This is a genomic window from Acetomicrobium sp. S15 = DSM 107314, assembly GCF_016125955.1.
In the GTDB taxonomy this organism is placed as follows: domain Bacteria; phylum Synergistota; class Synergistia; order Synergistales; family Thermosynergistaceae; genus Thermosynergistes; species Thermosynergistes pyruvativorans.
In genome coordinates this window covers 1-57,671 of record NZ_JADEVE010000091.1, presented here as the reverse complement: position 1 = coordinate 57,671, position 57,671 = coordinate 1, and the positions used below count along the sequence as shown (strand labels likewise).

Annotated in this window: 53 protein-coding genes, 1 pseudogene and 1 riboswitch (1 of these 55 running past the window's edge); of the genes and pseudogenes, 35 read left to right on the top strand and 19 right to left on the bottom strand. The window is 52.5% G+C overall.

Features of this window, described 5'->3' with window-relative positions; translation table 11 throughout:
• The 5 genes from gabT to EZM41_RS02655 form a co-directional block, all read left to right on the top strand.
• Window positions 1-94, top strand: partial view of a 4-aminobutyrate--2-oxoglutarate transaminase gene (gene gabT / locus EZM41_RS02675; protein WP_198469191.1) — the 3' portion only. It extends 1,241 nt beyond the left edge of the window; the window shows 94 of its 1,335 coding nt (coding positions 1,242-1,335); its start codon lies off the left edge, out of view; the stop codon is at window positions 92-94.
• A gap of 119 nt (window positions 95-213) precedes the next feature.
• The gene (locus EZM41_RS02670; RefSeq protein WP_198469190.1) at window positions 214-1,647 is read left to right on the top strand and encodes an APC family permease; all 1,434 of its coding nucleotides are present in this window, start codon (window positions 214-216) and stop codon (window positions 1,645-1,647) included.
• Between the two features lie 414 nt (window positions 1,648-2,061).
• Window positions 2,062-3,363, top strand: a complete 1,302-nt coding sequence (locus tag EZM41_RS02665; RefSeq protein ID WP_198469187.1) for an NCS2 family permease — start codon at window positions 2,062-2,064, stop codon at window positions 3,361-3,363.
• A 30-nt stretch (window positions 3,364-3,393) separates the two neighbouring features.
• The gene (locus EZM41_RS02660; protein ID WP_232618988.1) at window positions 3,394-4,638 is read left to right on the top strand and encodes an aromatic amino acid transport family protein; all 1,245 of its coding nucleotides are present in this window, start codon (window positions 3,394-3,396) and stop codon (window positions 4,636-4,638) included.
• 28 nt (window positions 4,639-4,666) lie between these two features.
• On the top strand, window positions 4,667-5,572 hold the full coding sequence (locus tag EZM41_RS02655) for an acetamidase/formamidase family protein (protein WP_198469184.1): 906 nt from the start codon (window positions 4,667-4,669) through the stop codon (window positions 5,570-5,572).
• Window positions 5,573-5,672: 100 nt separating this feature from the next.
• Here EZM41_RS02655 and EZM41_RS02650 read toward each other — a convergent pair whose 3' ends face one another.
• Window positions 5,673-6,785 (bottom strand): putative sulfate/molybdate transporter, encoded by a 1,113-nt coding sequence (locus EZM41_RS02650; RefSeq protein ID WP_198469182.1) that lies wholly within the window; start codon window positions 6,783-6,785, stop codon window positions 5,673-5,675.
• Window positions 6,786-6,792: 7 nt separating this feature from the next.
• Window positions 6,793-8,046 carry an aminotransferase-like domain-containing protein gene (locus EZM41_RS02645; RefSeq protein ID WP_198469180.1) on the bottom strand — a complete coding sequence of 418 codons (1,254 nt, stop codon included), beginning with the start codon at window positions 8,044-8,046 and terminating at the stop codon, window positions 6,793-6,795.
• A 149-nt stretch (window positions 8,047-8,195) separates the two neighbouring features.
• On the opposite strand from EZM41_RS02645, the gene EZM41_RS02640 reads away from it, so the two are divergent.
• The gene (locus tag EZM41_RS02640; protein WP_342449209.1) at window positions 8,196-9,041 is read left to right on the top strand and encodes a DMT family transporter; all 846 of its coding nucleotides are present in this window, start codon (window positions 8,196-8,198) and stop codon (window positions 9,039-9,041) included.
• Window positions 9,042-9,108: 67 nt separating this feature from the next.
• Here the strand turns inward: EZM41_RS02640 and EZM41_RS02635 are convergent, their stop codons facing one another.
• Window positions 9,109-10,704, bottom strand: a complete 1,596-nt coding sequence (locus tag EZM41_RS02635) for a diguanylate cyclase domain-containing protein (RefSeq protein ID WP_198469173.1) — start codon at window positions 10,702-10,704, stop codon at window positions 9,109-9,111.
• A gap of 212 nt (window positions 10,705-10,916) precedes the next feature.
• On the opposite strand from EZM41_RS02635, the gene EZM41_RS02630 reads away from it, so the two are divergent.
• The 7 genes and pseudogenes from EZM41_RS02630 to EZM41_RS02600 all read left to right on the top strand — a co-directional run bounded on the left by EZM41_RS02630 (window position 10,917) and on the right by EZM41_RS02600 (window position 17,015).
• Window positions 10,917-11,285, top strand: coding sequence for an aldehyde ferredoxin oxidoreductase C-terminal domain-containing protein (locus EZM41_RS02630; protein WP_342449208.1), 369 nt, complete (start codon window positions 10,917-10,919; stop codon window positions 11,283-11,285).
• Window positions 11,286-11,322: 37 nt separating this feature from the next.
• Window positions 11,323-11,424, top strand: a pseudogene (locus EZM41_RS14550) (aldehyde ferredoxin oxidoreductase C-terminal domain-containing protein); the annotation flags it as partial.
• A gap of 89 nt (window positions 11,425-11,513) precedes the next feature.
• Window positions 11,514-12,272, top strand: coding sequence for a DUF169 domain-containing protein (locus EZM41_RS02620; protein ID WP_198469156.1), 759 nt, complete (start codon window positions 11,514-11,516; stop codon window positions 12,270-12,272).
• 49 nt (window positions 12,273-12,321) lie between these two features.
• Window positions 12,322-13,929, top strand: a complete 1,608-nt coding sequence (locus EZM41_RS02615) for a gamma-glutamyltransferase (RefSeq protein ID WP_198469153.1) — start codon at window positions 12,322-12,324, stop codon at window positions 13,927-13,929.
• A gap of 308 nt (window positions 13,930-14,237) precedes the next feature.
• Window positions 14,238-14,348, top strand: a riboswitch (molybdenum cofactor riboswitch).
• A 133-nt stretch (window positions 14,349-14,481) separates the two neighbouring features.
• Window positions 14,482-16,242 (top strand): aldehyde ferredoxin oxidoreductase family protein, encoded by a 1,761-nt coding sequence (locus EZM41_RS02610; protein ID WP_198469150.1) that lies wholly within the window; start codon window positions 14,482-14,484, stop codon window positions 16,240-16,242.
• A gap of 116 nt (window positions 16,243-16,358) precedes the next feature.
• The gene (locus tag EZM41_RS02605; RefSeq protein WP_198469148.1) at window positions 16,359-16,598 is read left to right on the top strand and encodes a MoaD/ThiS family protein; all 240 of its coding nucleotides are present in this window, start codon (window positions 16,359-16,361) and stop codon (window positions 16,596-16,598) included.
• A gap of 30 nt (window positions 16,599-16,628) precedes the next feature.
• Window positions 16,629-17,015 carry a MoaD/ThiS family protein gene (locus EZM41_RS02600; protein WP_198469145.1) on the top strand — a complete coding sequence of 129 codons (387 nt, stop codon included), beginning with the start codon at window positions 16,629-16,631 and terminating at the stop codon, window positions 17,013-17,015.
• 492 nt (window positions 17,016-17,507) lie between these two features.
• On the opposite strand, the gene EZM41_RS02595 is transcribed toward EZM41_RS02600, so the two are convergent.
• The 12 genes from EZM41_RS02595 to dhaK form a co-directional block, all read right to left on the bottom strand.
• A complete protein-coding gene (locus EZM41_RS02595) occupies window positions 17,508-18,260 on the bottom strand; it encodes an ATP-binding protein (RefSeq protein WP_198469142.1) in 753 nt (250 codons plus the stop codon).
• 318 nt (window positions 18,261-18,578) lie between these two features.
• A complete protein-coding gene (locus EZM41_RS02590) occupies window positions 18,579-19,490 on the bottom strand; it encodes a triphosphoribosyl-dephospho-CoA synthase (RefSeq protein WP_232618993.1) in 912 nt (303 codons plus the stop codon).
• 2 nt (window positions 19,491-19,492) lie between these two features.
• Window positions 19,493-20,533 (bottom strand): [citrate (pro-3S)-lyase] ligase, encoded by a 1,041-nt coding sequence (citC, locus tag EZM41_RS02585; RefSeq protein ID WP_198469137.1) that lies wholly within the window; start codon window positions 20,531-20,533, stop codon window positions 19,493-19,495.
• Between the two features lie 47 nt (window positions 20,534-20,580).
• Entirely contained in the window at window positions 20,581-20,856 is a 276-nt protein-coding gene (gene citD / locus EZM41_RS02580) for a citrate lyase acyl carrier protein (RefSeq protein ID WP_198469135.1), read from the bottom strand.
• On the bottom strand, window positions 20,853-21,731 hold the full coding sequence (locus tag EZM41_RS02575; protein ID WP_198469132.1) for an aldolase/citrate lyase family protein: 879 nt from the start codon (window positions 21,729-21,731) through the stop codon (window positions 20,853-20,855). Before EZM41_RS02575 ends, citD begins: the two co-directional genes overlap by 4 nt.
• Window positions 21,732-21,743: 12 nt before the next feature.
• On the bottom strand, window positions 21,744-23,297 hold the full coding sequence (citF, locus tag EZM41_RS02570; protein WP_198469129.1) for a citrate lyase subunit alpha: 1,554 nt from the start codon (window positions 23,295-23,297) through the stop codon (window positions 21,744-21,746).
• An 88-nt stretch (window positions 23,298-23,385) separates the two neighbouring features.
• Window positions 23,386-24,702, bottom strand: a complete 1,317-nt coding sequence (locus EZM41_RS02565; protein WP_232618987.1) for a 2-hydroxycarboxylate transporter family protein — start codon at window positions 24,700-24,702, stop codon at window positions 23,386-23,388.
• Window positions 24,703-24,995: 293 nt separating this feature from the next.
• Window positions 24,996-26,090 carry a 3-isopropylmalate dehydrogenase gene (gene leuB / locus EZM41_RS02560; RefSeq protein ID WP_198469127.1) on the bottom strand — a complete coding sequence of 365 codons (1,095 nt, stop codon included), beginning with the start codon at window positions 26,088-26,090 and terminating at the stop codon, window positions 24,996-24,998.
• A 31-nt stretch (window positions 26,091-26,121) separates the two neighbouring features.
• Window positions 26,122-26,637: a citrate lyase holo-[acyl-carrier protein] synthase gene (gene citX, locus EZM41_RS02555; protein ID WP_198469125.1), complete on the bottom strand. Its 516-nt coding sequence runs from the start codon at window positions 26,635-26,637 to the stop codon at window positions 26,122-26,124.
• Window positions 26,638-26,749: 112 nt separating this feature from the next.
• Entirely contained in the window at window positions 26,750-27,862 is a 1,113-nt protein-coding gene (locus tag EZM41_RS02550) for an amidohydrolase (RefSeq protein WP_198469122.1), read from the bottom strand.
• Window positions 27,863-27,924: 62 nt separating this feature from the next.
• Entirely contained in the window at window positions 27,925-28,575 is a 651-nt protein-coding gene (gene dhaL / locus EZM41_RS02545; protein ID WP_198469120.1) for a dihydroxyacetone kinase subunit DhaL, read from the bottom strand.
• A gap of 13 nt (window positions 28,576-28,588) precedes the next feature.
• Complete coding sequence (dhaK, locus tag EZM41_RS02540; RefSeq protein WP_198469117.1) at window positions 28,589-29,587, bottom strand: dihydroxyacetone kinase subunit DhaK; 999 nt, start codon at window positions 29,585-29,587, stop codon at window positions 28,589-28,591.
• A 245-nt stretch (window positions 29,588-29,832) separates the two neighbouring features.
• On the opposite strand from dhaK, the gene EZM41_RS02535 reads away from it, so the two are divergent.
• On the top strand, window positions 29,833-30,921 hold the full coding sequence (locus EZM41_RS02535) for a pyridoxal-phosphate-dependent aminotransferase family protein (protein WP_198469114.1): 1,089 nt from the start codon (window positions 29,833-29,835) through the stop codon (window positions 30,919-30,921).
• A gap of 27 nt (window positions 30,922-30,948) precedes the next feature.
• On the opposite strand, the gene EZM41_RS02530 is transcribed toward EZM41_RS02535, so the two are convergent.
• From EZM41_RS02530 to EZM41_RS02520, 3 genes are read right to left on the bottom strand one after another with little or no spacing between them, the layout of a single operon-like run.
• Entirely contained in the window at window positions 30,949-31,746 is a 798-nt protein-coding gene (locus tag EZM41_RS02530) for an ADP-ribosylglycohydrolase family protein (protein WP_198469112.1), read from the bottom strand.
• Window positions 31,747-31,753: 7 nt separating this feature from the next.
• Entirely contained in the window at window positions 31,754-32,872 is a 1,119-nt protein-coding gene (locus tag EZM41_RS02525; RefSeq protein ID WP_198469109.1) for an MGDG synthase family glycosyltransferase, read from the bottom strand.
• Complete coding sequence (locus tag EZM41_RS02520) at window positions 32,869-33,885, bottom strand: DHH family phosphoesterase (protein WP_342449207.1); 1,017 nt, start codon at window positions 33,883-33,885, stop codon at window positions 32,869-32,871. The genes EZM41_RS02525 and EZM41_RS02520 overlap by 4 nt, the downstream gene beginning before the upstream one ends.
• Before the next feature lie 73 nt (window positions 33,886-33,958).
• Here EZM41_RS02520 and EZM41_RS02515 point away from each other — a divergent pair, with 73 nt between their 5' ends.
• The 12 genes from EZM41_RS02515 to EZM41_RS02460 all read left to right on the top strand — a co-directional run bounded on the left by EZM41_RS02515 (window position 33,959) and on the right by EZM41_RS02460 (window position 48,067).
• Window positions 33,959-34,750 (top strand): metallophosphoesterase family protein, encoded by a 792-nt coding sequence (locus EZM41_RS02515; protein ID WP_198469107.1) that lies wholly within the window; start codon window positions 33,959-33,961, stop codon window positions 34,748-34,750.
• Window positions 34,751-34,836: 86 nt separating this feature from the next.
• Window positions 34,837-36,267, top strand: coding sequence for an MFS transporter (locus EZM41_RS02510; RefSeq protein WP_269778845.1), 1,431 nt, complete (start codon window positions 34,837-34,839; stop codon window positions 36,265-36,267).
• Between the two features lie 269 nt (window positions 36,268-36,536).
• Complete coding sequence (dnaA, locus tag EZM41_RS02505; RefSeq protein ID WP_198469103.1) at window positions 36,537-37,874, top strand: chromosomal replication initiator protein DnaA; 1,338 nt, start codon at window positions 36,537-36,539, stop codon at window positions 37,872-37,874.
• 212 nt (window positions 37,875-38,086) lie between these two features.
• Complete coding sequence (gene dnaN / locus EZM41_RS02500; protein WP_342449206.1) at window positions 38,087-39,262, top strand: DNA polymerase III subunit beta; 1,176 nt, start codon at window positions 38,087-38,089, stop codon at window positions 39,260-39,262.
• Window positions 39,252-40,304 carry a DNA replication/repair protein RecF gene (gene recF / locus EZM41_RS02495; RefSeq protein ID WP_198469098.1) on the top strand — a complete coding sequence of 351 codons (1,053 nt, stop codon included), beginning with the start codon at window positions 39,252-39,254 and terminating at the stop codon, window positions 40,302-40,304. Before dnaN ends, recF begins: the two co-directional genes overlap by 11 nt.
• A 6-nt stretch (window positions 40,305-40,310) precedes the next feature.
• Entirely contained in the window at window positions 40,311-42,179 is a 1,869-nt protein-coding gene (gene mnmG / locus EZM41_RS02490; RefSeq protein ID WP_198469095.1) for a tRNA uridine-5-carboxymethylaminomethyl(34) synthesis enzyme MnmG, read from the top strand.
• Window positions 42,176-42,628, top strand: a complete 453-nt coding sequence (locus EZM41_RS02485; protein WP_198469093.1) for a DciA family protein — start codon at window positions 42,176-42,178, stop codon at window positions 42,626-42,628. Before mnmG ends, EZM41_RS02485 begins: the two co-directional genes overlap by 4 nt.
• A 21-nt stretch (window positions 42,629-42,649) precedes the next feature.
• Window positions 42,650-43,738: a mechanosensitive ion channel family protein gene (locus tag EZM41_RS02480; RefSeq protein WP_198469091.1), complete on the top strand. Its 1,089-nt coding sequence runs from the start codon at window positions 42,650-42,652 to the stop codon at window positions 43,736-43,738.
• 55 nt (window positions 43,739-43,793) lie between these two features.
• Window positions 43,794-44,561: a cell division protein FtsL gene (locus tag EZM41_RS02475; protein WP_198469089.1), complete on the top strand. Its 768-nt coding sequence runs from the start codon at window positions 43,794-43,796 to the stop codon at window positions 44,559-44,561.
• A gap of 133 nt (window positions 44,562-44,694) precedes the next feature.
• Window positions 44,695-46,314 (top strand): amidohydrolase, encoded by a 1,620-nt coding sequence (locus EZM41_RS02470; RefSeq protein ID WP_198469087.1) that lies wholly within the window; start codon window positions 44,695-44,697, stop codon window positions 46,312-46,314.
• Window positions 46,315-46,376: 62 nt separating this feature from the next.
• On the top strand, window positions 46,377-47,594 hold the full coding sequence (locus tag EZM41_RS02465) for a Zn-dependent hydrolase (RefSeq protein ID WP_198469085.1): 1,218 nt from the start codon (window positions 46,377-46,379) through the stop codon (window positions 47,592-47,594).
• Between the two features lie 80 nt (window positions 47,595-47,674).
• A complete protein-coding gene (locus EZM41_RS02460; protein ID WP_198469084.1) occupies window positions 47,675-48,067 on the top strand; it encodes a class II SORL domain-containing protein in 393 nt (130 codons plus the stop codon).
• 163 nt (window positions 48,068-48,230) lie between these two features.
• Here the strand turns inward: EZM41_RS02460 and EZM41_RS02455 are convergent, their stop codons facing one another.
• Window positions 48,231-49,190: a PLP-dependent cysteine synthase family protein gene (locus tag EZM41_RS02455; protein WP_232618985.1), complete on the bottom strand. Its 960-nt coding sequence runs from the start codon at window positions 49,188-49,190 to the stop codon at window positions 48,231-48,233.
• Window positions 49,191-49,637: 447 nt separating this feature from the next.
• Between EZM41_RS02455 and EZM41_RS02450 the strand changes: the two genes are divergently transcribed.
• The 9 genes from EZM41_RS02450 (at window position 49,638) to EZM41_RS02410 (ending at window position 57,617) form a co-directional block, all read left to right on the top strand.
• The gene (locus EZM41_RS02450) at window positions 49,638-50,453 is read left to right on the top strand and encodes an ABC transporter permease (RefSeq protein ID WP_198469081.1); all 816 of its coding nucleotides are present in this window, start codon (window positions 49,638-49,640) and stop codon (window positions 50,451-50,453) included.
• The gene (locus tag EZM41_RS02445; protein ID WP_198469078.1) at window positions 50,454-50,948 is read left to right on the top strand and encodes a TIGR00725 family protein; all 495 of its coding nucleotides are present in this window, start codon (window positions 50,454-50,456) and stop codon (window positions 50,946-50,948) included. It abuts the gene before it with no gap.
• Window positions 50,949-51,995, top strand: a complete 1,047-nt coding sequence (locus EZM41_RS02440; protein ID WP_198469075.1) for an ABC transporter ATP-binding protein — start codon at window positions 50,949-50,951, stop codon at window positions 51,993-51,995. It abuts the gene before it with no gap.
• A 42-nt stretch (window positions 51,996-52,037) separates the two neighbouring features.
• Window positions 52,038-53,120, top strand: coding sequence for an extracellular solute-binding protein (locus tag EZM41_RS02435; RefSeq protein ID WP_198469073.1), 1,083 nt, complete (start codon window positions 52,038-52,040; stop codon window positions 53,118-53,120).
• Between the two features lie 95 nt (window positions 53,121-53,215).
• The gene (locus tag EZM41_RS02430; protein ID WP_198469070.1) at window positions 53,216-54,043 is read left to right on the top strand and encodes an ABC transporter permease subunit; all 828 of its coding nucleotides are present in this window, start codon (window positions 53,216-53,218) and stop codon (window positions 54,041-54,043) included.
• Window positions 54,044-54,394: 351 nt separating this feature from the next.
• Window positions 54,395-55,195, top strand: coding sequence for an acetoacetate decarboxylase family protein (locus EZM41_RS02425; protein WP_198469068.1), 801 nt, complete (start codon window positions 54,395-54,397; stop codon window positions 55,193-55,195).
• A 26-nt stretch (window positions 55,196-55,221) separates the two neighbouring features.
• Window positions 55,222-56,028 carry an SDR family NAD(P)-dependent oxidoreductase gene (locus EZM41_RS02420; RefSeq protein WP_198469065.1) on the top strand — a complete coding sequence of 269 codons (807 nt, stop codon included), beginning with the start codon at window positions 55,222-55,224 and terminating at the stop codon, window positions 56,026-56,028.
• Window positions 56,029-56,062: 34 nt separating this feature from the next.
• Window positions 56,063-57,265, top strand: a complete 1,203-nt coding sequence (locus tag EZM41_RS02415; protein ID WP_198469063.1) for a hypothetical protein — start codon at window positions 56,063-56,065, stop codon at window positions 57,263-57,265.
• An 82-nt stretch (window positions 57,266-57,347) separates the two neighbouring features.
• A complete protein-coding gene (locus tag EZM41_RS02410; protein WP_198469060.1) occupies window positions 57,348-57,617 on the top strand; it encodes a hypothetical protein in 270 nt (89 codons plus the stop codon).
• Window positions 57,618-57,671 lie beyond the last annotated feature (54 nt).

Genomic DNA, 57,671 nt, shown 5'->3' with positions numbered 1-57,671 from the left:
TAATGTTATCCGTTTGCTAACGCCTTTGGTAATAACTGAATCGCAGCTTCAGGCTGGATTAGATATCTTAGAAAAAGCCATAGCGCAAGCATAAACAAATCCACTCTATTGCCCCCTGAGAGACGTGTTGCGTTAAGCTTTGTGCTAAATGCCTAACGCAAAGCAAACCTCTCAGGGGACAATAAATCAATGACGACAAGGGGGGCAACTTGCATGAGGGAAGAAAGAGCCGTATTGAAAAAGGCACTTTCGTCCATGGATGTATTGGCAACTGGCCTTGGCGCTTTAATAGGATGGGGCTGGATAGTAGCTTTCGGAGGCATGATTCAAAAAGCTGGCGTGCTGGGGCTTATCTTAGGCTTTGCAATAGGCGGCACGCTGATGTTAACCATAGGCTTAACTTGTGGAGAATTGTCCTCGAGTATGCCAGTAACGGCAGGAGGATTTGCCTTTACCCTAAGGGCTTTAGGGGTAAAACACGCATATTGGTGCGGATGCTTTATGGCTATTAGCTATATCGCGCTGTTGATGTTCGAGGCGGTCTCTATACCTGTAATTTTTGCGACTTTATGGCCACACGTCTTCGAAGTGATGCCGCTATACACAGTGGCAGGCTTTAAAGTTTACTTACCACAAGTGATATTGGGCGTTCTTGTATCGTTTCTATGGTATGGAATAAATTATGTAGGAGCAAAGCTTTACGGCATTGTGCAAACTGTAATGATCGTCATCTTCATAGTATTAGGATTTTGCACTGTAGGTATAAGCCTCTACAAAGGCAATCCTGCATTTTTTGTAGAAAATATGTGGGGTAACCTTAGTCCTATAAAAGGAATAGTATCGATTTTGGCCTTAGCCGGGTTTTTTTATATAGGATTCGACATGATTCCACAAGCAGCCGAAGAATATAAAGCTGAACCTAAAAAATTAGCCCGTTTAATTCAAGGGTCAATTATCGTCGGCACAATATGGTATATGTTGATCGGATGTATGATAGCTTTTCAAATACCCAAAAGCGAACTGCCAAATTTAAGCCTACCTGCTGCTTCTGCAGTAGCCAGAACATGGGGCCAGGCTGGTTTTTACATAGTTTTGTTCTTAGGTATCATAGGAATAGTAACGACATATTCAGCTTCTTTTTACTCTTCCTCGAGGGTTTTGTTTGGATTGGCAAGAGGAAAGCTTTTCCCCAAAGGCTTTGCCAAACTTCATCCAAAGTATGGGACACCGACTTTGCCAATAACAATCTCAGTCATAGCTTCCATAATAGCCGTTTTTTTAGGCAGAGCAGCCGTAATGTGGTTCCTCGATGCAACTTCTGCTTTTGTCGTGCTCTTCTATCTGTATATAGCATGTAGCTACATTATCTTGCGCAAGCAAGAACCCAAGATGAATCGTCCCTATAAGGCACCAGGAGGTATATTAACTGGCATAATAGCAGTTGGTGCGTCAATATTCTTCTTTTTAAGCCTCATTCTACCATTTTCGCCGGGAGCGTTAATATGGCCGTACGAATACGCAATTTTTATAACATTCTTAATAATAGCAATGATTATTTATCTTCTTATGGCTCCAACACTTAAAAAGACACTTGTTGAAGAATATGAGTGGCTAGTTTTAGGGATAGAAAGTGACAAAGAAAAGTAAATTAGAATTATCAGACAAAGTTATCAGTTACCTTTATAAGGTATCAATTTAATAATACTATAGTTAAAAATCTTGGTCGAAAGCGCTAAGACCCATTTAAATTTATTAAAAGAATAACATAGAATGTCTAAGAGCCTCTCAAGCTAAAGCTCAACAAACACTGAAGTGCAAGTTGAGCTTCTTAACAGCGGCTTGAGAGGTTATTTTTGTTGTCTTGAATAAACACCGCCATTTTACAGAAGATACCATTGCAATTATATATACCCACTTCTGGAAATAGAAGAACTGCCATCAATACCGCCAAGTCAAGGACCTGATATCGCGCGTTCTTAAAAACCGAGGGTTGCGCTATAAAACCTCTATGCTCATAATTTAGGTCGGCATCGCAAACAAAAAACTTGGAGGTGTTTACCCTTGGGGGAATGGCTCGACAGGCGTTTTGAAATCAGCGAACGTAAAAGCAGCTTGCGCACGGAAATCATAGCGGGCATCACCACATTCATGACGATGGCTTATATCATTTTCGTAAATCCCGCGATCTTAAGCGAAACGGGCATGGATTTCGGCGCCGTCATGACAGCCACGTGCTTGGCTTCCGCAATAGGGACATTGATCATGGGATTATATGCAAACTACCCCTTCGCTCTTGCACCAGGCATGGGCTTAAATGCTTTCTTTGCCTTTACGGTAGTAATAGGTATGAAGATAAGCTGGCAAACGGCACTGGCGGCTGTGTTTTTAGATGGGATACTTTTTATCCTGCTTACGGCTTCGCGCGTTCGCGAGGCCATTGTTAACGCCGTGCCCTACAACTTGAAACTTGCCGTAAGCGCCGGAATAGGCCTTTTTATAGCGCTCATCGGCCTCGTCGGGGCTGGGATCGTAGTTGACAACCCAGCTACCTTGGTGAGCTTGGGAGATCTCACAAAGCCGGCTCCCATCCTCTCGCTCTGCGGGCTCCTCCTCATGGCCGTGCTTCACGCATATAAGGTTAAAGGGGCACTTCTTTGGGGGATCTTGGCGGTTACTTTAGCCGCAATACCGCTCGGTGTCGCATCTCCGCCTCAAGGCATAATATCGACCCCGCCGAGTTTGTCTCCGATCTTATTCAAATTCGACCTCAAGGGCTTAATGAATGTGGCTATGATAGGGGTAGTGATAACCTTTCTCTTCGTCGATCTCTTTGACACCTTAGGAACGCTCATCGGGGTTTCTGCCCGTGCCGGCTTTTTAGACAAAGACGGAAACCTGCCACGCGCAAATAAAGCGCTCACGGCCGATGCTGTGGCAACCGCCGTAGGGGCCTGCCTTGGGACGAGCACGGTGACGACCTATGTGGAGAGTGCTTCTGGCGTTGAAGAAGGCGGGCGCACGGGGCTCGCATCCTGTGTAGTGGCGCTCCTTTTCTTGGGTGCCCTTTTCTTCTCCCCCATAGCGCGCATTGTGCCTGCAGCTGCGACCTCGCCAGCCCTCATTATGGTAGGCGTCTTCATGATGCAAGCACTAAAAGGGTTAAACTTTGACGACATCACAGAGATGGTTCCCGCAGCAATCGCCATTTTTACGATGCCCTTCACTTACTCCATCGCGGAAGGCATCGCCTGGGGCATAATCTCTTACACCCTCATCAAGCTTTTGACGGGCAGAGGAAGACAGGTCAGCCTCACAATGTCCATCTTGACCGCACTATTTTTGGCAAAAGAATTTTTACTTTAGTCATAGACACATGAGAAGGAGGGGTTAACTTTGAGTGGCAAAGAATCAAAGAGGGGGCGCGGCTTTGAAGAGGGAGCGTTAAAGATTGAACCCCTAACACTTACAGAAGGAGCCGCAATGATAGTGGGTGCCAATATTGGGGCGGGTATATTGGGGCTCGCCTATGGAGCCCGCCAAGCCGGATGGCCTATATTGGTCTTCTTTCTCATATTTGCCGGGGTTTTAACAACCATCTCTATGCTTTATGTGGCCGAAACAACCCTTCGGACTAGAAAAACGCTCCAGTTAAGTGGTTTGGCCGAAAAATATGTGGGTCAATTAGGCTCATGGTTGATGTTTGCCTCTGTGGTGATTAACTCTTTAGGGTGCTTAATCGCCTACACAAATGGAAGCGGCCGAATTCTTAGCGAATTTCTGGGAGTACCGCCAGCTATTGGCAGTCTAATCTTCTTCGTTCCGTCGCTTATCGTAATCTGGTTTGGGCTTCGAGCCACTGGCGTTTCTGAAAAAATCATCTCCACGGGCATGATAGTATTGATTTTAATACTCGTAGGAGCAACCATTCTCGGACCTGGAATAAATATAGAACACCTGAAATACTACAATTGGTATTTTGGCATACCCGTTTTCAGCTTGGCTATTTTCTGCTATATCTCGCAATATCTGGTGCCAGAATTGACGCGCGGTTTTGCTGCCGAAGGAAGTAACATCTTGTGGCTGCCCAAGGCCATTGTTACAGGCATGGCCACAACAGCGGTATTGCTGATTATAGTGCCAATGGCGGCCATAGGGCTGACAGGACCGGAGAAGGTAACCCAAGTTGTTACGATTGCCTGGGGAGAGGCTTTGGGCCAATGGGCCTTTTTTACGGCCAACGCCTTCGCCCTTTGTGCAATGATAACTTCCTTCTGGGCCGTCGGAGAGACGATGTTAACTAACGTCGTAGACAGGCTCGGCTTTCCATCAGAACGAGAGACTAAATATCGCCTCATCGCTTTAGCCTTGGTGGCTGTTCCTCCATTTGCATTAGCCTATTCAGGCTGGGTGTCTTTTGTAGACGCAATTTACTTCGCCGGAGCTTTTGCCGGGGCAATAATGTCTGTCCTTCCTGTAATGATGCTTAACAAGGCTAGAAAGGTCGGGGACCGGGAGCCAGAGTGGACGTGCGGCTGGATTTCTCATCCCTTCATGCAAGGTGCGCTGATCTTTTTCTTCTGCGGGGCTGCCACCTATGCTGTCTTAGACATCTTGAAGATACTGCCCCACGGTTGGTAAAGGTAAAATTTGATCATTCGGAAAGGGAGTGGTTAACGTTAAGCACATAGACTCTAACCATCTCATATACGCCTTTTCGCCGGACAACCGACCCGTAGCCTCGGTAGAACTCGACGAACCGTTTTGGGTTGACTGCTTGGATTGCTATGGCGGGCAGATTCGCTCTGAGCGAGACTTGCGGCCTGAGATCGACACCTCGCTCATAGACGCTTCAACAGGGCCCATAGCCGTTAACGGCGTGAAGGCAGGCGATGTTATAAAGGTGCGCATATACGAAATATCGCTTGGCGCCCAAGGGGTAATGGTTACGGCCCCAGGCTTAGGCCCCTTGGGAGATCTAATAAAAGAGGCAAACACGAAGATCATACCCGTCCGCAACGGCGAGGCGATATTCTCTGACGATATCAAGTTGCCCTTGAGGCCTATGTTGGGAGTCTTGGGCGTTGCACCTGCAAAAGGCAAAATTCACTGCGCCGTTCCCGGCGACCACGGCGGCAACATGGACACTAAAGAAGTTAGGCCCGGCAATTCTGTGTATCTACCGGTCTTCGTAGATGGCGCCAATTTGGCGTTAGGAGATATCCACGCCTGTATGGGAGACGGAGAGCTCAGCGGCACAGGTATCGAAATCGCCGGGCAAGTTTTACTGTCCGTCTCTAAAGCTCCTGGGCTCTCCATAGAACTTCCGATAGTAGAAACACCTGACTCTTTTATGATTATAGCAAGTGCTGAAACCTTTAACGCCTGTGCGCGGAGGGCTATAAAGATCACCGTGGACCTCATAGCCGCTTCGCAAAATCTATCTACCGCCGATGCCTACAGGCTTTTAAGCGCGACTTGCGATTTGCGCGTTTCGCAAATCGTAAATGAGAAAATGACTCTGCGCACCGTGGTGCCCAAAACAGTAATGGCTGCTCTGCCAAGCCGCAAATAATTTAAATAGGCAAGAGGGGGGATAAACACACCCTCCTCTTGCCTTAAAAATCGACTTGGCGAACTAATTGTTACCTGCCCAAATTTACGACCTTAAGCCCTCAAGCGCCTGAACCGCCTTTGCGGGAAAAGCAGATGTGGTGGAAGGCCATACCTGCGGCATAACCGAAGGCCATGTTGGAAAAGACGGATACGAGCACGGTCACTGCCGCCGAAAGCGAGCGCGCCTCCATAGGCAAATCCTTGGCGAAGCGTATCAATTCAAGCCCGACCAAAAGCAGCATGGCACCGGTTATCGCCTGTGGGAAGGCCCCAAATATCGTGGCTATAGAGGCGCCGAAGAAAAGCCCCAAGGAGATTTCCCACATGCCTTCAAGTATGTTTGTACCGCCGGTCCTGGCGCCGAAAAAGTATTGCCCGGCGAGCCCGCCTGCGCCGTGGCAGAGCGGCATGCCCCCGAAAAAAGGCATTATCAGGTTCATTATGCCCATGTTCAAGGCAAGTTTGGACTCTGGCACCTCTTTTTGAGGCCAGTAATGGCTGATGAGCGCGCTCGTGGCGATTACGGCGTTCGTAGCCGTAAGCGGCACCTGCGCAAACCCCGCCCGCACCAGGGACTCCCAGACCTCGCTCAAGGTGAAGCGCTCGACCGAAGGAAGGGATATGGAAATGGAGGGGAGGGCGGCGCTGCCTTCCCTCAAAAAGACCAAAATCACCCCCAGCGCCACGAGCACGATGGATGCCGGAGCGCGGCGGTTGTCTCTTAAGAAAACAATGATGACGACGGAAAGGATGGCCAAAAAGAGCTCTGTGGCCACCATCCCGAGGGCCTCTATGGCAAGCATTAACCCCAAGGATACCTGAATTCCCCTTATGACCTCGCGCGGGGTGTATCTGGCCACGAGCTTTATAGCGCCGGTCAAATACATCAGAAGCCACACTATGCCCATGGCAAACCCCGAGGCATATACGAGAGACGGACTCCACCGCTGCGCTATGGCCATGACGGCGAGCACCTTCATGGGCTCTATGGGCATGGGAAGCTTGTAGATGAGGCCTGTGGCGATGTTGGCAGCCCCCATCATGACGAGCATACCTGTGGGGTCCATGCCGCAGACGGCAATGTACCCCACCGCCAGGGGAAATAGCGTCCCCAAATCTCCCAACGAGCCTGCAAATTCCCTGAGGTTGAACTCAAACGAGCCTATCTTCATTTCTCCGTTATTTGCGAAACTGCGCCAAACCGCTCTGGCTCAATGCCGTCTCTATCTCCCTAAATTTCTGGATGGCTCGAGAAAGCCTGATGGCTCCTTCTTTCGCCTCTTCAGGGGAGACCTTCGCGTAGGAGAGGCGCACACACCCTTCAGGCCCAGCGCCGTCCGGGAAGAAGGGCTTTCCCGGGATGAAACCGACCCCTTCCTCCAATATGGCGAACTTAGCGAGCTCGTAGATGTCCTTCACGTCCGCTATTTCGCCCCAGAGGAAAAAGCCCCCTTTGGGGACGTCGAAGCGCACTCCCAAGGGAACAGCGTGCTCACGCAAGGCGGAGACCAAGGCATCCCGCCTCTTTTTATAAACCGAGCGAAGGGAGCCGAGGTGACTTTTCATGTCCGTACGACTTAAGAATTCGTAAACGGCTTTTTGGACGAGGGCAGAGAGGGAAATCTCGATGGATACGCGCAACTCGACTAGTTTCGAAGCCAAGCCCGATGGCGCTACCACCCAGCCGCAACGCAGTCCAGGTGCCAAGATCTTCGAAAAGCTGCCTAAGTATATGACCCTGTCGTCGGAGCCGGCCATGCGAATGTAGCTATCTGTGGGCTCTCCCTCGAGGCGGAGGTTGCGATACGGGTCGTCTTCGATGACGAAAAAGCCGTACGACCTCGCCAGCTCCAGCACTCGGGCTTTGCGGTCGTCAGAAGTTGTGCATCCTGTGGGATTCTGGAAATTTACAATGGTGTAAAAGCACTTCACGCGCTCTCGCTGCAATAATTCCTCCATGGCGTTTAAATCCGGCCCGTCTTTGTCCACAGGAACGGAGACGAACCGCGCGCCCTCCTTCCTGAAGGTCCCCATGGCCTCCGGATACGAGGGGCTCTCTACCATAACTGTATCGCCGGGGTTTACGAGCGCCTCGGCTATCAAATTAACCCCTTCCTGAGAGCCGTTGGTGAGGATGGTGTTTCCGGCCGAAACCCACGGCGGGAGGAGCTTGTCTTCAACCATCCACTGAACGATCCACTCCCTGAGCGCTTTTAGGCCCGCGTTGTCGGGATGATAGCTCAGCGTTGAAGGATCCTCGAACGCCCGCGCAAACGCCTCTTTTAATCCATCCAGCGGGAATAGGTCTACAGAAGGCTCGCCAGCTGTAAAGGACAAGGCCTTCCTTTCTTTAACCAGATACATCATCTCACTTATGACCGAAGGCTGAACCCTATCCACTTTCTCGCTATACCAAACGCTCCAATCAGTCATCTCGTCCCCTCCATATGTAAGGCGATGTGCGACATGTCGCAACCATTTTACCATGGAAGAACGCGCCTCGTTCCGTTAAAATGATCTTGCATCGCAATTAGAGGCTTTTGTTAAGGGGGCGGATAGGCGCATTGAAGGGGGCCAAATATGTGGCGTTGGCGTTGGGCATAGCGGCTGTATCCACGGGAGCGATCTTCGTCCGCTTGGCGGAGGCCCCCGCGATCGTGACGGCGGCTTATCGTATGGGGATAGCCTCGCTTTTGCTTGCGCCTTTCGCGCTCGCAAAAGCAAGAGGCGAGATAGCGCGCCTCGGCGCAGCAGAATGGCGAGCGGTTTTATCCGCCGGAGTTTTTTTGGCGCTGCACTTCGCCACGTGGATATCCTCCCTCGACTATACGACCGTCGCAAGCAGCGTTGTGCTGGTAAACACCAATCCCCTGTGGGTGGGGCTGCTTTCGCTCATCTTGGGAAGGGATCGCCCTTCGAGCTTCACCAAGGCGGGCATACTCCTAAGCGTCTTGGGGGGTGTGGTTATCGGGGCCGGGGACCTCGCCCTGGGGAAAGGGGCGCTTTGGGGAGATTTCCTGGCTTTGGCGGGAGGGTGGTTTTGCGCCCTCTACATATGGATGGGGCGCAGCGTGCGGCCGCACATGACACTCTTGTCTTATACGACGCTCTGTTACAGCACAGCCGCCATTATACTTTGGGCTTTGCTGCTCGCCCTCAGGCTCCCGGTGACGGGATACTCAATGGAGACATGGGCGGCATTTTTCGCCCTCGCAATAGTACCGCAGCTTTTGGGGCACAGTACCTATAACTGGGCGCTGCGATACTTTTCGGCCAACTTCGTGGCCGTTGGGCTTTTGGGAGAACCGGTGGGAAGCAGCATACTGGCCTATTTCATATTAAAAGAGGGCATAATGATGGCGAAATTCGCAGGCGGGGCGTTGATCTTGGCCGGCATATACTTAGCGTCGCGGGGAGAACATACATAATCTCCTCTCTGGCATTTGGGGCTTACAGACGCAGTCATTCGTTAACCCTGCCCAAAGGGTCGCTGCATCAAGTGCCTTCTTTAAACCCTTTCCAATACTCTTTGAAGTCATCGTCGCTTTTAGCTTCAATTGGAACGTCTTTCGAAATATCTTTAGACAGCACATTTAAAAAGACATCAACTACATTTGGGTCAAAGCTATTTCCGCTTTCTATCACTACGGCAGATATAGCCTCTTTCTTAGAAAGGCCTTTGATAAAGATATCATCGCAATATTCGTGCACCGGCGCTAAGATTCTGGCTAAAAGAGGGATCTCTTCGCCTTTTAGACCTTGCGGAAAGCCTTTGCCATCCCATCGTTCGTGGTGAAGCAATATGTCTTTGGCTATAGAGGCAAGGTCGGGCAGGTTTAAGGCTATGCGATAACCTATCTCTACGTGCTCGGTATATCTATTAAACTCTTCGTCAGTTAGCCTTCCTTTGTCTGCTTTTTCTATTATCTCTGGCATCGCGACAAGACCTATGTCATGAAATAAAGCGAGGAGATAAAGCCTTTCTAAGTCTTTCCTCTCCAGCCGCATCGCTTCCCCCACTTTTTGAGAAAGCGCAAGGAGAAGCCTCGCACCATCCAAGCTATATCCAGGGGTTAAGCGACGCCAGTTATAGAAAAAGGCTAAGACGCTTTTTTTGAGGGAAGAAGAGCTTCCGATCTTGACACGGTACATCTCTTTTTCCGCCTCCGAAAAGACGGCTTCTATGTTCTGAGAGGGGTCCTCTTTCGTGGCGACGCCGAAACTTGCACTCACCACTATGGGGCCAGAAGATAAGTTTTTAAGCGCATCCTCGACGCGGCGCACGATATCCAGGGCAGTCTCGTTGCTGGTCTTGGGCAGGAGGACGGCAAACTCATCCCCTCCCAAACGGGCTGCGATGTCTTCCTGCCGCACGCACCCCTTCAAAGCTTGAGCGAAGCTTGTAAGGAGCCTATCGCCTTCGATATGCCCAAACGTGTCGTTTATGAGCTTGAGTCCGTTCAGGTCGGCAAATATAATGCTTAAAGGGAGCTGCCTTTCCACATCGAGGCGGTGCAGCTCCTCCATGAAGAAGGCGCGATTGTAAAGGTCCGTGAGGTGGTCGTGGAAGCTGGCGTAGCGTAAGTTCTCCAGGGCTTTCTTGCGTTCCTCCCTGAGGCGCAGCACCTCGATGCCGAAGGAGAGATCGTCGGCCAACTCCTCCATGAGGGCGATCTCTTCACTGACAAATTCTTCCCTCCCCGCATCGCCACAGGCGGCAAGGATATACTCACATTTTCCCCTCACTTTTATCGGCACAGCCAGGAGGCGGCATCTGTCTTTGGGATCGAAATACAGGCTGCAGCGACCACACTCCTCCTCTGCCCCTTTTACTTCGACGCTTTTGCCGGTTTCGAGGACTTCACGAAGGGCCCTACAAGGACAATGCGCCTCAAATCGAAACTGGAGGCAGGATTCAGATGATAGAAAAAGAATCTGACGATATCCGCCCACTTCGACCATAACGCGCTTCACGGAGTCTAAGAGCTCTTCCTCGGACTCTGCGTGCATAACCCCCTGGATGCAATCCTTGTGCATTCTAAGGGCCCTGTTGATCCGTTCGAGATCCCTCAATCTCGCCTCATGCTCCATCAGGGATTCCTCCCGAGACACAAAGTCAAATCCTCTGTTTCTTCTATCAAAAGATGGGTCCCCTTCTCGCTAAAGCTATTCCGAACAAGGCGCTCTCGAAGCGCGCACCGAGTAAAAAACCATCTTGTTTGAATTATCTCAAAACCCGCAATTGCTTTCAAGTATCTTCGCTTATGATAAAATAAAACTGCGTATGTCAGGAAAAGCGGTATTTGTGGAAAGCGAGGGGAAAGGCTTTGACTTCACGTGCGACGAAGGCCCCAAGTTTACGCAATGGCCACCTTTCACAATGTTTTGGGCCTCAAAAAAGCTCGACCCGGCCTCCATCGAGAAGAAACCCCCGATGGACCAAGACGTTCCAGGATCTGGCAGTCGCCATCGATTCATCGGGGCTTTGCCCCTTCGTCATCTTCGGCCCCGGAGCACCCGAAGTGGCATCGCGACTCTCTGCAACTACAGGGATCGACTTCACTCCTGAAAAGATCGTGGAGTGCGGCGAGAGAGTATGGAATTTAGAGTGGCTCTTCAACTTCAAGGCCGGTTTTCGACAGAAGACATCGCGCTCTCTCCAGGGCCGTTAAAAGAACCCATCCCGGCAGGGCCTATGAGGGAAAGCATTGTAGGCTGGGCGAGATGCTCCCAAAATATCACGAGCTTCGGAGATGGAACAAAAATGGTATGCCTACGGAAGAAAAACTCAAAGAGCTGAAATTAGCTTAAAATAATAGCATAGGTTTCGAGGCGGGTTCTGTGTCACGATGAGCGCAAGCCCACCTCGTGCTTCCTCACTAACAGAAGGAGGGGATTTTATGGAACCGAAAGAAGCTTCCCAAAAGCTCGACCAACTGCTGCGGTTAGATACATTTCCAGTAGGGGTAAAATTTTACGCCAAAGAAGAAGACCTGCCCAGGGCGCCGCTACCTTTCAAACTCAACATATGCCAATTGGTCTGCATGGCACGTTATCAAAAGATGGGCAACAGTGGCGTCCCAGAAAAGATGGTATGCGCTTTCGGCGCGGCATGTTTAGGTTTAATCAAAACCCCGGAAGCCATCCTTTCTGGGAAAGCTGCCGTGGGGCCTTATTGCAAAAACGAGGAAGTGGCTAAAAAATTCATGGCCAACGTATACAGGCTCGGGGATACAGGCAAAAAATATGCCGGCATATTTATATCCCCATTAGAAAAGTTTACCGATGAACCCGACGTAGTCGTGCTATACGGAAACCCAGCCCAGATGATGCGCTTGATTCACGCAAACGCTTATGACACCGGGGAAAAGACCACGGCTGACACCGTGGCTGAGGGAGCCATGTGCTCTGCCATAGGGTTTGCTATGGGAACAGGCAAACCCACCGTCGGCTTTCCCTGCGCCGGCGACAGGATATTTGGCGGCACACAGCACTATGAACTCGTATATGCCGCGCCTTGGGCCCTTTTCCGCGACAGGCTTGTAAACAACCTCGAATTCACGGCAAAGGGAGGTTTTTCAGTATATCCGGTGCCGCCTTATATGGCCTTTACGCCCGAAATGCCGCCTGCCTACTCCATAAAGCAAGAAGATTTATAACCTACGGTCTATAAGCGATATACGAAAATGCAAAGCGAGGTGGGTTTCTGTGACGTTTGATCCTTTAACTTACCGTTACCCGTCGCGGAGGAACGTGGTTTTTTCGCGCCTCGGCATGGTATCTACAGGGCAGGTCCTTGCCGCCCAAGCGGGCCTTGAAATCCTCAAAAAAGGCGGAAACGCTGTAGATGCAGCCGTGGCAACGGCTGCATGCCTTACGGTTACAGAACCCACCTCCTGCGGCATCGGCGGAGACGCTTTTTGCATCATTTGTACGGACGGGAAACTTTACGGCCTAAACGCAAGCGGATGTGCTCCCAAAGCCCTTTCGATCGAACGCTTAAAGAAAGAAGGTTACGACGAAATCCCAAAAAGCGGCTGGGTTCCCGTGACCGTCCCGGGGGTGCCGGCAGCCTGGGCAGAGCTCATTAAAAAGTTTGGCAAACTTCCGCTAAAAGATGTGCTAAGGCCGGCTGCAGAGTACGCGCGGAATGGCTATCCGGTCTCCCCTACCGTATCGTCGGCCTGGAAAGAAAGCTGCTCGCGCTTCGAAAAAGAGCTTTCCGGTGAGATAAAAGAGGCATGGTTTGAGACCTTTGCACCCCGCGGGCGCGCGCCCCAAGCGGGAGAAACGCTGAATTTACCGGACCACGCAGAAACGCTTGAACTTATTGGCGAAAGCGAAAGTGAAGTCTTTTACAGGGGCGAGATCGCCCGAAAAATAGCGGACTTTGCCAGAAAAACGGGCGGCTTCATCGATGAGGAAGACTTAGCATCTTTTGCCCCCGAATGGGTCGAACCCGTTAAAATAGATTACCGCGGCTACGACGTATGGGAGCTTCCTCCAAATGGCCAGAGTATAGTGGCCCTCATAGCTTTAAACATTTTGAAAGGATTTTCCTTCACGGAAAAAGAAAACCCAGTTACGTATCACTTGCAGATAGAGGCGATAAAGGCCGCTTTCGCAGACGGGCTTGCATACATAGCAGACCCTTCCTGCGAGAGCGTTCCAACGGAAGAGCTATTATCTCAAGAAAGGACCGCCAAAAGGAGGGCTCTCATAGGCCAAGAGGCAAAGGTTTGGCACCCTGGCCCTATCGGCGGAAGCGATACCGTATATTTAGCCACGGCAGACGGCAATGGGAACATGGTCTCCTACATACAGAGCAACTACATGGGCTTCGGCTCAGGCATCGTCGTGCCGAAAACGGGCGTGGCGCTCCAAAATAGAGGTGCCTGCTTTTCACTCTCTCCCGATCATCCAAACGCCTTAAGGCCCGGCAAGCGCCCGTATCATACGATAATTCCTGGTTTTATCTCTAAAGACGGCAAACCCATAGGGCCTTTCGGCATAATGGGAGCCTTTATGCAACCTCAGGCTCACGTTCAAGTCCTCATGAATATGCTCGACTTCGGCCTAAACCCCCAAGAGGCGCTCGATGCCCCGCGCTGGATGTGGGTAAAATGTAAAGAGGTGCTCTTGGAATACGGCTTCCCGGAGCACATAGCTGCTGCGCTCGCCAGGCGCGGTCACGACGTGGCTATATCTTCGAAACACGCGCCCTTCGGCAGGGGGCAGATAATCTGGAGGATGGAAAACGGAAATCTTTGCGGCGGAACGGAGCCGAGGACCGACGGCACGATCGCCGCATGGTAGGCAGTAAAACTCTTACGATCATGCATAACATAGATTTAACTAACAAAGCACATCTTAGTTTTTAGCTTGATGCGCATACCGTTGGCAAAGCTCTATACTGCTGCAGCTTTAGTTCCTCTTACGCCTTGAGGGTGTCTGTGTTCTCAGGGTTCAGCATGCATAGCTAATTAAGAAGAATCTTGTTGGTATCCTTACCACCGGAATATTTCCACGCTATGTGACATAGAGCCGCTCGCGGCTCTTGACAGGCTTATGTTTCTGTGTTAATGCTTTTTCTGAGAAGGAGGGTCACAGGCAACTGCGTAACTCCTAAAAATTGTCTCCGACTCATTATTCTCCCTCTGGGAGAGATGAGCGTTAGGGTATTGGGAGCAATCTCAATGCCTGCCAATTCGCAAAGGGGATTACATTGCCTTGAAAGGGGTGATGGCATGACCTTTGCGAATTTTTGATTTTGGGATGCTGGTGCTCGTAACAGAGGGTATCGACTCTTGAAGAGAGCGCAAAGATGAGTCCACGTTCTAAAAAGAAGGAGAGAAGGAGGTAAATAGTATGTGGATTCTGAAAATAAACATGAGCGATAAAACGTATAAATTAGAGGACGTGCCCAATGCTTATAAAAATTTGGGAGGAAGAGGACTAACATCGACCATCGTTTGTGACGAAGTAAATCCCCTGTGTCATCCCCTAGGCCCCAACAACGTCTTAGTTTTTGCACCTGGCATTGTTACAGGTACTGATGCTCCCACATCTGCGCGCGTTTCCGTCGGAGCCAAATCCCCTTTAACGGGTGGAATTAAGGAATCAAACGCAGGGACGTCGTGGAGTGTCGACGTCGCTAGAATGAAGATCAAAGCCATCGTTGTCTATAGTCAACCTAAAGAAGATAAATATTGGATGATCCATATTAGTTGGGATGCCAAAGAGGAAAGGCCAAAAATTGAGTTTCTCCCTGCTGATGAGTACATAGGTAGTGATCTCTACGCTGTATTCCCCAAGATTTACGAACGATTTGGGAAAGGCATCTCCATAGCGGGTATCGGAGTCGCGGGAGAGTATGGATATGCCAACTCTGGGATCGTATTTAACGACCTCAAAGGCCAACCTACTCGTTACTCGGGTCGAGGCGGACTTGGTTCTGTAATGGGAAGCAAACGCCTCAAATTTATAGTCACAAGTGCTCAAGGGGCGCCAGAAGTGCCAATTGTTGATAAAGCTTTATTCGATCAAGGTTGCGAAAAGCTTGCCAATGCTCTGCGTACTCATGATATCACAAAGCCGAAGGGTGGTTTAAACACGTATGGCACAGCTGTGCTCATCAATATATTGAATGAGGCTGGGGGGCTTCCAACGCGCAATTTCAAAACAGGTCGCTTTGAGGGAGCACCTAAGATTGCCGGTGAGGCAATATTTGAAGGAAATAAGACTCGTGTTGGAAAAGAAGTTTACAATCATGCCTGTAGCCCAGGTTGCATCATACAGTGCTCTAATACATGGTACAAGCAAGATGGAAGAGAGCACGTCTCCTGTGTCGAGTATGAGTCGGATTGGTCTCTGGGCGCTAACCTGGGCATTGACAACCTGGACCAAATTGCAGAGATGGTACGGCTATGCAACGCCTATGGATTGGACACTATTGAGACGGGTGGCACCCTTGGTGTGGCCGCAGAAGCGGGTATCTTCAAATTTGGTGACGGAGAAAAGGCCATAGAGCTAATTCATGAGATTGGGAAGGGGACCCCCTTGGGCCGTATCCTCGGGAGTGGCACTGCATCCGCAGGACGCGTTCTTGGCGTTGTGCGGATTCCAGCGGTCAAAGGGCAAGGCATGCCTGCTTACGAGCCACGTGCAGTTAAAGGTATAGGAGTAACCTATGCCACGAGTACTATGGGAGCTGATCACACTTCAGGTTACACTATAAACAACGAGATATTAGGCGTTGGCGGTAAAGTAGATCCTTTATCCCCTGAAGGTAAGGCCGCCATTAGTCGCAACCTTCAAGCTGCTACTGCATTCCTCGATTCTACAGGCCACTGTCTCTTTATCGCCTTTGCCATCTTAGATATTCCTAGTGGATTCGAGGGCTTTGTGGAGGAGTGTAATGGTATCTTAGGAACAAATTGGACCGCAGAGGATGTAATAAAAATCGGACTTGAAATACTTAGAAAGGAACGTGCTTTCAATGTGGCTGCCGGTCTGAACGATTCACATGATAGAATGCCAGAGTTCATGAAATATGAGCCCCTGCCTCCGCATAACCATACATTTGACGTACCTGATGAAGTCCTAGATAGCGTACTCAAGACTGTTTAAGCATTCGGAGCATTCTATATAAAGCGGACGGAGAGAACTCTCTCTGTCCGCTTTTTTAAAAATAAAGCTGATGTGATTGTGCTATAAACTAAAGGGAGTAAACGTGAGGTGTGTCTATGAAAGTAAAAGTAAAACTTTACGCTATGTTGACAAATCGTACAAAAAAAACAGAGCGAGGAGCCCCAGTTGAGATCGAGCTTCCAGAAGGCGAAAGCGTCATGGGATTGCTCAATCGCCTGAAATTATCTGTTGATGAAGTGCGCATGATATATGTTAATGGTCGATCGCGTCAGCTCGATTGGCAACTTAGGGACGGAGATGAGGTTGGTCTTTTCCCACCAGTAGGTGGCGGATAATCAATCTGTTGTAAGAGGAGGAGCCCTATAATGAAAATAGAAATCGACGTTTGGCTTTATGGTGCTTTATCTCGTTTTGGAGGAGAAAATGCGTCGACGGGTTTTGCTCATTTAAAGGTCTCGCTTGATCAGGGAAGCACGATCAAAGACCTCCTCGAACAGATTGGAATTCCTACCGAAGAACGAGGATTCACTTTTATCAATGGCAACCTGAGCGCCCTCCCTAAATTTCAACCGGACCTTTCGACGATTCTGCAGGATGGCGATAGAGTCGCTTTCTTCGACTTAAAGAGCATGTGGCCTTTTCAATATCGCCAGGATGCGCCAGCGACAGAAGAGTTCAAGCAAGGGATAAGCAATCGGGACGATAAAGGAATTAGACAAATATTTAAAGATTTCAGTGATGGTCGGCGATGATTTTGGCTGATAGCAATAGTAGCATATATAAAAAATCTGAGAAGGACGGGGTAGGCCAATATGGTGTTTGATCTGTTGTCTTGCCGTTTCCCGTCGCAGAGGAACGTGTTTTTTCACGCTGAGACACGGTGACTACAAGACAAGTATCTGTCGCCCAGGCCGGGCTTTGAAATCCTCAAAAAGGCGGAAACGCAGCGCATGCAGCCGTGGCAATGGCCGCATGCCTTACGGTTACAGAACCCACCTTTCGCAGACAGGCTCGCTTACGTATCAGATCCATCCTGCGGACATGTTCCAACGGGAAAGCTGCTATCCAAAGGAGGGTCCACCAAAAGGAGAGCCCTCATAGACGAAGAGACAAAGGTTTGGCACCCTGGCCCTATCGGCGGAAGCGACAGAGTATGCTTAGCCACGACCGACGGCGCTAATCGCCGCATGGTAATTGGAGGCGGCGCCACAGGCACTATTCGGCCCTCTTTGCCGACGGAGCGATCAAGCGTCGCCGAACCTATACCTTAACGTTTCCTCCTCGAGGACGTTTCCGCGAATGCCTACGACGGTCTTCTTGAGATCAATAGACTTGCGCGCTTCTTCGACTGCTCCTTCGGCCAGGCGTGCGAGCCCTCCGCAGCAGGGAACCTCCATGATGACCACGTGAAGGCTTTTTATGCCGTTTGCCCTGACCATATCGGTGAGCTTCTTCCTGTAGGCCTCGGCGTCGTCGAGCTTGGGGCAACCCATCAAAAGGACTTTGCATTTCAAGAATCTCCCGTGGAAATCCGGGATCGATGCAGCCGTGCAATCAGCCGCGAGCAGAACGTCGGCACCCTTTAGATATGGCGCGTTTGCGGGCACCAGGCGCAGCTGGATCGGCCAGTTTGAGAGCATCGATCGGGCAGGTTCGACAGGCGCCACGGCGGCTTCGTCGCTGAAATCGTTTTCTTCCTGTGCGAGGGAGCGCAACACGGTTCCGGGGCATCCGCAGGGAAGCGAACCCTGCTGAACCTGCTTGCGCTCTACCGCCTCTTCGTCGTAGGAATCGGCCTCTCTGGTCTCGAAAGAGATGGCACCCCTCGGACATTCGCCGATGCAATCTCCAAGGCCATCGCAGTAAGATTCGGAAATAAGCCTGGCCTTGCCGTCGATGATGCGAATTGCCCCTTCGTGACAGGCCTCGGCACAGAGGCCGCAGCCGTCACACTTGTCCTCATCTATCCTGATGATCTGCCTCTTGGCCTTTCCCATCAACCACACCCCGTATCCAATGGTTTTGTGACTCTCAAGCCGTTTTATACGACCACGCCAGTCGCTTCTCACTATAAATATTCTGGTAACAAAATACCTGTTTCCCCCTATCTTGTCAACCCACGGTTTTCCTCAAAAATAATCTCTTCGAAATCACACTGTTTCCTTACAGTTGACGAAAAGGGCAACCATCCTAATAATCCCTTTTAGAGAAGGTTTTCATCAATGGGGTTTAAGGCGTGTTCCGAGGCCTCAGTAAATTATTTATTATGGTTTTTATGAAGTACTGATCATGTCGATCCTTTTTGGCAACTTCCTCTAAAAACTGAATACGCTTGGGAAAAGAAGCTGCTCTGCCGGGATTTGCTCTTCTAACAAATAGAAAAATACCGTTAGCGCTAGCATATCAGCTGAGCCGCCTGGGTTAAGCCCTTCCTCAGCAAAGACTTTCTCCATTGCAAGGATTTTTTCTCTTCCCTCTCGAGTACTAATACCACCAAGGAGCACCGCTTCCCGAGCCTCTGCGCGCACGCGCTCTAAACCAGCTGGACCATGGCGAGCGAGAACAGCAGTGTCGGCGACAGAGGTCATGAGGCACAACAGCGTCCCCACCAAACAGTCATTAAGGCTATAACCAGCCTGCAAGAAACCGCGCAAAGCCGGCAATCCGCAGGTAAAAACGGTCGGAAATCCGCATATCGCTTCTCCACGCGCTCCAGCGAAGCCATGTACCAAATATGCCCAATCGCCTTTGGAGGAAGGCGCGCGCCTCTTGTCGTTTATAGCATCCAGTTCTTCTCGTAACGGATCCGCAGCTCGCTCGACCACTTCCCTCACCTGCGCAGCAGTGGGAGGAAAGCCACGACGCAACGCATATCCTCCCGCTCCTACAGACAGCCCCAGGAAAAAAAGGAGCCCTTTTTGTGTATTCGCACCGCCCGTCGCAGCGAACATATCCGTTTCCGCTCGCAGGCCCCAGGCGCGTAGTTCAGTAAGAAGTTTTTCTTCTTGCCCTTGAAAGCGGAAGCCGGCCTCGGCTAAAAGTAAATAGTAGGGCGCTAAAGCAGAACTTGACGATAGAAACGTGAAGTAGTTCATATCTTTATGGGACCCTACGCTTTTAGGGCTAACTAATCCGGGTGACGGGTGACAAGCCGTTTCGAGCAACATGGCATAAACGGCATTTTGGGCCAGCGTTATGATTGCTGAGCTCTCTTTTTGGAGCAGCATTTTCAATGCGGAGCAGAGCTTTCTTTGATCTTGTGAATAATTGGCTGGGCTTCCTCAGAGCGCAAGAAGTTCAAGGTTGTTGAGGGAAGCAATTTAGTAAGCTCTTCACAGTCGCCGTCTCTCAAAGCCTGTCTAACCCGAGAAGCACTTATAGCCTCCCCTTCCACTTCTAACCGAGGAACCTCGTGTACTGTTACTCCGTAGCGCGGTAGCTCTTGTTGCATAACCCTGTTGTATACACTTGTCACTGGGCAATAGGGCTCCTGCCCCACATAGCGATCCGTGATGCCCAATGCCGGTACAACATACTGACCAAAGATGGCGACGTCCAATAAAGCATGGTCTTCAACCTGCTCATTGGGGTCACGAGTAAAATAACTGGGAAAGGTGTTCTGTGATATGATGTACTGGCCTCCGGCATGCACAGTTATATTGGGAATATGAGCGGTGCCACGCTGAACTAACTTATAGCGAACGGCAAAGGGAAACATGGAAAGATCCTCTGTGACAACAAATACGTGAACCCAATCGCTCTCGGCTGCAGCCCTTTCGATCAAGTATTGATGCCCCCGCGTAAAAGGGTTGCAATTCACCACCACCGAACTGACCTTCCCACCGACCATTCTTCGCTTCTCCCGTAAGGCTGAAACAAAGTCAGCGATGCTCTCGGGCCCTGATTCAAAAAATACCACTCTATCCCTTACTCTGGCCACCTCACGAAACCCTAAGCTGCGAAATATCTCCAGGTTAGCCGGGCGAGTGTAGAGGAAAACGTGCCAATTGCCTCTATAGTACTCCTCTTCCAGTAATCGAGTTACCAGTTTTTCCATAAGACCCTGGCCCTGATGGTTAGGGTCAGTGGCCAGACACTTTAGGACTGGCCCTGCCAGCGAACCTGTGGCAATTATTTCCCCATCTAATTCCACAACCAAGGTATAGTCGAGTCGAGGTTCAAGTTTAAGGCCGTTAGCCTCCAAAAAGAGCCTGACGCGTTCTCCATCGCGTCCCGATAAAGAAACGGATCGGAATCTAATGCCTTCCATACTGCCTCCTCCCTAAGCAGGAATATGGGAAGATTTCGACCTTAGCATTAGTCAACCACGCTAGCTCTGTTAAGCGCAGCCTCCAAGCGGGCACGTAAGCAGTAATCTAACGCGCCTCTATCTTGGATTGTAATGCGGACGTCCCGAATTCCCAGTCTGTCTATGGTTTCCTCGACAACGCGACGGATCTGGTCTCCAAACTGCTCCTCAACGATGCTATTTATCTCTATGTGCAAACCAGAACCAGGTTTGCCCGGTGCCACGATAACTAGGGCATCGCTGGACTCCAACGTGCCAGCTTGAGCATTGCGCACAACGTTCATTCCATACCACCCCCTAAAAGGCCCGCGGCCTGAGCCAGGGCAAGAACCCTCTCCGCGCGTTGCACAACTGGAGCGTCTATCATTCTGCCGTCCAATGCTATTGCCCCTATCCCGCGCTCGACACCGCTACGATAGGTCTCAAGAATTTGCTTTGCCTTCTCTATTTCGGCTGGCTGTGGTGTGAACAGATCGTTGATGATACCTACCTGTCGTGGACTAATAGCATATTTCCCTTCAAAACCTAAGGATATTGCCTCTTTAGTGTCGTTGCGCAACCCCTCTTCATCGTTAACATCGGCAAAAACTGTATCCAAGGCCGCAACGCCGCTCGCTTTGGCTTGCATTGCCACAAGCGAGCGTGCTGTAAAGAGCTCTCGACCAGCCCGAGTGCGCTCAACACCCATGGCCGTCGCATAATCCTCAGCGCCGAAGCTGAGCGCCCATACCCTCGGGCATGAGCTGGCGATTTCTTCCCCGTGCAATACCCCCTTGGGCGTTTCGAGGATGGGAAGCAAACCAATTGGAACCGCGCTCAACTTGCTATCCAGGTCAAGGATCTCCTCGGCGCTTTCGACCTTTGGGACTACAAAAACAGACGGTGCCGCTTCCATGAGCGTCTCTATGTCTTTTTGCCCCTCTTCTGTGAGCGGTGAGTTGATTCGCACCGCAATTTCCGCACCGCCAAAATCGAGCTCCAGAATAGCGTGAACAACTAACCGGCGCGCCGCGTCCTTTTGCGATACGGCGACAGAGTCTTCCAGGTCAAGGATGATAGAGTCGGCCCCGTAAATGGGACAGGTCTGTATCATGCTGGGGTTATTGCCCGGGACAAAGAGCATGCTCCTTCTGATCCTTCCTCTACCATTTGCAGTCACAATTTCCACCTCCTAACGGTCAACCCAGCTACGGGGCTGACGCACTACATCAATCACGCTGCCATCACGGTATTCTACTACGCCGACGATTTGATCCGTAAACTCCGGAGCTTTTGGCTTACCAGCCAACTTCTCCGCCTTCAGCTTAAGGTCTTCAATGCTCGCCAAAGGAAGCCTTGCGTCCTTCATGCGATCGATCAAATCCTGCCGCAACGGATTCACAGCAACCCCGTATTCTGTTACCACCACATCGACGGTTTCGCCTGGGGTCACCACTGTGACGACGTCATCAACAATGGCTGGGATACGGCCGTGAAGCAAGGGAGTGCCAATAATGGTAAGTTTAGAGCCGGCGGCTGTGTCTTGATGGCCACCTGGCCCGGTTCTCATTACTCCATCCGAACCAGTAAGCACATTTACGTTGAACTTCGTATCCACCTCCAGGGCGCTGAGGATCACCACGTCCAGTAGATTAACTACGCAGCCCTTATTGTGTGGGTTGGCGTAAAATGAAGCGCTGACTTCGCAGTGATTTGGGTTACGACCCAGCGAAGCAACTGCATCCAGATCGAAACTTTGGACATCAAAGATGATGTCGAAAAGGCCCTTTTCCAGGAGCCCAACCGTAGAACCGGTTATCCCGCCCATGAGGAAGCTGCCGCGGATGTCCCTCTGCTGCATGATTTCGGTGAGGAACTGTGTCACCGCCAGAGAGACCCCGCCCGTCCCAGCCTGGAAGCTAAAGCGCGGTTGCACCAAGCCGGAAGCCTCCATTACTTTGATAATTTGTTGCGCAATAAGGATGTCACGAGGGTTTGACGTTTTACGGATAGCCCCCGTAGCAATCTTGGTCGGGTCCCCGATTTTGCTTACTGGAACCACGTAGTCTACATTAGTTTGCGGGATGGAAATATACCGCAGCGGGTAGGGAACAAGGTTGTCGGTAACTGCTACTACGCATTTTGCGTATTGAGCATCGGCAACAGCGTAGCCAAGCGACCCGCAATGAGAAGGGCCATCAATCCCGTTAAGATTTCCATAAGTATCTGCTGTTGGAGCGGCGATAAACGCTACATCTATCGGAAGTTCTCCGGCCTCTATCGCCCGCGGACGCCCGCCGTGAGAGCGGATCGTCACCGGCTCCTTCAAAAGACCGCGAGCCACAGCCACCCCCAGTTGATCGACCAACACGGCATGCTCAATGCGGGTTATCACGCCGTCTTCCATATGCTTGATAAAAGACTCCGGAACAGGATGATGACCCGTAGCTGTAAATGTCAGGTCCTTAATGCCCATCTCAGCTATGGTGTCGAGCACCATATTGATGACATGATCCCCGAAGCGCAGATGATGATGAAAGGAAATTGTCATACCGTCCTTTAAGCCTGCTAACCGGATCGCTTCTCTCAGGGAGTCTACGACCTTTTTCTCCCCCGGCCTAACCATAGAGAGCGGCGGAGCCGCTTTGACGCCTGTCGGAACAAAGGCAAACGGCCCGGCGTAAGGTCGAACCTCCCGACGACCCGGAATCTGGTCAGGTATTTGGCGACCTGTCGCTACCTTCATAAATAGATCTCCTCCTTAGTTTGATAAACCCCAAGGGGAAGAGGATGAATAAGATAGCCCCTCTCCCCCATTGTCATCTCCTGCCCGCTTAGCCGCCAATAAGACGAATTAGCAGGCTTTGCAAAATCAATATAAACGCGCCACCCAGGCGGGATGACATCTGGGCGAAAGGCATCAGATTCATACGCTTGGCCGCAGAGAGAACGGCCACGTCCCCCGTTCCACCCATGTTAGCCATACACAAACCTGCAGCAAGAGCAGACTCAATGAAGTAAAAACGGACCCAGGCGCCAATTATTCCAGCACCCAAGATGGCACCCAATACAGTTGTGAGAGTCAGAATAAAATATGTGGGGGTGAGAGCTGCGATAACTGCTTTTAAATCCAAAAACCTTACGCCTGTACCTGCCATCAATGCCAGGGTTAGATTAACGACCGTAAATTGGTACCATTTGGCTGCTGCGAACTCAAGTCGCTTAGGCATAACCCCCAAGATCTTAACTATAGCCACTATTATAATTGTCAGCGCATAATAGTGAATCTGCGGAATAACTATCTCTATTATCCTACCGAAGATGTAAAAACTCGTTGCCATAAGCAACCCTGTGCCAAGATCACCTATAGTAAACTCTAAGGCAGTTTTTGGCTCGGATTCAAACTCAAAGCCTTGGAGAATTACGCCTTCCCCCGAAAGCTTCGGCCGAACCCTTCCAAGTTTGTCCAATAAAGCAGCAGCAATAATCGATACTGCATTGCCTAAGGCAACTGCAGGGAAGAGTATGCCGAAAACTTCCTTGCTATCTACACCTAGGGCTGCACCATAAATTTGAGACATCGGAATAGCCCCTGCACCCGTGCCTCCTCCCATAATTGGGGCAGCCACATAGAGCATAGCTTTCCCCCAACCATAGCCCATTATGCCGCCGACTATTCCGGTTAAACCATAAGCAACGACGACGCCACCAACTAAGGGGATAAAATAGCGCCATCCAGCTTGGATCAGAAGTTTTCGGTCCATCCCTAAGATGCTGCCGCAGATAAGGGCAGCTATATAGAAGTTAATAAACCCTTGGGTATCCTGCGTCCAATTACCTATAATTTTGACCAATGATTCTGGGAAAACGCCTAAATAAACACAAATAGAGGTACCGAATAGAGCGAGAACAGGACCTCCGCCGAGATAATCATTTAAAATAGGAACATTATCGCCGATAAAACCAAAGATTGTGCCAATAACAATAGCTGCCGCAAAACCGCCGATCATATCGTTGGGGAGCACGCCCAAGTATGAACCTGCCAGCACTATCGCTGCAAAAACGGCAAACCATTGAGGTGGCATGCCCATAAGACGCAAGCCTTGTTTAGGATCATACATAACTTCGCTTTCACGTGTGTTTTCGCGCATCCCAACAACCTCCCCACTTTAAAATTGTGTCAATCGGTTAGGGTAAAACTCACGCTATGATCAGATGCTCTTACTACTTAGCGCACTTTTTCGTGGCTCCAAAACTTCCCTCATTACTGAAATAGCACCTAACATCGGTCGTCCTCTACGCATTTGCCATTCTCCCGGATATCATCACCTCTTTTCAGACGACTATTGTTTAATTTAAATTTATAGGATTGATTTTACACCCAACCTTTGCCAACTCAATTGTCTATGTCGTCGTCCCAAAACAAAATCCGTCGAGTAATTCTTCATTTGAGGATTTCCGCCGCAACTAAATCTCCAAACTCTGATGTCGATACTTTTTTGGTTCCAGGTTTATACAGATCGGCCGTGCGATATCCTCCGGAAAGCACAGACTTTATGGCAGATTTTATGCTTTCTGCCGCTTCTTTGCGCCCGAAGGAGCAATCCAACATCATGGCCACGGACATGATCGATCCGACAGGATTGGCGATCCCTTTCCCCGCAATATCCGGGGCACTGCCATGAATGGGCTCATATAATCCAAAAGTCCCCTCGCCAATACTAGCAGAAGGCATCATGCCGATCGACCCCGCGAGTACAGATGAGAGATCGCTGAGGATATCGCCAAAAATATTGCCCGCGAGGATAACATCAAACTGCCGCGGGTTTTCTATAATTTTCATAGCGCAGGCGTCAGCGTAAAGATGGTTCAGCTCCACGTCTGGATATTCTTTTGCCACCTCTTTTACCACTTGTCGCCACAGGATCGAACTCTCCATCACGTTATGTTTGTCTACAGAGGTAACCTTCCTGCGGCGCCGCCTGGCCAACTTGAAAGCCACATGCGCAACCCTCCTAACCTCAGGGACAGTATAACTCAGCGTATTGATGCCCTTGCGCTCTTCTCCCATCCCAATAATGCCGCGAGGTTCCCCAAAATAAAGGCCTCCGCATTGCTCTCGCACCACTATCAAATCTGTCCCAGCGACCACCTCAGGGCGCAGCGGAGTATTGTCGACTAACTCCGGAAACAGATAAGCCGGACGGATATTGGCGAATAGCTGAAAGATTTGGCGCAGGCGTTGGATGCCACGCGACGGCGTAATAGCACCATGAACGTTTTCCCAAGGCAAATCATCCCACTTAGGCCCGCCTACCGAACCGAATAGGATGGCATCGCTACTCCGGCATCCATCTATCGTTTCTTCAGGCAGCGGGTCGCCATAGGCGTCTATAGCCGCCCCACCAGCCATATACTCAGTCAAGGAGACCTCAAATCCATATTTTTCCGCTGTCGCCTTGAGGACCTTAACTCCTTCGGCCGTCACTTCTGGGCCAACACAATCTCCAGGGACAACCGCAATTTTATATTTAACCACCCTTCATCCTCCTTTGGCCTGCTTCTGTCTGTTATTTTTTTACTAAAAGCACTTTGATGATCTCTTCAATCTTTCCTACGACCTCATTCAGGGTGTGTTTCGCACTCCTGCGGCACTCAGACACCGGCCCACCGCAAACGAGGCAGCGCCGGTCCGAAAAACCAAGTTCTGTTCGACTTACAGGCCTACCATCTTCGTCGTACACATCTATATCAAACAATCGCCCTACCACGCTGGACTCTTCTATGCCCACCGCCGCTCGCTTTAAGAGACGAGCGTCGCCCTGCGCTAAAACCAAAATAACGGCGGGGCCCAGGGCACCATGCAACACTTCCCAATGTAGCAGTGGCCATACCTTGGACAGTTGCTTCAACGCCTCTACGAGCTCACGGAAGATGATTTCAGCGCAAGGAGCATTCTTATCCGGCCCAGGCATGACAACCGATCCTACTATTACAGGCTTTTCCCACTCATTAGATAACTGAATGACACGATGCCAACGAGCTTCTCTTTCATTCAAGATAGCGTCTATTTTAATGTTATCCATAATTTCTTCTCTCTATAAAACCGTCGTGAAGGTTCTTTTGGCCTTCTTGGTGTCGCCTCGCCAAAAAGCAGAGACAGCATGCCAAGACATCCTCTGATATCATCAGATGATATCAGGCGCCATTCGAGCAGGGCGGTGGTAATAATTCCAGCACGGCAAAGGCTAAAACCTTGGCCGCCTGCAAAACTTTTTCCCGAGTAGCTGGAGCAAGCATGGCTTCTCTAAAGGTCTGCGTGTGGTTAGAGGCGTCGCACACACGTATATATCCCTCCGCCACAGGGACTTGTTCGCTGACGGCACCGACATCGGTAAACCCTGCCTCTTTCTCCGGCATCGGCGCATACTCAATACCAACCCGTTCAAAAGCCTTTTCCATAGCCTCTCGCAACCTCGGATCGGTGATCCGCGGCGGGTACATTTCGGCTTTCTCGAGCTGTCCGGTAGCGCCCGTGACACTTTCAACTGCTTTGGCCACGCGTCCCAGAAAAGTCGCGGCTTTCTCGATATCTCCAGGCTCCTCAGCAAAAAAGTGAGCCTCCGCTACGGCATAACCTGGCACAACCGTGGTTGTCTCACCGCCACGCGTGATTATCCAATTGTCTAAAAAAGTGTTAGGCAGAGTTCTCCTTACTGCATTATACTGCCATAGCACCATAAGCAGAGACTGGAGGGCATCTATCCCGCTGCGCGGGTCTCTTGTGGCATGGGCCTCTCGACCTTGAAAGCTTAAAATCAGCCTCTGAGCGGCCAAGGTCCGGCCTCCAACTCGCGTCTTGTTCGATGGATGTAAGTACATACATCCCAGAAAACGACGAAAGATGCCAGCGCGAGCCATAATAACTTTGCCTCCGCCCGATTCTTCGGCAGGGGTACCGATAACGGCAATGGGAACATTCGCCGCTTTTAAGGCGGCAGCCGCCGCTACTGAGGCTGCGGCGATAAAATTATGCCCACAGGCATGGCCAAGCGCCTCCGATACTGCATCATACTCGGCTATAAATGCCAGCGTTTTCCCAGACCCATGCTTTGCAATAAAGGCCGTTTTTAATCCGGCTACCTCTCTCTCCACTTCGAAGCCCTTTTCTTGAAGAAAATGCGCAAGGATCTCGACTGCGAAGTACTCCTGAAAGCCGAGCTCGGGATGAGAGAATATCTTTGTGCTTAACTCCCAAATTTCGGGTTCAATGCTGTCCAAGTACTCAGCCACCTGAATGAACTTATCCACTCCGTCTGCCTCCTATAGATGCCTTGCGTGAATATAGGCTCCTTGGCATTCGTAGAATCAGTTCAGTTTTTGCTGGGGCAGCATTCCGCCACGGTGTCGCGGACGCACTTGAGGAGCAGATAGGCGGATGTGGCGCCGGGGTCTTGGTGCCCTAAACCGCGCTCGCCGGCGTGGTAACCCCTCCCCTTCTTGCCTATCATGTCGCGCGTGGCCTCCATGCCAGTCCTCGCGGCTTCGACCGCGTCGTCGAAGGCCTCGAGGACAGAACCTCCGACTTCCACCCTATTTTTGAAGGCCGTCACCGCCGGTTCCAAGGCATCCACCATGGTCTTCGATCCCACTTCAGCCCCGCCCTTTTCTTTTATCGCTCGAAGGGCCGCCTCGAGGCTTTCCGCTATGGCCTCGGGGGAGTCCATCCCCTTCTTCGCAAGCACTCTCGCGGCAGAGCGCATGGCGAGGCCGTAAAAGGTGGGGCCTGTGCCGCATCCCGCGCTCGCCAAGGTCGTGCCGACCTCTTTGATGACCTCGTGCGGAGGTTTGCCCTCGAGCGACTCGATGCGCCCCATTACCGCTTCAAAACCCCTCTTCAGGTTGAGCCCGTGCTCGGCATCGCCGATGCCGCTGTCGAGCTCGTTCAAATATTCTTCATTTTCCGCGACCGCTTTGGCCATATTCTTGATGAGCAAAACGGCTTCGTCACTGGTAAAGCACATTTCTATCCCTCCATCAACGCTGCGTCAGCGCCGGCGTCTCGCACGGGTGGTCGAGGAGGCTTTTAAGCTCTTCGTCCAAGGCGAGCAGGGTTATGGAAAAGCCCGCCATCTCGAGGGACGTCATGTATTCACCTACGTAGCTACGGTAAATGTCTATCCCGGTCCTGTCGAGATACTTGGCCACCTCGTTAAAGACGACGTATAATTCCATCAAGGGCGTGGCCCCCATACCGTTTACCATGACCGCCACTTCTTGCCCGCGCTCAAACGGCAGGTCGCCCACTATCCGGCCCATCATCCCCTCGACCAGTTCCCTGGCGGGGCGCAGCGATGTGCGCTCCACGCCGGGCTCGCCGTGGATACCGATGCCTAACTCCATTTCGTCCGCGCCGAGTTCGAAATTAGGCTTGTCCCTGCCCGGGACGATGCAGGGGGAGAGGGCCACTCCCAACGTGCGGACCGAATCGACGCATTTTTGCGCCACCCGGTGGACCTCCTCGAGAGGGGCTCTTTTATCGGCCATTGCCCCGGCTATCTTGTGGACGAAAACTGTGCCGGCTACGCCTCGGCGCCCCGTCGTGCCCTCTCGCTCCTCCACAGCGACATCGTCGGTTACGAGCACCTTTTTCACCGGTATGTCCCGGTCTTGTGCCTCTTCCTCCAACATATCAAAAAGCAGGATGTCTCCCGTATAGTTTTTGATTATGAAAAGGGCACCCTTGCCCCCGTTGCAACGCTCTAATGCCGCGATCCCGTCAGAAAGGGGAGGCGAGCAGAATACTGCACCAGCCAAGGCGGCGTCGAGCATCCCCTTGCCCACAAATCCGCCGTGGGCCGGCTCGTGTCCGCTGCCTCCGCCCGTGATTACGGCGACTTTGCCCATGACCGGAGCATCGGCCCTCACCACCGCCTGCGTTCCAGGAATGACCTCCACGAGCCTTCGGTGGGCCTTGGACATGCCTTCAAGCATCTCTTTTACGATATCTTCTGGCTTATTCATGACCTTCTTCATATGCTCATATCACCTCCGCGTGCGGCATAGGAGCTCAACTGAAGCGTTTTAATTTAAATGCCCCTTATCATTTTAAGGCGTTTTGCCTTTGCGTCAACATCGCCTAGGCACCCCACCAGCCAAGGCGAGTGAGCCTGTGATAAAATTGAGCGCACGCTGGGCGAGCTTTCGGCGCGATCCAACGCCGCGCTGAAAGCTTCGAAACGAGCGAGAGAATGGCAAAGCGCAGAGGGGGAAGGACGAATATGGAGACATATCCGATCGGATTAGTGCCGGGGCCGGTTTCGGTGCCAAAGGAGATCAGAGGCGTTTACTTCGCAGACTTCGGCAGCGCCGACCTTGAAAGCGAGTTCTTCGGGCTTTACGAGGAAGTCCAGTCGCTGCTGCAGCAGATTCTATACACGCGTGCCACGCCAGTGATCATGTCGGGCGAGGGGATGTTAGCCCTCTGGGGGGCGCTCAAAAGCGCGCTATCTCCGGCTGAGCGGGTGCTGGCCGTGGCGAACGGCGTCTTCGGCTACGGAGTCGCCGACATGGCCAAGGCGACAGGACAAGAAGTAGAAGTGGCAGGTTTCGGTTACGACGAGGGCATAGATTTCGACACAGTCAGGCGCAAAGCCCTGTCGTTTCGCCCATCTATGATAACCGCCGTTCACTGCGAGACACCGAGCGGCATCCTAAACCCCATAAAGCCGCTCGGTGAGATAGCGCAAGAGGTCGGCGCCCTGCTCTACGTTGACTTCGTGTCGAGCGCAGCAGGGACGGAGGTGCGCGTCGACGACTGGCACATAGACTTGGGGCTTTTAGGGAGTCAAAAGGCCCTTTCTCTATTGCCTGAGCTTGCGATCGTAACGGTGAGCGATAGGGCGTGGGAGGCGATAAAAAAAAGGCGATATGTAGGCTACGACGCGATTTTACCCTTTAAAGATGCTCTAACCGTCAAGGAATTCCCATATACCCACAACTGGCACGCTATAGCCGCGCTTAAAGCTTCGATAAAAGCGATTTTGAGCGAAGGCCTCGAAAACGTCTTCAAGCGCCACGACGATGTGGCGGCATATTGCAGGGATCGCCTGAAAGGGATGGGCGTGTCGCTCTTCCCCAAAGACGAGTCGCTCTCCTCTCCCACGGTGACGGCGGCCAATGTGCCAGAGGGATGGACGTGGATCGCCCTCGACACAGAGATGCGGAGGCGCGGCGTGGTCTTTGGCGGAAGCTACGGGCCGCTAAAGGGCAAGGTTTTTAGGATCGGCCACATGGGAAGCCAGGCCAGGCTCGAAAGGGTCGAAAAGGCCATGGACGCGCTCGAAGAGGTCCTGGCCAACCCTCTTTAGCGGAGAGCAGACCCCAGCGCCGGCCGCTCACTCCTCCGGGACCTCGGTCGGGCAGGGATAGGTCTTGCAGAAGCGTCTCGCCACCGCCAGCAAAGAGGGATGGAGGAAGGAGAGGGCTTCCTTCAAGATCGGTTCGGGGACGCCGCCGTAAAAGGCTTCGGCTATGGCGCCTGCGATGCAGGCCTGGGTGTCAGCATCGCCTCCGAGCGATACGGCAAGCCTTATGGCGCTTTCAAAATCGCGGGAGTCCAAAAAGGCAATGATCGCCTCAGGCACGCTCCCCTGGCAGGTGGAGTCGAAGGAATACGTGGGCCGTATTTCGTCAGTCGTGCGGTTCAAGTCGTAGCCGAAGGTCCGCTCCACGAAGTCTTTTATTTCGCCCTTGGAGCGACCGCATCTGGCCAAAAACACGCACGCCGCCACGGCCCTGGCGCCCTTGACTCCCTCGGGGTGGTTGTGGGTCGGAAGGGCCGTGCGCTCGGCCTCGACCAAAACTTCGTCCAGGGAGTCGAAGGCGTAGGCCACGGGCGATACTCTCATGGCTGAACCGTTTCCGAAGCTGTTATACGGCTTCGGGTCCGGCGATGTGAGCCAGCGCTTAAAAAGGTATCCGTAGCCGACATCTGGGAAGGTGCGCCCCCACTCCCTATAGGAAGCGGCATAATCGACCTTTCTAAGGATGGCGTCCGCAACCGCCACGGTCATCACGGTGTCGTCCGTAAAGCGCGTGCGCGGCCCGAAGAGGGGAAAGTCGAGGGTTTTCGTCCTGAAGCGCCTTCCTTCGTAGGCAGAACCGGCTATATCGCCCATTATGGCTCCAAGCATCGCCCTTTCACCTTATCCATTCGAGCGTATGGCGCACTATCGCTCTTCCGGCATCGGGCCGGGCGATGCGAGCCATGTTGGCCCTCAGGTCGGTCAAGGCGCTTTCGTCTTTTAAGATCTCCCTCACCTTTTGCGCCGCCCTGCGCGGCTCGAATATCATGCGCGCCGCCCTTCGGTCCAACAGATAGTCGCTGTTGCGCTGCTCCTGCCCAGGGATGGGCCCCCACAATATCAGCGGGGACCCTACGCAGAGCAATTCCGACGTGGAAAGTCCACCCGGTTTCATGATCACCGCATCGGCTGCGGCATAGTAGTAGGGCATGCCGCTCACGAAGCCTAACACGCGCACTCCTTCATGCCCCCTGTAGCGTTCGCTCAACCTCTCGAAGAGGTTTTTGTTGTTGCCGCACAGGGCGAATACGAGGCACCCGTCTAACTGGCTTAGCGAATCCAAGACCTCGCTAAAAGGACCTACGCCTATCCCTCCTCCCATCACCAAGAACATAGGAGAATCACCGCTTATGCCCAAAAAGCGCCTCCCTTCTTCTTTGGTGGGCGGAGACAGGTATATAGGGTCCACGGGTATGCCCGAGACAACCACGCGATTCCCGTCTATGCCATCTGCGGCATATTGGTGCTTGGCCTCGTCGCTCGCCACGAACCACCCCGAAAAGCTCAAATTTCTGTGAAAGATGTGACTCAAAAAATCGGTGTTCACGTAAAAGACCGGCCGTTGCCCCTGAAGCGCGTCGGCCACTACGGAGGCCCCGAAGAAGTGGGTGAAAAAGACGGCCTGAGGGTCGAACTCGGCGAGCGCCAGGAGAAGCTTGCGCAAATTCAACCTTTCTGTGAGCTCGTTTATGGTGGCCAAAAGGCCATCGATGGCATCGGGAGTGTCCATCGCCTCATACAGATACCCCCAGAGCTGCGGGACGCGCCGCACCATCTCCAAGTAGGAGCGGGCGTACAGGCCGCGCACCAAGGGGGATGCGTAAGTGAGCGTATCCACGCACATTGTCTCAGCTCCAGAGACCTCGCGGCGAAACCAGTCCGATATGGCTTTGGCGGCGCTTTTGTGGCCGGTACCCACGGAGGCGTAAAAGACGGCTACTTTGATCCCACTCATTTTCCTTCCCCTCTCTCAAGGAGGTTTAACATATCGCCAAGCGTCACGCCCATGGAACGCCCCCTCTCCGCGACTGCCTTAAGCCCGGAGAGGAGCGTCTCCCCTATTTGGTCGGTGTTGTAATGGGGGGGGAAGTACAGAGCTGCGGCATCGCCATGTCCTCCGCCGCGCACTTTCTTTCCATCCCTTAGTATTCCCACCAACTCTCCGGCCAAACCGTCCCTGCTCCTCAAAGAGACCGCCCATTCGCCCGTGGCCTTTTTGTTCGCCACCGCGACCAATTTGGGCGGGTCAGGGGTGCGATCTAAAACCAGGCCGCAGAAGTCTGAGACGTCTCCGAATTTGAGCATGTCCGGCCCCACGAGGACCAAGTCGTTTCTGAAGCGGCGCACCTTCTCCATGGCGCGGCTGAACCTTTCCTCCTGGTCGCGCACAAAGGCAAGGGCGGCCTCTCTCTCCCCCTCAGACAGAGCACCGTCGGGAGTGGAGATCAGCCTCAAAAGCACGCTCCAGGGATCGGAGAGAGAGATCAGCGCCTGCCACAGACGGCTTTCGGCGCGCTCGCCGAGCCACAGGTCTCTGTCGTTTGCGATCTCTACGATGTCAGCAAGCTGGGCTATCTTCCTCGCCTTTTCTTGCGGAAGGTGCTCCACGGCCCATCGATAATACACCTTAGCGGCGCAGGCGTTCGTGTCTATCACCAGCCATGGGCGGTTGCCGTAGCGCTCCATCGTGCTCTTGTGATGGTCGAAGAGGATGGGTTCATCCCCCTCTTTAAAGGCGCCGTCGATGAAATCTACGGTCTTTTGGCGCTGGCAGAAGAGGTCCAAGACAACGACCCTGTAACCCTCCTGGACCGACTCCACCATCAAGTCGTCCACTTCGCCATAGCCAGCAAGCGTCACCTTTATCGGCATGCCTTCAGGGTAATGGGCATGCCAAGCAACGGCAGCGGCGGTCACGCCGTCGAGGTCTGTGTGGCTTATTATGTGCGTAACCGGATGTGACATCATTCGTCCAAAAACCTTCTTTCTCTCGCCTTTTTCGTTTATTTTATCTCATGTGACAAAGCGAGGGGGTATGGAGATGTCGTTCGAAGAGTTGCTCCGCGAGGGTGTAAGGTTAAACGAGGAGCTTCCGGACCGAAGGGGGTCGTTCGTCGAACACCCTAATCTGGGGGCGCTCCTGGTCGTGGGCGACCTCCACGGAGAGCTCGATTCGTTCAAAGAGATCATGGAGTGGGCCAAAGATGACCAGTGTCTTTGGCTTTTTTTGGGCGATTACGTGGACAGGGGCGCTTTTGGCGTAGAGCTTCTGACCGCCCTACTTGAGTTTCAACTCGAGCGCCCTGACCGTGTTATTTTATTAAGGGGAAACCACGAGGATTGGGAGATGAACTACCATTATACCTTCGCCGACGAATTGAGAAACAAAGGACTCATCGGCGCTTTGCCTTCGCTGCTTTTATGGTACGACAGCCTCCCTTTGGCGGCGAAGGTTGGAGAGCTGGCCGCCGTCCACGGTGGCGTGCCGATTCCCGTCCCTGAAGAGATAGAGAGGCTCGAAAGGGCCAAGGCAGATGACGATATAGGCTTTCAAATACTCTGGAACGACCCGTTAGACGAGTCGTATTGGCCGAGGGGTGGCGGGACTCGCTCCTTCGATGAGGGCGCCATGGAGGCGTTTTTGTCGCTGCTCGATTGTCGATTCCTGATCCGCGGCCATCAATATGTGCCAAACGTCGGGTATAAGGTGAATTTCGGCCGCTGCGTCACGATCTTCTCTGCCGGCTACGGAATGGGATGGCCCAGGGCTTTCCTCTATTTGCCGGAGGGGCGCATAGATTCTGAAATCGAGGCATACGTAATCCGCATATGAATCAGGAATGTAAGATGTAAAATGTAAGGCGTGAGATGTGATAGGTAAGATATAAAGCGTAAGATGTGAGGCGTTAGGCATAAGAAATGCGAGTGGAGTTGGAGTGTGAAAAAGGGAGCAAGAGTCAAGGCAGGCTAAAAACACAAAAAGTAAAGACCTCGTATATTAAGGTTTTGGAGGCAACCTCTACGTTTAGATATTTGATATTCACAACTGTGAGCATATCTTTAATCCTTTCGTCTATAAGTGCTACATCTATAGCGGTGGCTTTCCCTATGATCACCGCGTTTTTCGACGTGTCTATAGTCGTGGCGGGGTGGATTATCAGCGTTTACCAACTCGGGCTCACCGTCACCATGCCCATAATCGGCAAGGTGAGCGATGCCCTGGGGAGGAAATTCACGTTCATGTCGTGCCTCATTCTCTTCGTCCTCGGCTCGTTGCTCTGCGCCGTTGCCCCCAACGTGGAGTTGCTTGTCCTTTTTCGCCTCATCCAGGCGCTGGGCGGTGGTGGCTTTATGCCGTCCGCCGTCGGCATAGTAGCTGAGGAGTTTCCCGAGTCCAGGCAGAAAGCGATCGGACTTTTTAGCAGTATCTTCCCCATAGGGCAGATAATCGGCCCGAACTTGGGCGGCTGGCTCGTTGACTCCTTCGGATGGAGGTCTGTATTTTGGGTGAATGTGCCGATAGGTTTGACGGCGCTCATTTTTTCAGCTTTATTGCTTCATCCTGACAAAAAAAAGGGCGTAAGCATCGACGTCTTAGGAGCACTTTTGGTCGGAGGAAGCCTCGCGTCACTGATGTTGGGCCTTACTCTTATGGGTTATAAGACGATGTTCGGATTGGCCTGGATGATGCTCTCCGTCGCCGTAGCCTTCGCGGTTTTACTCCTGCGACATGAAATGAGGGCTAAGGATCCGATCCTTGATATCGAGGTGTTGAAGACTAAGCCGTTTGTAGCTGCAAACGTCTATAACTTCGTCTACGGTACCGCGGTCATCGGGGTTTTGTCGCTCATCCCGACCTATGCAACTTCCGTATACGGAATGAGCGCCTTAGAGTGCGGGCTTCTCCTCACGCCGAGGTCTGTGGGGATGATAGTCTCTTCCGTCATGACGAGTATTTTTATCGTGCGTTGGGGGTATCGTTGGCCGATGATTGTTGGCAGTTTAGCTACCGTGGTGGGGTTGTTTCTTTTAGGCTTCAAGCCGAACAATGCCGCCCTCTTATACACAATCATGTTGGTCTTGGGTATCGGGGTGGGGACTGCATCTCCGGCCGCCAACAACGCCTGCATCGAACTCATGCCACAGCGGGCTGCGACTATAACGGGCGTGAGAGGTATGTTCCGTCAAACTGGAGGAGCTGTGAGCGTCACAATCGCGACGTTGGTTCTCCATGAAATCGGCGACATGGCCTTGGGCTTTAGCGCGATCTTTATCGGTCTGGCGATAGCCTTTATGGCGACCATGCCGCTGATATTTATGATGCCGAAATCTCCGAACGAGCGAGGTTAAGAACCATAGAATGACATGCGCTCTGCCGTTAAAATTATCCACACCTGTGGAAATCGTGGTGGATAATCAGGAAATGACAAGATACACCTCTTTAATCAACTTTCGTCAGGACTTAAACCCTTTCGTATTTAGACCACAATTTCTCATGGCGCCTCGCAAAAAGTTATCCACAAAGCCACGTGTAAATTTGTGGATAATGTGGATATCTCTCCTAACTCCGCCTGTGGTAATATAGGTTGACCAGTGGATAACTTTTAGGGGGAAGGACCGTGGCTGAGAATTTAGAAATAGCCTGGAGAAAAATCTTGGAGGCCACCAAAAACATCACACCTCAAGGCGGAGGTGGGGCCGAGATTTGGCTCAAGACGTGCCTACCCTTAGGCATAGAAGAAGACAGATTAATAATAGACGTGCCGAACGTCTTCGTGAGAGAGCAAATACAGACGCGCTTCTTAAAGACGCTGCAGGAGATTACGTCGACACTCGGTATAGCAGATAAGATCGAACTTAAGGTGGATTCCGAAGTGCGCGACGAAGAGCAAAAGCGCGCTCGGCGCGCTTCTCAACCTCAAACCGGGGTGGCAGCGGAGAGATTAGGACTAAATCAATCTTATATATTCGAGAATTTCGTCGTCGGGAAGTCTAATAGGTTGGCCCATGCGGCTAGCCTCGCCGTGGCTGAAAGCCCAGGCGTGGCTTACAACCCGCTTTTCATATGGGGCGGCGTGGGGCTCGGCAAGACTCACCTGATGCACGCAATAGGCCATTACATCATAAAAAGCAACTCCAGCGCCCGCGTCTCTTACGTGAGCTCAGAAAAGTTCACAAATGAATTGATAACTTCGATACAGAACAATCGCACTCAAGATTTCAAGGCGAAATACAGGGGTGTAGACATTCTGTTGATCGACGACATCCAGTTTTTGGCCAATAAAGAGAGCACCCAGGAGGAGTTCTTCCACACTTTTAACAGTTTGCACGAGGCAAAAAGACAGATAGTCATCAGCTCCGACCGGCCGCCGAAGGAAATTCAGAGCGTCGAAGAGAGGTTGGTCTCCCGCTTTGAGTGGGGATTGGTGACGGACATACAGCCGCCTGATTACGAGACGCGCATCGCTATATTGAGGAAAAAGGCCGAATTGAGAGGACTAGACATCCCAGACGATGTGGTCGTATTTATAGCCCAACATATACCGAGCAATATAAGAGAACTCGAAGGGGCGTTGAATAGGGTATTAGCCTGTTCGCAACTCAACTCGGAGCCGATAACGGTGGAAAACGCATCGGAATGGCTAAAAGACATTATCCAGGGCACAGCCAAGAGTCCGGTTACTGTAGAGCGGATCCAGGAGTTCGTGGCAAACGAGTTTAATATACCGATTTCAGACATGCGCAGCGCCAAGCGTACGGCAGAAATAGCCCTCTGCCGGCAAGTTGCCATGTATCTGACGAGAGAGTTGACAGATTTGAGCTTACAACAGATAGGCCAAGCTTTTAAAAAGAAGGATCATACTACTGTACTTCATGCATGTAGAAAAGTAGAGGAATTAATGAAAGAGGATCAAAAGATACGGGGCGCTGTGGATAGAGCTAAGAAAACGTTGTGAATAAAAGACGCCTTTTCGTGGATAACTGTCGTGCAGGGATATTTAATTTCATATGATGTGGATAATGTGGATAACTTCAATGCTCCTTCCACATATCCTCCACATCGCTCAATACACATCACGACTCTCTTGGATTGGTTTTTCCACAGTCTCCACAGGCCTTACTACAGACTCTACTATTTTTATTTCTTTAAAATATAAAAATAAAAGAGGTGATAGGAGTGCGCCTTTCGGTCAATAAAGGAAGCTTTGTACGCAGCTGGCAATTAGCCCAAACTTCAATAAAAAGCACACCTACGATCACGGCATTGGGGTGTGTAAAATGCTGCGCCGAGGATAATAGTGTCACTTTAATGTCGACGGATCTGAAGACCTCCGTCACTTGTCTTGCTCAGGGAGCGGTGATTAGCGAGGAAGGAGAGGCAATCCTCCCGGCCAGAATCGTCGGAGAGTTGATTAAAAAGCTGCCCGATTCACAGTTCGTCCTTAATGTAGAAGATGGAAAGGGGTATATAGAAACCGGGCGTAGTCGTTATACATTTGTCACATACCCCCCGGAAGACTTCCCAGTTTTACCCACATCGAAGACTGCAAAACCGCTGTGTGCGCTTCCTATAAAAGACATGATCCGCTTATTAAAAGAGGGGACGTTTTCTGGGTCTCCGAGCGAGGAGTTTCCTCAGTACTTGAGCGCAGCATCGATAAAAGTTAACGGCGATAAAATTGAAACCGCCACCACAGATATTCGTCGCCTCTCCATTTCAAGCGTCCTATTAGAGGAAAAGCCGGACGACGTGGCGTCTATAGTGCTTCCGATAAAAGGATTGAAGGATTTAGAGCGCCTCCTCGGCAGCATGGACGATGCAGAGTTATTGCATATATCTTACGATAATTCCCAAGCCTATTTTTCTATGCCGGGGGTGGAGTTCACCGTTCGGTGTGTAGATATAACGTTTCCGCCGTATGAAAAAATGATATCGCCCGACTATTCCACGTGGATGACAGTAGACAGGATAGCCTTGGAAGGAGCACTTGACCGTGCGAGCGTGATGGTGCGTAATTATGGCTGGATGGTAGTATTAGACTTGGAGCCGGAAGGGGAATTAGTGGTGCGCGGTGTCGCTCCCGACGTCGGTGAGGCGGTAGAGTCACTCGACGCCGATATCGGCGGGGAGAAGTTGCGCATAATCTTTAACGTGCGGTATTTCCTCGACGGATTACAAGCCCTCGGGAGCGATAAGGCTTTCATCACGTTCTGCGGGCCGTCGGGGCAGATGAATCTCCTCCGCCCGAAAGACGATACGTTCAGGTATTTATTAATGCCGATAACCCTCCAGGAGGGCGAGGCTCAATCGCTCGGAGCTACATCGCGGGAAGATGTTATGTAGCCGCATAGCCTGTATTAATTTTAAAAATCTGAAGCCGCAGGCTGTGTTTTGGGAGGGTGACCTCAACCTGTTGGTGGGGCCCAATGGGGCAGGAAAGACAAATTTTTTAGAGGCGATTCGCCTTTCCTGCGGTTTCGGCCCGTTTAGGAGGAGCGTCCTCGGCGATTTGGTGTTGTGGGGAGAAGGAAGGGCACAAATATCTGCCAGCTTTGAAGGGGAGGAGTCTTTAGAGGTGACCCTCTCTATAGATGGACGGTCGTCGCTTTCTCGGGATGGGCGACGCACGTCAGCCTCGGAATTGCGATGCCATCTGCCGTGCGTCGCGTTTATGCCGGAAGATCTGTCTTTAGTCGGCGGCAGCCCTGCGGTGCGCCGCCGCTTTATAGATAACTTATGTGCGGCTTTGAACCCGCTTTACGTTTATAGATTGAACGAACATCACCGCCTCGTAAGGCACAGAACTAAACTTTTAGCCTTTAAAGAGGACGACACCTCTGCTGTGAAGGTCCAGGCACCTCTGGCGGCGTGGATATGGTCCAAGAGGCAGGAAGCTGTCGAATGCCTTCAGGAGGAGGTCAAGTGGACACCTGAACTCTCCTTTCCCTTCGATGTATCCTTGCATAAAGGTGGTTGTGAAGGTGAAGGTGATTTACTCGAAGTTTTTTGGGAGTCGTGGAAAAACTTGAGGGGGCTTGAGCAAAGGGGCGGAGTTCCGCTGGTTGGGCCACAGCGCGACGACCTCGCGATAAACGTCCTCGGAAGGCCAGCCAAATATCTGAGCAGAGGCCACAAAAAACGCGTCGCTATAAGCCTGATGATAGCCGCGTCGAGGGTATTAGAGAAGAGACTCAGGCGAAGCCCACTGCTCTTACTCGATGAGGTAGCGTCAGAACTCGACGAAGAGGGAAGAGATATCCTGTTTCGATATTTGCTCGAGGCGAAGTGGCAAGTTTTTGCGGCGACAGCCTCCGGTCCGATTCAAGGCTGGCCCGGAGCCGTTTGGTGTGTCGATGACGGGAAGGTTTCCAAGCTATCGGGGTGAAGGGCGATGGACAAAGTATATGACGTGATCGTGGTCGGTGGAGGGCACGCGGGCTGCGAGGCGGCTTTGGCGGCCTCGAAGATGGGGGCCTCTGTACTCCTGTTGAATCTACATCTCGAAAATACCGCCCTAATGGCGTGCAACCCGTCTATAGGCGGACCGGCGAAGGGGCATATTACAAGAGAGATAGATGCCTTAGGGGGCGAACAAGGCAAAGCCACCGATGCCGCGGCGCTGCACATGAGAATATTGAACACGTCCAAGGGGCCAGCAGTCAGGGCCTTGAGGGCTCAATGCGACATGAGGTTATATTACGAGTACTTCCTCGAGAGGTTGGAGTCGGCAAAGAACGTTGATGTCCATCAGGCCGTCGTCGAAGACATATGGGTAGATGGCAAAAGCGTCCGCGGCGTGAAGACAAATTTGGGCGTCGTCTTTGAGGGGAGAAAAGTAATACTTGCCACCGGTACATATTTGGGAGGAAGGGTCCATATAGGGCTCGTGAACTTTCCGTCCGGCCCGCTGGGCGAAGTCCCGGCGGGCGCTTTAGCCTCGTCGCTGAAAAAGTTGGGCTTCGAGGTCAAAACCTTGAAGACGGGCACGTCGCCCAGGATCCACGCCGACAGCGTAGATTTCACCTCCTTGATGTGCCAGGAGAGCGACGCCGCGCCGCGCGCGTTCAGTTATTTCGACGAAGGGAAGGTATACAGCGGCTTCCCTTGCTATGTGACGCGGAGCACTCTCAAGACGCACGAGATCATAAAGAGAGCACTCGACAGGTCACCCCTCTTTACGGGAGCGATAAAGGGCGTGGGGCCGCGCTATTGCCCGTCCATCGAAGACAGGGTTGTGCGCTTTCCGGAGAAAGACTCCCACGTCGTCTTTTTGGAGCCCACGGCCAGAAGGAGCAGAGAGATCTATATGCAAAACTTCTCGACCAGCCTGCCCTATGACGTTCAAGTGGCCATGGTGCGCTCTCTTCCGGGGTGCGAAAGCGCTCACTTGCTGCGGCCCGGCTACGCGATAGAATACAATTTTCTACCGCCAACACAACTTCGCCCGTGGCTTGAGACCAAGCTCGTTGAAGGGCTCTTCTGCGCCGGACAGATAAACGGCACCTCAGGGTACGAAGAGGCCGCATCACAGGGGCTTTTGGCCGGCATAAATGCGGTTTTGACGTTGCGCGGCGAGGAACCGCTGGTTTTAAAGCGAAGCGAAGCGTATATCGGCGTGCTCATAGATGACTTGGTGACGAAGGGCACGTCCGAACCTTACAGGATGCTCACGAGCCGGTGCGAACACAGGCTGCTTTTGAGGTTTGACAACGCCGACAGGCGCCTCAGCCCCGTGGCGAGGCAGTTGGGGTTGCTCGATGATTTCCAGTGGCAAACCTTGACAGAGCGATGGCGCAGGATGGACGAAGAGCGCAAGAGGCTCGCTGAGACGTATATATATCCCACACCGGGCCTCAATGACTTCCTCTTATCCGTCGGGACGTCTCCCGTAGAGGAGCCTGTGACGTTGGAATCGCTCTTAAAGAGGCCAGAGGTGTCTTATGGGCACATAGCCGAGCTCTCTCCTCCTCGCGAACCTGCGATCGGCGATCTCGGCGAGCGGATAGAGATCGAAGTGAAGTATGAAGGTTATATAGAACGCGAGAGGCGCTCCTGCGAGCGCATGGAGCGGTTGGACGGCGTAAGCATCCCGGATGACATCGACTACTCCTCCATCACTGGATTACTTTCAGAGAGCAGGCAAAAACTTTCTTCCATACGCCCGCGCACGCTCGGTCAGGCGAGCCGTATATCTGGCGTTACGCCGGCGGATATACAGATACTATCAGTGGTTGTCGCGTCTCGGAGGAAAAGCGCATGAGGAGAGGAAAGCCAGAGAGCCTATCTTTGCTTTTGAGCAAGGGTTTGAGCGGGGAGGTAGCGGAGAAGGTCTTATGGGCTTTGGCTTTGAGCCGCTGGAATGAGATCTTGGGCAACCTAACTGGGCGGGCTGCCCCGCTGCGCCTGGAGGGAGAAAGGCTTTTAGTCGTCGCCGATTCGCCGGCCGTGGCCCACGAATTGAACATGCGCGGCGGTGAGATTATAAAGGAGCTGCAGCTCATCGGACTTAAGGTTTCCTCGCTTCGTGCGGTAGTAGGGAAGCTTCCGAGGCGAAGGGTGGCTCGAACCAAGCCTGCGCCCGACGTCACAGTGGCTGAGGAGGATGTGCGCGCTGCGCGATCGCGCGTATCCGGCAAGATAGGCTCAGAGGATGTGGCAGATCAGTTGGCCAAACTTTTGGCCACTTATCGTAAGCGGTTCAGCCGGTAGGTATCCTTTGGAGGTGGATAAATGAACTATCAACTTTATGGAAACTCGCTTCTGTCGTGGGTCACGGCCTGTGCCATAGGCATCGCTGCGTTCTTCGTTTTGAGGTTTATACGAAATCGGATCGCATCGCGCCTCGAGCCACTCGCGCAAAAAAGACCCATCCCTCCTTTTGAAATCGCGCTACAGCTTCTCCGTCACACTAAGGCCTTTTTCTTCGTCATGGTCGCGATCTTCTTCGGGTCGCTCTCCCTCTCCCTTCCGCCGACCCTCTCTCGCGCCATTTCTATATTGACGGTATTGGCCTTCTTGTTTCAGGTAGCCATATGGTTCGATTGGCTCATCTATTACTTCGTATCGCGATATGCGGAGCGGGCCATGATCAGAGACGCTGCGGCGGCCACTACGGCGAGGGCGCTGGGGGTTATCCTGAGGCTCATCCTCTGGGCGTTAATTTTACTCTTAGCCTTGGATAATATGGGGATCAACGTGACGGCCGTGGTGGCAGGCTTGGGAATCGGCGGCGTAGCCGTGGCCCTGGCCGTTCAAAACATCTTGGGGGATCTCTTCTCCTCCTTTTCCATCGTCTTAGATAAGCCGTTCCTCGTGGGGGATTTCATCATCGTCGATGACCTCATGGGGACCGTGGAACATGTGGGGCTCAAAACCACGCGCCTTAGGAGCCTCTCCGGCGAGCAGTTAGTATTTTCAAACAGCGACCTGTTGAGGGCGCGGATCAGAAACTACAAGCGCATGTACGAGAGGCGCGTGGTTTTTTCCTTCGGCGTCGTATATCAGACTCCGTATGAAAAGCTATCAGCCATTCCGGACATCGTTAAAGCGATAATCACATCTCAGGAGAGGACGCGCTTCGACAGGGCCCACTTTCTAAAATTTGGGAACTCCTCTTTGGACTTTGAAGTGGTCTACTATGTTCTCTCGCCGGATTATAACGTATACATGGACGCCCAGCAGGCCATAAACCTCGCCATCTACAAACGTTTCGCCGAAGAGGGCATAAAGTTCGCCTACCCCACGCAGACCATATATTTGAAGGCGGAGGGGTTGCCGTTGCAGTTAACGCAAGGCGAGGCGACCAACGAGGCACAATGAAGTAGTATAATTAAAAAATAGATGGAATATACCTTCCCGAAGAGGTGGTAAGTCGATGAGGGGGGTGATAGTGATGCTTCGGAAAGTCTCTATAGCTGTGGCACTCTTGCTGGCCACAGCTTTGTGCGGAGCAGCTTACGCCGACTGGATAGAAACCTATAGCGCCCGCTATAAGGCTATGGAAGAGGGAGAGCGTCAAGCGCTCGTCCTGAAAGAGTCATTGCTTGCCGAGGCGCCAGATTTAAAACCTTACGAGCTGTGGCGCTCTCTATGGAGTAATTTGTCACCTCGAGAAAAAGCCTCCAGGGCGATGGCCATTATCGAAGCGCTGTATCCGGAGGGCGATCCGTCGCGCTGGGAGGAGGTGGGCGGATTTTTCCTGCCTCAGGAGGTGCCCAAGAGCCTCGTGGCCTTGGATGCGGTCTTCGTGGCGGCGCAATCCCTCGTGCAGCTCGATGATGAGAGTTCTCCGTGGCTCGCGAGGAAGCTCTTAATAGACCTTTCCCGCTCGCGCTGGGCAAGGCACCACTTTATGAGGACAGCTCCCGAGGAATACCCCTCTATAGTCAGGGCCATCGATGCGGCTACAGGGCTCCCTCCCGTCGGCGGGTGGCCTATGGGCGAGATAAGGGGCAAGCTTCCGCTGGCCCGTCCTGTCCGCTGGTGGATAACGATAGCCACTGCCATGTCCGAAGAGATGCTCTTTTTGGATGCCTCAGGTCGCCCGACAGGTAGTCATGGGCCGTACGCGTGGGACAGGAGGCGAGGCAGGATCTATAACGTCAACTTCGGCAGGGACGACGGAAGCGAGTGGGACGGTTGAATGAAGAGAGGCGGGCATGGAAAGTGCCCGCCTTTTTATATCGGTTGGCGGCCGAAGGCGGCGTTCGATAACGCCGCAATGCCGCGAGAGCGGCCTCATTTGAGATATTATCCCGTGGGAGGTGGGGTCTGAAATGAGAGGTGAAGCGGATATCATCTTGGTGAGCGCACCTGGAGAGAGGAACGTCCTGACGGTCGACCCCAAAAGGGCGCAAGAGGAGGCCCTCGCCATATGTGGGGATAAAATAGCCGCTGTCGGTGCGACCTCAAAAGTGATGGAGCTTAAAGGGCCGCGCACGCAGGTGATCGAGCTCGGCGGCAGGACGGCCATGCCAGGCTTCATAGATGCCCACGTCCACTTTTTGCTCTACGGCGTCAACCGCCTGGGGATAAGCCTCAAGGCTCCGAACGTCAAGTCCATCTCTGACATAAAGCACCTGGTCAAAGAGCGGGCCGCCGCGCTCGGGTCCGGCAAGTGGGTGAGAGGATGGGGTTACAACCATACTGAACTCGCGGAGGGTCGCCACCCCACCCGCTTCGACTTAGACGAGGTCTCCCCAGACAATCCGGTGATCCTGACAAGGACCTGCTGCCATATAGCTGTGGCCAACAGCAAAGCGCTCGAACTTGCAGGTATAGACGATAGCGTGGTTGATCCTCCGGGCGGCAGGTTCGGCCGCTCCGGGGCGAGGCTCGACGGCGTCCTCTATGAGGCGGCGCAGGATGGGGTGCTTAAAGCCGGTGCCTACACGTTAGAAGAATATGCCGAAGGGTTGAAGGTCGCCGACCGCGACTTCTTGGAATGGGGGATAACGAGCGTCCACGACGAGGGGTTGGCCGGGCCTTTGGGCATGCGCGCGCTCGTCGAAGGTGCTCGCAGCGGCGCTCTTCGCGTGCGCGTCTATGCCTCTGTGGGGAGGATCATCGGAGATACGAGCGGCGATCACTACCTGGAGACCGGCCTTGTCACGGGCTTCGGAGACGATCGCCTTTGCATAGGATCTTATAAGCTCATGGTGGACGGAAGCAGCAGTGGCCCGACCTGCGCTACCCGCGAGCCTTACGCTTCCGATCCAGAAGATTTCGGCATACTCTACTATTCCCAAAACGAGCTCGACGCGCTGGTGGGAAGGGCTCATTCCAAGGGCTTTCAAGTGACTGCCCATTGCATCGGCGATAGGGCGATAGAGATGATGTTGAACTCCTTTGAAAAAGCCATGGGCGTTTCTCCGAGATGCGACTGCAGACACCGCATCGAGCACTGCGCGATCTGTCCGCCGGACCTCGTGTCCCGCGTGAAGGATTTGGGCGTCATACCCGTGGTGCAGCCGATCTTTTTCTACGAGTTCGGCGGCGGATATATCTCAAACTACGGCCGCGAGCGCGTCGGGTATATGTTCCCCATGAGGAGCTTTATAGAACGCGGGATTCCCGTGGCCATGAGTTCAGACAGCCCGGTCACCACCTTCAACCCCTTCATAAACATCTACGAGGCGGCCACGAGGAAGACCAAAGACGGGCAGGTCTGCGGCGAAAGTGAGCGCGTGAGAGTCATGGAGGCGCTTTGCGCCTACACCGTGGGCGGAGCGCATGCCGCCTTTGAGGAGCAAAAGAAGGGGAGTTTAGAAGCCGGGAAGGCGGCCGATGTGATCGTTCTGTCCGGAGATATCGTCAAAATGCCAATAGAAGAAGTGAAAGACATGAAGGTGGATCTCACCATCTCCGGCGGCGAAGTCGTCTACGCAAAGGCGTGAACTTTCTACTTTGAGGTTGCAGGCTTGGCATCGATAGCTCGACCAGCGAGGAGGGGATGTTTTTGTTGCGTGTAAATTCCGATCGGCTGCGGAAGTCTTTAGAGGAGATGGGACAAATCGGCTACGGTGGACCTGGCAAGGGAGTCTCGCGCCTCGCCCTCTCCGACGAAGACAAGCGAGCCAGAGATCTCTTTGTCTCTTGGCTAAAAGAGGCAGGCCTTGAGGTGATCGTAGACCCCATTGGGGATATCTTCGGCTTGAGGGAAGGTTCAATTGATGCGCCTCCCGTGATGGCTGGCTCTCACTTGGATACGGTGAGGGAAGGCGGTGCCTTCGACGGTGCCTTGGGAGTGTTGGGGGCACTCGAAGCCATCAGGACATTGAACGACTATGGCATCCGCACTCGTAAGCCGGTGGCCGTGGCGTGTTTTACCGATGAAGAGGGGGCGCGCTTTCAGCCTTGTATGCTGGGAAGCGGTGTAGTAGCGGGCCTCATGACGCTACAAGAGGCATATGCCAAGAAAGACGATGCTGGAATCTCCGTAGAGGCGGAGCTCGAACGCATAGGGTATAAGGGAAATAAATGGCTCAAGCCCGTGGCCTATTTTGAGCTCCACGTAGAGCAAGGGCCCGTACTTGACGCTAAAGGGATCTCTATCGGCGTAGTGGAGGGAATACAGGGGATAGCGTGGTGGCAGGGCAAATATCAGGGCGAGGCTAACCACACCGGTACTACACCTTTAGACATGCGCCGCGATGCCCTCCTTGGCGCGGCTGAGCTCGTCTGTTCTGTGAGGAGGTTGGCCGAAGAGATGGGGCATGACACCCGCACCACCGTTGGGAGGCTCCACCCCTACCCCGACATCATAAACGTCGTCCCGGGTCAAGCTTCCTTCACGATAGACCTGCGGCAGTACGACGAGGCCCTCTACGAGGATGGCAAGAAGCGCGCCGAAGCGCTGGTGGCGCAGGCTGCATCGAATCATCGTCTGGAATATGAACTTGAAATGGTGGGAGATGCAAAGCCCGTGCACTTCGATCCCGCTATGGTGAACCTGGTCGAGGAGATGGCCAGAGAGGCCGCCTTTTCTTATATGAGGCTTCCGAGCGGCGCCGGCCACGACGCTCAATATATGCATTCGATCTGCCCCACGGCCATGATTTTCGTCCCATCTATAGGGGGCAGGAGTCACTGCCCTCAAGAGCTGACGGACTTCGATGATGCGGCCAAGGGAGCCACAGTGTTGGCAAACGCCATGTTAAGGCTCGCCGGTTCGTGAAACGTAGCGGTTGCGCGAGAGTTGACGGTTATGTTATATTATAAGCGTTTTAGAAATCTATAGTTAGGGAGGCGAGGTTTATGAAGTTCGCGGACATCATGCAGTCTGCCGACTGGAAGGCTGAAAAGCACGTCCCCGTGATAGAGGCGCCAGATTCGGTGAAGGCCGGGGAATTTTTTAACGTCACCCTTACCGTAGGTAAGGAAATCCCTCATCCCAACACGACGGAGCATCACATCCGCTGGATCAAGCTCCTGTTTAAGCCCGAAGGGGATAAGTTCGCTTATGAGCTGGCCAATTTCGAATTCACCGCCCACGGTGAGGCGGTGGCTGGCGCAAACCAGGGGCCTGCCTACACCGATTCGTGCGGTGTGGCTAGGGTGAAACTCAACTCCTCGGGCACACTGCTCGCTATGTCTTACTGCAATATACACGGCCTATGGGAGAGCTCCAAAGAGATCAAGGTAGGATAAGACATTTCATCCCCTGAGAGGCCCAGCTCCTCTTAGGGGATGAACATTGAAGGCTATCGCTTGAATAGCGATAAGTAATCAGCAATGAGTGACGCGTTTACATATTACTATCAACGGATCACGCGTCATTAAGTTGCGCGAAGCTAAACATCGAATCTGTTTCTCAATTATAAAGGTCTGTGCTCAGGTATTTGAGGCCTGAGTCGCAGACCAATATTGCTATCCTATTTCCCTTCTCTTTGTCCCTCAACAGTTTTGCTGCGCCGGCGATGTTGGCTCCGGTGGAAGAGCCGGCGAAGATCCCTTCGAAGCGCGCCAGCGCCCTCGCTCCTTCTATTGCTTCGTCATCCGTTATGGCCAAAAAGCCGTCTATGAGGTTTTTGTCTACAATGGGTAGGTCTTTGGCGTAACCACCGCCTTGGATCTTGTGGTTCGGGTTCGTTATGGGTCCTCCGGCGAGATATGGGGCTCCAGCGGGTTCCGTCAGGTAACAGCGAATGTCCGGGTTGCGCTTTTTGAGCGCCTTGGCGCAGCCTGCGAACGATCCGCCCGTGCCGGCAAACTGCAGGAAGGCGTCCACTTTCCCCTCTGTCTGATCCCATATCTCTGCGCCAGTATGCTCTTCGTGGGCGTGAACGTTGCTCATTCTGTTGAACTGGTCGGCGTAAAAGGCACCCCTTTCCGCGATGATGCGCTTTGCCTCTTCCTCGACCAGCGCCAGATCCTCTCCCGAAACCTGTCCGGGCGGCGAGTCGGGAGCCTGCTCCACCAACACAACCTCCGCTCCGAGAGCCCTGATCATCCGCGCCCTCTCCGGCGTGTTCCCCTTGGACATCACGGCCACAAAGGGGTATCCCTTTACGGCGCACACTATGGCAAGCCCTGTGCCGGTGTTTCCGCTCGTCGTTTCGACTATGGTTTGTCCGGATTTGAGCTCGCCCGAGGCCTCCGCTTCTTCGATGATCTTCAGGGCTATCCTATCTTTCATGCTGAAGCCCGGGTTTAAGAGCTCAAGTTTCGCGTAAATTTTTCCCTCTAAACCCCACGCCTCGACCAGCCGTTTTAGATCTACAAGCGGGGTCTCCCCTATGGCGTCAAGTACGCTTTCCGACAAAGGCTTCAAAAGCTCCACCTCCAATAAAATAGATATGCCAATAGTCCATCCCTTTATTCGGCCTCATCGGGACTTTTAAAGCGAAGGTTCTTTGACCAGGCGCAATTTGTTTGCGGTTTTTGCAAGGGAAAAGCGTCAGCCTGCCCCTTTAGGCAATGTTATTATACAAAACTGCGCGATCGGCGCGTAAAATGCAAGCTTCCTGCGCCTTATTCCCCAAGAAGGGAAGCTTCTAAGTGCTGAAACTAAACGGGCCGTCAACTCATTTTAACCCTTGAGCAGCGAATCGGCCCGCAACTGCAACCTTAAGCAAAGCCCGCGGTTTTTCGGCAGGCCTCACCTTTAACGGAATTGTAACGAGGATTGAACTATATTGTAACAAAAGCGCTTTATCCTTTATCATGTCCTTGGCGATCAAAGAAAATAGCGGCTACTCTGCGGTGAGGATGGATAGAGATGATAAAAAAGTCCCTGTTAGTGGGTGGGTTAATGCTCTACCTTGCCTATATAGTCATGCCGATAGTCCTCATCCTCGTCGGCTCCTTCGGTGAGAAGTGGTTCGGCTCGCTTTTCCCCCAAGGGTTCACATGGCGGTGGTATGCTGATCTCTTTTCTCGCTCCATGTATCTTAGGGCTTTGCGGATGAGCCTCATAGTGGGGGCTCTATCGGTCGTAATAAACTCGTTTATAGGCATATGTACCGCTTACGCCGTCAGCGTGCTGGATAAAAGGTGGCTTAAATCTCTCGTGGACTTTTTGGTGCTCCTCCCAGTTGCAATTCCCCCGGTCGTTATGGGCTTGGGGCTGATTCAGGCCTTTAATTGGCCGTCTTTTTCTTGGGTTGGAACGATTAAACTCCTCGTAGGGGCGCACTTGATATACACTTTACCTTTCATGCTTCGGCCCATCGTCGCAAATTTTGAGCTCATCGATTGGAGGACGATGGAAGAAGCCGGGCTTTCGCTCGGCGCCCATCCTTTGTTTTTGACGCGAAGGGTTCTCATACCGAACGTGATGCCGGGCGTGATTTCCGGGGCTTTAATGACATTCTCCATGTCTTTGGGGGAGTTCCAGTTGGCCGTTATGGTGACCGGCTCGGCGACCCAGACATACCCGGTGGTGCTTTATCAGGCTTTTTATGTGAGCACGGGGTTTGCCTGTGCGGCGACCGTGCTTCTCGTGGCTATAAGCATATTCTCGCTTGCAGGTCTTCTTCTTTTGGGAAAGTTTTTTGGTTTTACCGCTTCAAGCATAACCGCAGGAGGGGCATAAATGTCTTTTGAAGCTAAAAAGAAAATAGTGGCCGTTATGGGCACCTCGACTCCGGACGCCGAGCTTTTTGAGATGGCCAAAGAAGTCGGCCTTCTTTTGGCCAAAAGCGGCGCTGTCATCGTATGTGGGGGCAAGGGTGGCGTGATGGAGGCCGTCTGCTTGGGCGCTTCGACTGCGGGAGGTACCTCTATCGGGATATTGCCGAGTGCGCAGGACGAGCCTAATCCGTATGTCACGATACCCATACGCACGACGCTCGGTGAGGCGCGAAACGCCGTTATAGCTTCGGCCGGCGAGGTGGCGATAGCCATCGGCGGTGGCTTTGGCACGCTCTCTGAAATAGGGTTAGCCCTTAGGATGGGTAAAGCCGTAGTGGGCCTTCATACGTGGGAAGCTTTTGACCATGAAGGCGCGCCGCTCCCCGTTTTTCGCGCCCAAAGTCCGAGCGAAGCGGTGGAAAAGGCATTGAGTTTATGCAGCGAGGTGAAAAGCTGATTGGCTGCCGGTGTAGCCTTGGTTGACGTAACAAAAAGGTTCGACAAGTTTGTAGCCGTATCGTCGTTGAGCTTAGAGATTAAAAAGGGCGAGTTCCTTTCGCTTTTGGGCCCTTCCGGCTGTGGGAAAACGACTACACTGCGGATAATAGCTGGCTTTATCGAACCCGACGAGGGAGGTGTTTTTATAGACGGCAAACCGATGGAAAGGGTCGGCGTAAGAGAGCGTTGCGTCGGCATAGTGTTTCAAAATTACGCGCTATTCCCCAACCTCAACGCCTTCGAAAATATAGCCTTCGGCCTGAGGGCGCGCAAAGCTTCGGAAGAGGAGGTCGAAAAAAGGGTCGGCGAGTTGCTTGAGCTCATAGGCCTCGTCGGTAGGGCCAAGGCTTACCCGAGGGAGCTTTCAGGAGGCCAGCAGCAGAGGGTCGCCTTGGCGCGGGCCTTGGCGATAAACCCTAAAGTGTTGCTTTTGGATGAGCCGCTTTCTGCTTTAGACGCGAAGGTGAGAAACGCTCTTAGGTTTGAGATAAAGCGCATACAGCGCCAAAGCGGAATTCCCACGCTTTACGTGACGCACGATCAGGAGGAAGCCCTCTCCATCTCCGATCGCGTCGCAATAATGAACGAAGGAAAGCTCGAGCAGGTGGGTGAACCGTTAGAGATCTACACGAAACCACGCACCAAGTTTGTGGCCGACTTCGTGGGGGACAATAACTTCTTTTACGGAACATACAAGGGCGATGGCGTTTTTATTTGGCAGGGCAGGCAATTTGTCGTCGTCTTTGAAAACGACGAGAGCAAGGGTGACGCTTGTTTGGTCGTGAGGCCTGAGCGGTTCCGCGTCGTAAGAAAAGGGTCCGACAAAAACGAGATAACCGGCACAGTGACAGGGAAGATATTTTTGGGCGCCATGGTCAGGTTGGCGATTAGGGCTGACGGTAGCGATATACTGGTAGATTTGCTCAGCAGCGACGGGGCGTGCTTTGAAATTGGGGGCGAAATAACCGTGACTTTTGCCCCAGATGACGGCTTTTTATTATTTTAAGTGTCAATACAATGTAAATATAAAACAATAGGAGGGATTGACATGAGGTGGGTCAAGGTTTTGGCGGTAGTAGCGGTGCTTTTTGGGGCCTTTTGCTCGACAGCGCCGGCAGGTGCCATCGAGCAAGAATTATACCCGGGCGAGAAGGAGCTGCACGAGGCTGCCCTGAAAGAGGGCGCGCTTTACAGCTACGATACGGGCCCTACGTGGGCGAATTGGCAGGGCTTATTCGACGCCTTTAAGGAAAGGTATGGGGTCGAGGTTACGTGGAACGACCTCGGAAGCGGTGCCACGGTTGTGCGCCTCGAAAAGGAGAAGAATAATCCGCAGGCAGATACGGCCTACTACTTCATGCCTTTTGGAGCCCTCGCTAAGGAAAGAGGCGTCACCGAAGGCTTTAAGCCCGTAAACTTCGATAAAATTCCAGACCTCCTCAAAGACCCGGAGGGACATTGGTTTTCCATTCATAAGGGTACTGTCGTGTTTGTCATTAATAAAAATTACGTCAAAAATACGCCTAAGGGTTGGAAGGAACTGCTCGACCCCCAGTATTCTAAAAGCGTGGTTTATCTTGACCCGAGGACAGCAGGCATAGGATACGCCATAGTCATAGCCACATCTTACGCAATGGGCGGCAATCTCGACAATATGGACCCGGGCATCGATTACCTGGCGCAGCTCCAAAAGGTCGGCAACGTTAGGATGATCGAAAAGACCACGGAATACGACAAGTTCATAAAGGGAGAAATCCCCATTTGGATAACGTACGATTGGAACGCCTACCGAGCAAAGTATATAGCGGGCCTCGGTGATGCCGTGGATGTCGTCATCCCAGAGGAGGGCACGATAACCTCGCCTTATGCCATAAGCATGGTAAAAGGTGCTCCTCATCCTAACGCCGCGAAGCTTTGGCTCAACTTCATCATGAGCGAAGAGGGTCAAAAGATATTTGCGAAAGGGTTTGTGCGCCCGATTTTGACGGACGTCGAGCTTCCGTCTGAAGTAGTTGATAAATTCCTGCCCGCAAGCGACTACGAGCGCGCCATGGATGTTGATTGGGTCAAAGCCCAGCAGGTGCAGGATAAAGCCGCCAAGCTCTGGGGAAGCAAGGTTCTGGGAGATTAGGGCGGCGATAACCATAGCGATTTAATCTTATACGGCAAAACGTGTAGTTGACGTGATAGCAGCAGTTTTTACTATAAGATAAAAGAGGAAGACATTTGAAGCGAAATATATTCCTTTATCTGCTATTGGTGCCTTTGTTTTTGCTGCTTTTGGTGTTTTTGGCATGGCCGATGGTATTGGTTTTATGGGAGAGCTTCTTCGTCGAGGGGAAGCCCTCCCTTTCAAACTATATGTCGATGTTTACGTCGAAGCTTTACAGGGAGTCGCTAAGGACGAGTATAACGCTTTCTTTAGCCACGACCGCTATCGGAACGCTATGCGGGATACCGCTTTCTTACGCCCTGTACCGATCAGGCGGCAGATTGAAGGCCTTGATGCTGAGCATCACCCCTGTGCCGCTGACTTTCAGTGGGCTCGTAGTTGGATTTGCCTTCATAATACTGCTCGGGGCAAGCGGCTTTATCACATTGCTCCTCTCTAAGGCCTTCGGCATTAACCCCTTAGAGTTTTCTTCGTTCCTTTTTACATGGAAGGGGCTTGTTGTGGCCTACCTTTACTTCCTCATCCCGAGGATGATCCTCACTATGATTTCGGCCTGGAGCAAGGCCGACTGGAGTTTGATCGAGGCTGCATCGAGCTTAGGCGCCTCGAGGTGGATGACGCTTCATAAAGTCCTGCTTCCGATGCTTTTGCCTGCCGTGTTGGCCGGCTCGTCGCTGCTTTTTGCCGTGAGCATGGGGGCCTTCGGCACCGCTTTTGCCCTCACCGGGACGGGCGTTAAGATATTACCCCTCGTAATATACACGCACGTCTCTGAAGTGTCGGTAGATATCGGCAGGGCAGACGCTTTGGCCATAGTGCTTGCCTTGGTTACGACTGTTTTGATCTTGATATACGAGCGCGCCTTCGCCGCCAGGAGATAGGCCCATCGCATACAGAGATGCGCCTCAAGTGATCTCTCGCCATATATACCTCGCAGCAGAAGTGGGAGGGGTCAGACCGAAGAGAGGCGATGGAGTTTTTGTTTTTTGGATGCCATTTCTGAGGCCTGCCTTGAGATCCGGCACTATCGCTGCTGAGTTCACAAAACTGTAAAGGTCTTAAATCACGTACTAAAATCGTAGTATAATAAATCAACGGCACAAGGACTACGGATTAGCCAAAGAAGCATTTCGCTTGGCTTATACGCTAGGTACGGCAACAGCTCTTGTCCTTAAGATGCTACAGTACAGCGGGAACACAAAAAGTCTGGAGAGCGCGAAGGAGGAAGGAGTATGAGAGGGAAATTCAAGTTTCAGGAAGGTTTTGCCTACAAGATGCCGGTGCATTTTTTGGGGAGCTATTTCTATCCGTTCCGGGTGACTCATGGGGACATGACGTCTTTTGTCGTGCGGTTTGAAACCGACGAGGAAGCCCTGCTGCAGCTCATTCCTCAAGATTTTGAACTTCTTGAACCGGTGGTAGCCGTTCAGTTCGCCAACTTTCGAGACGTGGAATGGATGTCAAACGGTGAATACCGCCTCATCCAGGTCGCCGCGCCCGTCCGGTATGCGGGAAACTCCGAGGGACTTGAGGGCGTGTACCCTCTCATCATCTGGGAGAATAAGACTTGCCCAATTCTTGGAGGACGCGAGGAAGACGGCATGCCCAAAGTCTTTGCCGATGTGGCTTCCGAGCGCCACGTTGGGGACCATTGGTTCACTGCCGCGAGCTACGAAAGTTGCACCTTCATCAAAATGCATTTCTGGAGGCATGCTGAGCTCGACGAAAAAGTCATCGCCGGGATGAATGAAAAGCCGCTGACCAACAACTTCGGTTGGAGGTATATGCCCAACCTCGGTAAAGGCGGCGCGTCGTTGTCTCAGGCCACGCTGTATCCTCAAGAGGCGAGGGTAGAAAAAGGCTGGACGGGTGAAGGGCGCGTCGAATGGACGGAGCTTACCGCCGAAGAACACCCCCTCCAGTCCGGGGCGATCAGCAGCCTGGCAAATCTGCCAGTACTAAAATACTCGGGCGCCATGATGCTGAAGGGTTCAGCCCAGCTGAATGTGGGCGATTCGAGGGTTCTGCCCTAAGGGGCGGCAAAGAGGGGGCGAAGTCTATGAACGGGTATTTCGAGAACAAGGTTGCGGCTGTGACAGGAGCCGCGTCGGGCATAGCGTTGGAGATGACGGAACAGCTTCTCAAGCGCGGGGCCAAGGCTGTCTTTATGGGCGACGTGAAGGAAGAAAACCTCACCCGCGAATCAAAGCGGCTTGAGGACAAATACCCAGGCAAGGTGTTCCCTATTCTGACGGATGTAACTAAGGAAAAGCAGGTAGCTCGGCTTATAGAAAGCGCAGCGGAATATGCCGGGCATCTTGATTTCGTCTGCAACATCGCTGGGATGGGAATGACTCTCCCGACGGAACAGATCACCTTCGAAATCTGGGATTACATTATTGATCTCAACCTCAAGGGAGTCATCTATGGCACGTATACGGCCATACCGATCATGAGGAAACAAGGCTTTGGCCACGTCGTCAATGCTAGTTCCATCGCGGGCTTGGTTCCCGTCCCTTATCAGGCCGTTTACGCAGCGACCAAGGCCGCGGTAATCTCCATGACAGAGAGCCTCCAATATGAGCTCGAGGTCGAAGGTCTATGCTTTAGCGTCTTCTGCCCGTACAACGTCAGGACGCCCATCTTTGGCGACATGGCACCGCCCGCCGACTCCATAGGCGTCGACGAGGCGGTCGAGTATATCCTGCAGGAAATAGAGAAGAAATCCGTCGTGATCGTGTTGCCTCAAATCGCCAGGGATCTTTATGCCCTGTATAGGGAGCACAAGGAGGAATTCGACAAGTTCGCCAGAAATCTTGCAGCCGAGAGGCGTGAAAACTATCGTACGAAGGGCACTTATTATTGAGAATCGCTGGCGCGGAAATTAAGGGTAAGTTTAGATGAAGGTCAGATTTCTCCTCGATGAGGCGGATCTTTATTTCGACGTCGCGATCCTTCTTGTAGCCGGCATGGCCGTGATGCTCACAGGGATACTGCTTTTTCCAGCCTCTTTTGGCCTGCTTTCGTACTATGAAAACGGCGTGTACGGGCTGCTTCTGTTTTTGTTCGGTCTGCAGACGGTAACCCTGGGAAGAACGCCTGCGGGGGACATACGCAGATCCAAGCCCGTGATCGCCGCAGGAGTCGCCATCGCTTCCGTGGGCATCATGGCCTGTTTCGTCCCTGATGTATTTACGCTCATCCCCAGAGTGCTCCTGATCCTCTGCCTGTGCCTTGGGGGGTTCCTGCAGTTTCTGCAGTTGCTTGTTTCAAAAGATAAGTTAAAGGCGTGGCTCGGCTACGGAGGAGTCTTCCGGTACCTGGCTTTCGCGTGCGCGGCGGTCTACCTGTTTTCTATGTTTGTCGGGCTTCTCGTGTGGAAAGAAGGACTGCTTTCGGCGCTTACGACAGCGCTGTCGGTGCTCGTCTATGGCGCGGCGATCCTCGCGTTGGCCTTCCTGCTTCAGAAGATCTACCGCAGCTATCCCCTGGCCGCAAAGGGCCTCGACGACGATTTCGGGCTAAAGACTGACAAGGCCATGCTGCTTCTTGTGGGCGTGTTTATGCTGATCCTCGGGGTCCTCCTCATTCCTGTTACCTTCGGCAGACTCCCCTTTTCAGGGAGCGCCCAGCTCGGCCTCCTAATGGTAATCTTCTCCGTCCAGATGCTCGCTTTCGGGAGCACCCCTATCGGGCCCTTCCGCCGCACATGGCTTGTGATCTTTTTGGGATTCATATTCGCGGCACTGGGAATAGCTTCCTGCGTGGTGCCGAACATCCTCGTACCGTTTTTGACACTTCTTGTCGGTGTGCTTAATCTCGCCGGCGGAGGGATAGGGCTCGCCAAAATCGTCCTGCCAATTGTGAAAAACAAGGGCAAGACAGCCGCGGTGCCTACGGTCTTGGTGCGACTTTCTGCGACCCAGATTACGATGAACCTTGTGTCCATGTTGTTTGGGACTTCAATGCTCGTACATCATTTGCTTCCGGGTTGGGTCGTGGGCATGATACTCGCCGCTAACGGGGGCATTCTCCTATACCTTATGCACCTTCTGATGTTGATTGATAGGCTGCAGTCTGACATCATGGAGACAACTTCCTAAAATAACAGGCCATTACCAGGGTCAGGCCTTTGTTTTTTGTGTTTTATGATATGCGTTCCGAGCTTTAAGCGCCTCGAGGTAGATGACGCTTCATAAAGTCCTGCTTCCGATGCTTTTGCCCGCCGTGTTGGCCGGTTCGTCGCTGCTTTTTGCCGTGAGCATGGGGGCCTTCGGCACCGCTTTTGCCCTCACCGGTACGGGCGTCAAGATACTTCCCCTCGTGATATACACGCACGTCTCTGAAGTGTCGGTAGATATCGGCAGGGCAGATGCTTTGGCCATAGTGCTTGCCTTGGTTACGACCGTTTTGATCTTGATATACGAGCGCGCCTTCGCTGCCAGGAGAAGATAAATTAAATTTGCGCAAGACCTAACGAAAAAGTTAGGGTTTTGTCTTTGACCGAAA

Coding starts and splice junctions, on each gene's coding strand:
- EZM41_RS02670 (WP_198469190.1), top strand. CDS start 214: ATGAGGGAAGAAAGAGCCGTATTGAAAAAGGCACTTTCGTCCATGGAT.
- EZM41_RS02650 (WP_198469182.1), bottom strand. CDS start 6,785: ATGAAGATAGGCTCGTTTGAGTTCAACCTCAGGGAATTTGCAGGCTCG.
- EZM41_RS02645 (WP_198469180.1), bottom strand. CDS start 8,046: ATGACTGATTGGAGCGTTTGGTATAGCGAGAAAGTGGATAGGGTTCAG.
- EZM41_RS02635 (WP_198469173.1), bottom strand. CDS start 10,704: ATGGAGCATGAGGCGAGATTGAGGGATCTCGAACGGATCAACAGGGCC.
- EZM41_RS02620 (WP_198469156.1), top strand. CDS start 11,514: ATGGAACCGAAAGAAGCTTCCCAAAAGCTCGACCAACTGCTGCGGTTA.
- EZM41_RS02610 (WP_198469150.1), top strand. CDS start 14,482: ATGTGGATTCTGAAAATAAACATGAGCGATAAAACGTATAAATTAGAG.
- EZM41_RS02605 (WP_198469148.1), top strand. CDS start 16,359: ATGAAAGTAAAAGTAAAACTTTACGCTATGTTGACAAATCGTACAAAA.
- EZM41_RS02600 (WP_198469145.1), top strand. CDS start 16,629: ATGAAAATAGAAATCGACGTTTGGCTTTATGGTGCTTTATCTCGTTTT.
- EZM41_RS02595 (WP_198469142.1), bottom strand. CDS start 18,260: ATGGGAAAGGCCAAGAGGCAGATCATCAGGATAGATGAGGACAAGTGT.
- EZM41_RS02590 (WP_232618993.1), bottom strand. CDS start 19,490: ATGCTGCTCCAAAAAGAGAGCTCAGCAATCATAACGCTGGCCCAAAAT.
- citC (WP_198469137.1), bottom strand. CDS start 20,533: ATGGAAGGCATTAGATTCCGATCCGTTTCTTTATCGGGACGCGATGGA.
- citD (WP_198469135.1), bottom strand. CDS start 20,856: ATGAACGTTGTGCGCAATGCTCAAGCTGGCACGTTGGAGTCCAGCGAT.
- citF (WP_198469129.1), bottom strand. CDS start 23,297: ATGAAGGTAGCGACAGGTCGCCAAATACCTGACCAGATTCCGGGTCGT.
- EZM41_RS02565 (WP_232618987.1), bottom strand. CDS start 24,702: ATGCGCGAAAACACACGTGAAAGCGAAGTTATGTATGATCCTAAACAA.
- citX (WP_198469125.1), bottom strand. CDS start 26,637: ATGGATAACATTAAAATAGACGCTATCTTGAATGAAAGAGAAGCTCGT.
- dhaL (WP_198469120.1), bottom strand. CDS start 28,575: ATGTGCTTTACCAGTGACGAAGCCGTTTTGCTCATCAAGAATATGGCC.
- dhaK (WP_198469117.1), bottom strand. CDS start 29,587: ATGAAGAAGGTCATGAATAAGCCAGAAGATATCGTAAAAGAGATGCTT.
- EZM41_RS02535 (WP_198469114.1), top strand. CDS start 29,833: ATGGAGACATATCCGATCGGATTAGTGCCGGGGCCGGTTTCGGTGCCA.
- EZM41_RS02530 (WP_198469112.1), bottom strand. CDS start 31,746: ATGCTTGGAGCCATAATGGGCGATATAGCCGGTTCTGCCTACGAAGGA.
- EZM41_RS02525 (WP_198469109.1), bottom strand. CDS start 32,872: ATGAGTGGGATCAAAGTAGCCGTCTTTTACGCCTCCGTGGGTACCGGC.
- EZM41_RS02520 (WP_342449207.1), bottom strand. CDS start 33,885: ATGATGTCACATCCGGTTACGCACATAATAAGCCACACAGACCTCGAC.
- EZM41_RS02515 (WP_198469107.1), top strand. CDS start 33,959: ATGTCGTTCGAAGAGTTGCTCCGCGAGGGTGTAAGGTTAAACGAGGAG.
- EZM41_RS02510 (WP_269778845.1), top strand. CDS start 34,837: ATGCGAGTGGAGTTGGAGTGTGAAAAAGGGAGCAAGAGTCAAGGCAGG.
- recF (WP_198469098.1), top strand. CDS start 39,252: ATGTTATGTAGCCGCATAGCCTGTATTAATTTTAAAAATCTGAAGCCG.
- mnmG (WP_198469095.1), top strand. CDS start 40,311: ATGGACAAAGTATATGACGTGATCGTGGTCGGTGGAGGGCACGCGGGC.
- EZM41_RS02485 (WP_198469093.1), top strand. CDS start 42,176: ATGAGGAGAGGAAAGCCAGAGAGCCTATCTTTGCTTTTGAGCAAGGGT.
- EZM41_RS02480 (WP_198469091.1), top strand. CDS start 42,650: ATGAACTATCAACTTTATGGAAACTCGCTTCTGTCGTGGGTCACGGCC.
- EZM41_RS02475 (WP_198469089.1), top strand. CDS start 43,794: ATGAGGGGGGTGATAGTGATGCTTCGGAAAGTCTCTATAGCTGTGGCA.
- EZM41_RS02470 (WP_198469087.1), top strand. CDS start 44,695: ATGAGAGGTGAAGCGGATATCATCTTGGTGAGCGCACCTGGAGAGAGG.
- EZM41_RS02460 (WP_198469084.1), top strand. CDS start 47,675: ATGAAGTTCGCGGACATCATGCAGTCTGCCGACTGGAAGGCTGAAAAG.
- EZM41_RS02450 (WP_198469081.1), top strand. CDS start 49,638: ATGATAAAAAAGTCCCTGTTAGTGGGTGGGTTAATGCTCTACCTTGCC.
- EZM41_RS02445 (WP_198469078.1), top strand. CDS start 50,454: ATGTCTTTTGAAGCTAAAAAGAAAATAGTGGCCGTTATGGGCACCTCG.
- EZM41_RS02435 (WP_198469073.1), top strand. CDS start 52,038: ATGAGGTGGGTCAAGGTTTTGGCGGTAGTAGCGGTGCTTTTTGGGGCC.
- EZM41_RS02425 (WP_198469068.1), top strand. CDS start 54,395: ATGAGAGGGAAATTCAAGTTTCAGGAAGGTTTTGCCTACAAGATGCCG.
- EZM41_RS02420 (WP_198469065.1), top strand. CDS start 55,222: ATGAACGGGTATTTCGAGAACAAGGTTGCGGCTGTGACAGGAGCCGCG.
- EZM41_RS02415 (WP_198469063.1), top strand. CDS start 56,063: ATGAAGGTCAGATTTCTCCTCGATGAGGCGGATCTTTATTTCGACGTC.
- EZM41_RS02410 (WP_198469060.1), top strand. CDS start 57,348: ATGACGCTTCATAAAGTCCTGCTTCCGATGCTTTTGCCCGCCGTGTTG.